Raw genomic sequence first — 57,671 nt, 5'->3', positions numbered from 1 at the left:
GGAACTTCTGTTAAACTCAAGGTAGCAGATGATAAGCAGTGGGATATTGAAAAAGGGCAGAAAGAATTGATATACAAAGGCACTGTTATGGAGAATGGGGTTGCCGAAATGGAGATGGTGACCTTAAAAAAGGAATGGAAAGATACTGAAGAGAAATAAGCTATGGGAAGGACATTAGTTATAAAAAGTGTAGAAGTAGCTGGAAGGACTTTTGATTTTGATGAGAAATTAGAAGTTGAGGTAGAACCTTATGAGTGTCCGCATTGTAAAGAAGAGATTACTTTGGAGCAGATAAAAAAAACTATTGGTGGGACTATTTCTTCAAAACAGGAAGAAAATATAAATGCTGTACTGCCTTACTTAAACAAGTATAGGGAAGATTTTGGACTGGATACCTGTCTTAGGAAGGCGCATTTTGTTGCTCAAATAATTTTGGAATGTGCCAGGTTTAAAACTTTTGCTGAGTACGAATCCTATAGATACACTTCTGTAATCCCGGGTGTTTTTAGTAATGATACCATTACTTTTGACCAGACCATTGCCAATTCGTTGGAAGATTATTTAACCGATATAATCAAGATTGAAGACAAAGAGGGGAATATAATACCAAAAACTAATGCACAACTTAAGCAGTTGTTGTTAGATGAAGAAGTGCAGGTGATAGATAAAAAATTCTACGCTAAATATGATGGGGGAGAAGAATTACTTAAAGAGGTAAATGGAGAAGAAGAAATTAAATTTAAAATTATTTTGAAAAATCATGGTGTATTTGGTGTTCCCCTGCTCTCAAGAGCCTATGCTCCATATTCTGGGGACAAGAGAGAATTAGGTAATGGTGATGAACTTACCCGAGATGGATGGAAGTTTAAAGGAAGAGGGTTAAAACAGCTAACAGGGAGAAACCATTATAGCAAGTTTAAAGATTTTAGAGATTCTAATCCTTTTCCGGAGGATAATACTGGAGAAATTGATTTTACAGCTGAGAATGACAAAAATGACTTGACCGAAGGTAATTATTTAAAACTTTCTGAGAATTCGATGTATGCTACTCAGTCTGCACTGTATTTTTGGAATAAAGGGTCGGTCTATAAAGGAAAATATCCGAAAGATTTGGCAGAAGAAGATGATGTGGAAGGAGTATCAAAGGCTGTAAATTATTATGATACCGGAGGACTTCCAATGAGAGTAAAATATTATAAAAAAGCAAGAAAATCAGATGTTTTTAATCTCAAGAGGCACTTTCAACTTATTTATGAGAATGGAAATGAAGAACAAAAAAGAAGTGTTAAAAGATTACTCGAAAAATGGAGAGGAAAATATAAAGAAACAACTGAGTTATTGAAAAAAATAAATGAAGAAGAAATTATAGAACTCAAGCCTTTAGGCTTAAAAAAATAATTCCATATGAAATCTGTTTTAATAGGGCTTTTTGGATTGCTTTTTTTTATCTCATGCAAAGCACAAAAAATTATAAATGATATTTCTTTTCAAGTACAAAAAGATTCTGTTGAATTAAAAGATATTGGTTTTGTTACTGTTGAGAATTTATATATAAAGCTAAAGAACGGGGAAAAAGAGAAAAGAGCAAACGATCTAATTTTTGAACTTTCAGAAAATTTCATCAATAATTCGGAAATAAATAAGAGTATAGAAGGTAAAAAAGCTCTTTTGGAAAGTTGTAACGATTCGGAAATATCCAACTGCAATTATATTGTAGAGAAATATCAGATTTTATACGAGAAAAATGGACTTATAAATATTGAATATAAATTCCACCCTTTGTTTTCACCTCGTGAATATTATAAGTATGCATGTTACGATCTTAATAAAGTCGCAAAAATTAATGCTAAAGATTTTCTAAAAGAACCAATTACATTTCTTGAGGTATGTAATACAAAAATCGAGGAAAAATACAAAGAGTATCCTTCAGATAGTGATGGATATGAGATGGTCTCTGAATATTTAGAAAATAAGAATAAAATAACCATTGAAGATTTGGATGAAATTAGAATTATTCGAGATGATGTAGGCGGCCGGGTATCAGGTATAACGATCAACTTTCAGCCTTTTGGAGGGGTATATTCATTTCTAAACATGGATAATTTATTGTATTTTAAAATAAAAGAATTAAAACCCTATCTCAAAGAAGATTTTAAAAAGCAGCTCGGGTTGGAGTAGAACAAGGGAACTTATTTATTCCATGGGGATAGCGATGAAAAATTATAAAAAATTTGTATTGTGTTTGTTCCCCATTTGGCTAGTAGTTTTATGTTGTTCTGGGCAAATAACAGTTGCTTCAGAACGGCAAACTGAAAGAATTGAAGGCATTAGCTTTCAGGATTCACTTGTTTTTTGGAAATTCGACGGTTTAAATTCCGAGGAATACAGTGATATGATGTCTTTGAATCAAGTATTAAAAAAGTACTGCATAAAAAATGGGCGACTGTATGACAAGGTCAATAAAGTGAATGTAAGTGGGATACATTTACAACTGAAAAGAAGCGCATTATGTGGAGAAGATGTATCTATTGTGATGGGGTTGCCTGTAAATCACTATTATAATTTTAAAGGTCGGCAAAAAGATTGGCGTTTTTTTAAGTACGATACAAATGGAAACCTGGACACATTTACTATTGCAAACTATACTACGCAGTTTAATAGAGGGGCTGGCTACTGGAAAGATTTTTATTTTGAAGATTTAAATACATATAAAAAAAACAATCTTAAAGTAAAAGAAGAAGGCCGGGTAAAAAAAAACTTCAAATATGGAGAGTGGAAGTACTATAACGAAAACGGAACATTAGACAGTATCAAAAATTACACCTTAAAGGATTCCATAGATGTGCGTTTCCCGCATTGTATCTTTAATAAGAAAGAGCCGTGTTATTGAAAGAAACGAGAACGCGGCTATTAAATAGGTACTCGTTGTTCAAAAGAGCGCCAGTGAGTAGTATCATTAGTATTCTAATATGTATTCTTACCAACAGTTGCACCTGTAAAAAAGTCATATATGATGCAGAAAACCCACCTCCTCTACCATTTAGTGTTGTTAAAAACATGACCAGCAGTATTGGGGGAGAAGTGGAGGTAAGCCTTTTTTTTAAACGCTATAAAGTTAATCCTAAAGGGTTAATAGTTAGAAAAGCACATGATTCAGAATATTATATTGAAAAAGAGAGCAGGGATACGATAATCCACCATCCGGAAAAACCTTATGGGGCCACTTTCTATTTTTTCAGGGACATCGATAAACGGAAAAAGATTAGATTAGATGAAAATGTAGTTGTTTTTAAAGGAATCCCAATTGAAACCTACGAGCGAACTATAACACAATGGAACGGTAAAGAAGTAGACACTTTACTGCAAAAAACGGTAGAATATTGCAATAATGCCATACATGGAAATATGAGAATTGTAAAAGAAGAAGATAGGACCATTCTTTATTCGACTAAATTTAAAAAAGGTTCAGGTTACTGGAAAGATTTTTTTTACACAGGTAGTTTAAAAGAAGAAGGCCAGGTAAAAAAGAATTTCAAATATGGAAAATGGACTTATTACAATAAAAAAGGAGAAATAGACAGCACAAAAACATACACATTAAAAGACTCCATAGATGTGCGTTTCCCACATTGTATTTTTAATAAGAAAGAGCTGTGTTATTGAAAGAAACGAGAACGCGGCTATTTAAATAGGTACTCGTTGTTCAAAAGAGCGCCAGGGAGGCTAATTCAGTACATCCTTTACTACCAAAATCAAGGAATGTCAAGAGTGTCCAGCCATGCTAAAAACATTTGTTTTTCTTCTTCATTAAGAATGGCCTCCCGGTGCAATAAGGTATAAGACGAAAGAGGCATCTTGTCATTTTCAATTTGGCTTTTGATAGACCTTAATTTACTTCTTTTCTTTCTGGAAGAATAGTTTCCCCATTCATTAAAATTCAGTTCGTATTTTCCTTCTTCTACGTGTTTTTCCAGGTACCAGCTGATCAGCTGAATTTTATTGTACCATGGATATTCTGTATTGTTACTGTGACAGTCGTAGCAGGACACCCTGATCTTGCGTTCCAATGTTTTGGGGACCTTGTTGACCGACAAAAAATCAGATTTAAGAACTATTTTACTTTGGTTACGCGTTTTGGGTATAAACTGTATACCTACAAACGTAACCAATAGTATTATGATCGAAATTTTGATAATTCTCATCTACTTGTTTATTTCTTTCTGTACCTTACCACAGGAGAGCATTTTTTGACCAAAATAAGGGTTCTTTACTTCGCTGTCGGCACTTAACCACTTGCCCCCTTCATTCTCATTGTATATGAGGTAGTACTGCTAATAATACCTTGAAAAAATGAGGGAAAAAGAACGCCTCATAGAAGAAAAGGAAAGTGTACTAAAACAAAAAGAAGAAGAAACCCGTGAACTGGAACAAAAAGTGAACGAAGCTTTTAAAGAAGTGGTAGCATTGGCGAAGGAAAATAACCCTGAGTTTATCTCCCGGTTCATGGAAGTATATCCGGATTTTTATTCGAGATTATTGGATATGGACCCCAACTTGCAGGCCAGTGAATTACACTTTTGTGCCATGCTGTTCCTCAATTTCTCTACCAAGGAGATTGCTGCATATACCTATGTCACCCCCAAGGCGGTCCAGACCCGGAAATACAGGCTCCGGAAAAAATTCGACATTCCTTCTGATAAAGATATTTCATTGTGGCTTAGGGAGTTGGATAATAAATAAATGTTTTATAAAACATGCGGAAATCCCTTTGTCCGGCACTCCGATGTATTTTATTATGTTAAAATTTTAACTTTTCATTAACTTTTTTTTATGAATTTAATAATTTATATATATTTGCTCAAGACCTATCCTGAATTGTAAAATCTACCTCATTTAATTTTATTTTTTTAACCTAAAACTTTAAGTATTATGAAAATGAAACGATTGTTTTTATGGATGCTAACGCTACCCCTGATTTTTATTTCTTGCCAGAATGATGAGATAAGTGAGGCAGATGATCTGAACAATTTGGAAAAAACAACAGAGCTCAGCGCCGAAGAGCTCGCGGGCATCAGGATGTGTAAGGACGTCTACCCGGAAGGTGTCACCCCCAGGGCCGCTGCCATTAGCGATAAGGTTTGGCCAAATGGCATTACGCTTACGGTGAAATTAGACCGGAACGCCTCTCAGTACGTCAGGGACAAGGTGATGCAATACGCCAACGAATGGTCAGAACATGCCAATATCACATTTAAATTTGTTACCAGGGGCAAGGCAGACATCAGGGTAACTTTTAAATCCGGAGGGTCTTACTCCTACATAGGTACGGATGCACTGCTTATCAAAGGCGGGGAAACCATGAATTTCGGATGGTTTGACGATAATACTTCCGACGGGGAGTTCAGCCGGACCACCATTCACGAGTTTGGTCATGCGCTCGGGCTGATACACGAACATCAGCATCCCGAAGTAGATATTCCATGGGATAAACCAAAAGTATATGAATATTATGGAGGAGCACCCAATTACTGGTCAGAGGACCAGGTAGACCATAACCTCTTTGCCACATACTCCACTTCAGAAACACAGTTCAGCGAATACGACCCCCTGTCCATTATGCATTATTCCGTAGACAATGCGTTGACCATAGGTGACTTCGAAGTCGGTTGGAATACTCAATTATCTGATACTGATAAAACCTTTATTGCCGAACTATATCCTTACTAAAAAGCAGTAAGGCCTTTTAGGAAATTGGTCATATCAATGTGTATAGTGTTATCCCTGAACTATACACATTGATTTGTTTTTAATCCACCCGCCGGCTAATATATATGAAAGTACGTTAAATTGTTAAAAGACAGTTACCGGTATATGTTTACTACATTTAGATTTTTCCTGGTCTTTTGTTTTCTGTTTCTCTTTTTCGATGGCTTACACGGGCAGGAAATCCGTAGAAACGGACTTTCCATACAGCCCTATGTAAAGTACAGGCAGGAAGATCTGCGCTGGTCTGTGGCCGGCGATATCCGGGGGCAGAACCCAAACATTTTATCGGAGCTGATATGGAAAAGAATACAAGGTCCGGAAGCAGGCGTATTGTTTGGTAAAAGGATATCCAAACGTTTTTCCGTACAAATGGATATGTCCTATATGGCCATTGCATCAGGAAGGGTAACAGATGCAGATTACAGCGAAGACAACAGGCAAGGCAATTTTTATCGCGAAAAACTGCGTGCAGACAAAGGGTATGTGTTGTCATTCGATGCCAGGTTGCAATACTGCCTTTTGGTTAATTCCGGAATACGAATCATTCCTTTCCTGGGCTATACCAGTAAATACCAGCACCTGTATATGCTGGATAATAAAGTACCTTTAATAGAGGGAAAAGAACTTAAAAGTACTTATACGCCCCATTGGTATGGAGGTTCCGCAGGGAGTACATTTATCTTTGACATACAAAAATTCCGGATCCTTCTTGAAGTAGAAGGCGATCTGGTAAAATATACTGCCGGGGCAAACTGGAACCTAAGGGAAGAGTTGGCACATCCCGTGAGTTTTAAACACCATGCCACAGGTAAAGGTGTCAATGCCCGGTTGTTTGTAGAATATCCCATCGGTAAGAAAACATATATCACATTTAATACGGATATTTCCTATCTGGAAACGGGAAAAGGAAGAGATAAGACCTTTTACCAAAGTGGATCGGAAGCAGTAACCCGGTTAAATTCGGTGATCAACAGATCATTCGGTATAGGATGTGGGCTTAAGTTTAAATTATTGTGACCCGGTTATAGACAGTCTTATGAACTTTTGGGCATAATCTGAAATAGCCCCAAACAAAAAGCGGAACAAAAAAAGAATGTTTTCCCTTTGCTCCGTCAAGTGCACTTCACAAAACGATTTTCGTACCGTTTTATACAGGGTTTGAAGAAATTGGCGTTCAGGAAAGTTGGGGGACTTTAAAACTTCTCACCATATGGCAACTAATACAATATTATGTTCACGATAGATTTTTATAAAAATCATATGGATTATCGTAATGAAACTATATTGTTTTTAGATTGGCTTCACTTTTCTTAAACTGTTCAGGCATAAAAAGGCAAGTGTTAACGATAGAATCACAGATATCCCTGCTGTCCAATGCATTCCATTAGTAAAAGCCTCTTTTGCTAAAACAATAAGGTCAGATGCCCGATCTGCCGATAGCTGATTTGCACGAGCGATAACACCTCCCAGGGAATCGACAATATTTAATTCGTTTTGAAGATCAGATCTGAACATTTTGTTTTTGTAAGCCAGTGTGCCAATACTTCCTAAAATTGCAATGCCCAGTGCTCCACCCAATTCTGAGCTTGTTTCGGACATTGATGAGGCCAGGCCGGCTTGCTCAGGCGGGGCACTTCCCACAATGGCATCTGTCACCAATGTAAAGACCAATGCAATCCCGAGAGAAAAGATGGTAAAACCGCTTACTATAAAAAACAGATCAAAGCTGCCTCCGAGAAAAAGCAGTAACCCAAAACCCAGAGCAGCAAGGACGAATCCCGCAGTCATGATAAACACAGGCTTGAATTTAGTGGTCAGATATTGGGTGGTGAGTGCACCGATGATAAACCCGATCCCTGAAGAAATGCCCCATAAACCTGCTTCGAATGCAGAAAAGTCCATGACCAGCTGAAAATATTGTGCAATAAATAAAAACATCCCGAAAAGCATAAATGCGGCCAGGAGGTTCAGGCTTAAAGAAGTAGAAAATTTTCGGTTTTCAAATAGCTTTAAATCGATAAAGGGATTATCCAATCTCTGTTGCCGTCGTATAAACAGCCAGCCAATCAGTATGCCGAGCAGTATAAAAAAAACCGGCTGAAAGTGAAGCCCTTCCGTTACAGCCATCTTGATGCCAAATACTGCAGACAAAATAGCAGTCAATGACATTAGGGCACTGATGAGATCCATTTTCCCCGGATTGGGATCTTTGAACTCAGGAAGCAGGAACGGGCCCAGAATCAATAATAGGATCATTATTGGAATAGCAACCAGAAAGACAGCTCCCCACCAGTAAAATTCCAGTATGATACCACCGATCACCGGACCTATGGCGCCACCGATGGAAAAGCTGGTAATCCATACTCCGATAGCCAGGGTTCGCTGTTTTGGGTCTTCAAACATGCTTCTGATGAGGGATAGGGTAGAAGGTGCCAGCGTAGCGCCGGCCACCCCCAGAATGGCTCTTGAAGCAATCAGGGAATTGGCACTGTTTGAAAAGGCGGCCAATACAGAAGCCAGTCCGAAGACGGCAGCACCGATTAACAGCAATTTTTTTCTGCCGATCCTATCGCCCAATGCTCCCAGCGGGATCATCAGTCCCGCGATGACGAAGCCATAAATATCTACAATCCATAATAACTGTGCACTGGTGGGTTGAAGATCCTCGCTCAACTTGGGCACTGCCAGGTTAAGGATAGTGAGATCCATGGAATAAAGCATACACGGCAGGGCGATAATGGCAAGCCCGATCCACTCCTTTGTTCCTGCTTTTTTTACGGCAATCTCCTTTTTCATAGCACATTAGTTTTTTGTTAGGTGTTTAATTTGAATGAGACAGGAATAGGATTGATTACTGTTCATTTTTATCTATCTTGATGAATATGACAAAGTTCAGTGATCTGTTTTGCATATAAGGAGTGTGAAAACGACTATTTAGAGGGGGGAATGTGACATATTACCGCTTTATAGCCGAAGCAAACATAAAATAGGAACTATTTATCAAAATAAAATAAACCCGACATTGACCGGAAAATCTGGTATAATCGTATGGGGAGATAATGCATTTCTTGATAGGGAGAATCAGATCAAATAAAAAATGCCTTAAAAATGATAAGCCCTTATAAATTTTATGATTTACAAGGGCTTATGGCCATTTGTAGTTCTAAAAAGTGCGCTTAACTGAACAATTTTCGAACCGTTTTATGCAGGATTTGAAGAAGTTGATTGAGGAAAATCGGATAATTTGTATCTTTAATGAAGTTGTGGATGCTACTGCACATACACACGAAACGTTGTGCGTTAGCCTGGAGAACAAAGGGATCGAAGAATACCAACAATCTTTGTAATGTATAACAATAATCTCATAAAACAATGAAGCTACTAAAGGCAATTGGTAAGCAGCTACAGCATCCCAGGGGGCTATTCGGCAAGATTTTGTTTGCATGGATGACGAGAATGACTATTACGCATGCCAGGTGGACAGCAGACCTCCTGGATGTACAGCCGAACGATGATATCCTCGAAATAGGTTTCGGAAACGGTGCAAATATTAAATTGTTGTTACAGCGAGCATCCGGAGGCACCGTGACAGGTGTCGAAATATCAGAGACTGCTCTCGAAATGGCATCTGGGAAAAATGCCAAAGCAATCTCGGAAGGCAAAGTGATACTACACCTTGCCCCAGGTAACACCCTTCCTTCTACAGATGGCGTATTTGACAAGGCATGTACGGTTGCTACGGCGTATGTCATTGAAGATCCGGGAGCAGTATTTAAAGAAATGTACCGTGTCCTCAAACCCAATGGACGTGCGGCCGTTACATTTCCCATCCGGGAGAATTTTATGCGATTTAAACCAGTAGGAACGGAAGGCTTTTACCTCCATAAGCTTGCAGATCTTGAAACAGCATTTCGCGATGCGGGCTTTATCAATTGCCGAACCGAACGTAATGACCGGGTAAAATTTGGTGCTCATTGTATGCTTGGAGAGAAACCGGACATCAACTAAAAAGGGCTTCCCATGGACAACATCTATCCTTTAATGCCAAAATAAAATCCATGATCCCGGATTGATCCGTGATCCGCAATTGCATTTAACAGCCGTACAGAAATAAAAAAGGGAGCAAAGAAGAATATTTCCTCTTTGTCCCGTCAAAGTGTGTTTCACAGCATAATTTTCGAACCATTTTATACAGGATTTAAAGAAATTAGTACACATAAAACAGAGTATCCTAAACGATGGTTTTATTTGTAATAATAAAGTGTATATCTGTCCTGTTTGGCGGCTCCAATGATACAGATCTCGAACCCATTTTTGGAAGCCCCCGAACTTTTATGTACGATTTTGGAATTAAAATATTCAAAACTGAAATGTAATTAGAATGCTATAGGCAAACATATGAATGTAAGTTAATACACGTGTTTTTAACGGTTATTATTTATAATATTTTATACGATTATACGTTTATTTAAAGTAGAAAATTTTATATCTTATCAGATTAAGATTATATTTTTTTAAGATTATTTTTGGTTTTTATAAAACAGAAATATATATTAGCAATCATTTAATCTCATCGATGACCAATTTATACCTGTAGATTTCAGGGATGATGTTTCCAGTTTTTTTAAAAAAAAATATTGTTGTAGTTGTTTGATTTTTAGTATTTTGAAACAGCTGTTCTTGTGCAGGACATTAATTGAATTGAGAATGTCTGAATAACAGATACACATTGTTTTAACAAAATAGTAATAAATTCTTAAATAAGTTGACGATATGGAATTAAGAGATCTTTAACTAAATTCGACCTGTTTTTTTAATCTATCCCCCCTCTATATTATAAGTTCATTTTATAACCCAAATCTTATCAACCTATGAACAGCGAAACGCTTCTAGGGCAGTTGAATATTGCCCGGAAAAATGAGAACAGGGGAATTACTTTTATATCGGGTACGGACGCAGAGGAGAAGGTTTCCTATAAAGCCCTTTATGCAAAAATGCTTTTATGCCTGGGATATTTGCAATCCAGGGGGCTGCAACCGGGAGACGAGGTTGTTTTTCAGATTGATGATAATAAAGATTTTCTGATCTCATTCTGGGCTTGTATTGCCGGGGGCTTTATACCGGTACCGCTTTCTGTTTCACATCATAAGGAAGGGATCTCCAAACTTCTTCGGGTATGGCAGGTATTAAATACGCCTGTTTTATTGACCACTACTTCCAATTTCGAAAAACTCGGCAAACATATCGATGTTGATAGCAGCGTTAATGATCGTGTGCTTTTTGTCTATGATGCAAAGGGCCATGAAATTGGGGGAGCTGTACATCAAAGTTCTCCCGATGATATTGCATTCATTCAGTTCTCTTCCGGTTCTACCGGTGATCCGAAAGGTGTTGCCCTGACACATACCAACCTGCTCAAAAATATAGAAGGGATCATAACCGGGGCATCCCTGGAAAATGGACATAGAATATTCAGTTGGATGCCTCTTACTCACGATATGGGGTTAATAGGCTTCCATCTCACCCCGGTAGTTCTGGGGGCCGATCAGTATATTATGCCTACCGAGCTCTTTATAAGGCATCCCTTATTGTGGATACATAATTTGTCAAAACGCCGTATTCATGTTACTTCTTCCCCGAATTTTGGCTATCAACACTGCCTTAAATTTTTCAATGAAGACAAGTTGCAGGGGGTAGACCTGTCTTCGGTCTGTAGGATATTTAACGGTGCAGAGCCCATTTCGGCAGAGGTATGCCGTCAGTTCCTGGACGCTTTTAAACCTTTCGGATTAAAGCAAAGCGCTATGTTTACCGTGTATGGCCTGGCTGAGGCCTCCCTGGCGGTAACCTTTCCCCGTGCCGGCCGCCCCATGTCCTCAATAAAGGTCGACAGGAGATCACTGGGGCCGGGACAACGGGTTGAACTCATTTCGGAACGGGCCCTGGAAATGGTAAACTGCGGCAAACCCATTTCCTTTTGCGAACTGCGGATATCGGATGAAAATGGAAAACCCGTGGAAGAAGGTACAGTGGGATTTGTACATATCAGGGGAGAAAATGTCACCAAAGGCTATTATAACAATCCGGAAGCGACAGCCAGGACCATAGACAGCGATGGCTGGCTGAATACCGGGGACCTGGGTTTCATCTACAAGGATGATACTTTCATTACCGGGAGGATGAAAGAGATCATTTACGTCGCAGGGCAGAACATTTACCCTCACGACCTGGAACGGGTTGCTGAAGAATTGGATGAGATCGAGGGAGGGAAAGTAGTTGCCTGTGGTATCCCAAACGAGAGTGCCGGCATTGAGGACATCGTACTCTTTGTACTGTTCAAACGAAAAGCCCCTGATTTTTTGCCTCTTCTGAAAAAACTAAAAAAACACATTACAACAGCAGTTGGTATAGAAGTAGCCCATATGATCCCCGTCCGGAAAATCCCGAAAACTACCAGTGGGAAGATCAAAAGGGTAGCCATGGCGGAAGAATTTATCAGTGGGACATACGAGGGGGTATTACAGGAGCTCAGGATATTGCTGGAAGAGGAATTACAGGAAACAGTTATTGCAAATGATAATAATACATACACATACCTAGAAACTTATACCTGGATACGACACTGGTTGTCCAAAAGGCTGCAATTACCCGTAGAAGAGATCACGGCGACAAAAAGCTTTGAAGAACTGGGGATGACCTCTCTTATTGCTGTAGAGTTTTCCCGGGCCATAGAAACAGACCTTGGCCTGAAAACCAATCCTACCATAGCGTGGAACTTTCCCGATATGCAAAGCCTTGCTAAGGGTTTGTGTAATAAAGAAGTAGAACAGGATCCCCTGGATTTTAACCAAGAAGAAGGGGAGGGGGGTATAGACGAACCCATAGCCATTGTGGGAATGGCCTGCCGTTTCCCCGGGGCTGACTCCCCGGATGAATACTGGACACTCCTGGAAGAAGGAAGAAGCGGTATCAGGGAAGTGGAGAACAGCCGGTGGAACAGGGAATACATTTTATCGAAAGCAGAAAAAACGATAACCAGGGGAGGTTACCTGAACGATATCGACCACTTTGATGCCCCGTTCTTCCGTATTGCCCCGGTAGAAGCAGAGCACATGGACCCTCAACAACGGTTGGTACTGGAAGTTGCCTGGCATGCCCTCGAGGATGCCGGGATACCGGAAGACAGGCTTTCCGGTTCCGATACAGGCGTTTTTATAGGGGCGAGCAGCAGTGATTATTCCAGTTTGCAACTCAATAATCTGTCGGCGCTTAATGCGTACAGTGGTACCGGAAATTCGTCCAGTATCATTGCCAATCGTATATCCTACCTGTTCGATCTCACCGGGCCAAGCATAGCGGTAGATACGGCCTGTTCGTCCTCACTTGTAGCTGTACACCAGGCCTGCCAGTCCCTGAAACTGGGGGAGAGCGATACCGCCCTGGCCGGGGGAGTGAACCTTATCATTAATCCTGCCCTTAATGTTGTATTTACCAGGGCAGGCATGCTTTCCGAAGACGGGAATTGCAGGACATTCGACACCTCGGCAAACGGCTATGTACGTGGCGAAGGGTGCGGTATGGTAGTCCTGAAAAGACTAAAGGATGCCATAAGGGATAACGACCGGGTGCATGCCATTATAAAAGGATCGGCCATTAACCAGGACGGAAAAAGTAACGGTCTTACTGCACCGAACGGCAGGGCCCAGCAGGCCGTCATTGAAAAAGCCTTGCTCCGGGCAAAGGTAAGCCCCGGACAATTGGGCTACATGGAGGCCCACGGTACCGGAACACCTCTCGGGGACCCTATAGAACTTCACGCCCTGGCAGAAGTTATCGATAAGGGGAATGACTGTAAAAAATGCCTGGTAGGCTCTGCAAAGGCCAATATCGGGCATCTCGAAGCGGCAGCCGGGGTTGCAGGGCTGATAAAAACCGTGTTGACCCTGAAGAACAGGAAGGTCCCGAAACTATTGCACTACCGTGAACGCAATCCGCATATCCGGTTAAAGGAGAACTCCGGAATATGTTTCCCCGAAGAACTAACACCCTGGGAAACCGAGGGTAGAAGATTGGCCGGGGTAAGCTCTTTTGGTTTCGGAGGAACCAACGCTCACCTGGTATTGGAAGAAGCCTTGCCGGTAGTTGAGGGGACAGATAAAGAAGAAAAACTTTCCCATTATCCCATAGTCATAACGGCAAAAACGGGACCGACACTGGAAAAACTCACCAACCTGTGCTGTCAATGGGTTGCCGGAGAAACCCCCGATCTGGCCTCCATTTCGTATATGACCACATGCAGAAGGACAAAGTTCGGGCATGCGAAGATCGTTGTAGTAAAGAACAGGGATGAACTTTTAACTGCGTTGAATACCGCCCCGGTCATAACACTAAAAGATACTCCCAACGATACTCTTTTTTTCCTTTTTAACGGAGGAACGGCAACAGTTTCTTTATTAAAGGAAGCCCTGAGCAACTTTGCCGGGCTTGAAGATATCAGGGATTGTTTTGAACAGTTTTTCGAAAGTGGAGAGAACCCCCGGTCACCCGAAAAATACCCCACGGTTATTTCCCTGCTTTTTGGCATAGGTATGGCCAGGTGCTATCTCACCGCCAATATAAATTCAGCATCGGTAATGGGAACGGGAAAAGGCAGGCTGGCAGCAGCGTGTTTTTCAGGGGCCATCACCCTGCAAACAGCAGTAGGCCTGGCCGGGAAACTGGACGAAGGCAAACAGGAAGCATGGAAAACAGTGGAACAAGACAATGCGTATCGCAATGGACTTATACCGCTTCTGGATGAAGTTACCCTGGAAGAGGTCACGGCCATCGGTCTGTACCTCAGGGCAGGATTGACGGCTGAGCCCCATGATAATGGAAAATCGAAAATAACCGGAGACCATCGCATCCTCGGGATAGGAATAGCCCCGGAAGATGGATCATTGGATGGGCAACAATACCCCGGATTTGATGTTACTCAAGGATTTGTCCCCCAGTTCCTCGAATGCCTGGCGAAGTTTTTCTCTGAAGGGTTCCATATAAAATGGGATATGTTGTATACAAAGCATTTCCCCGGATTTGCAGATAAACTGCCACAATACCCGTTTGAAAGATCATCATACTGGGTAAAAAGCAGGGAGAGTTCCCTGGATTGGTTACCCGGAGCAGAAAAGGCAGATGAAACTGAGGACCTGCTGAAAAAGCACACTTACGAGTCCTATTGGAAGAAAAGCGAGGTCCTTCCGGAAGTTTCTTTCCCCGACAATACATACTGGGTACTATTTACGGAAGAAGAGGGACATGGCCATGCTGTGTTACAACAGTTACAGGCCGCCGGACAGAACGTATCGGTTATTCCTCCCGGCAGGAAAGCCACTGAAGATATAGCCCGGTATCTTAATGAAATACCTGTAAATAACAGTACTTCATATAGTGTTCATTGCCTCTACTTCCAGGAGACAACCGGGATGGAAGAGCCTTTTCCCGAAGATCATTTCCGGCTGATAGAAGTGGCCCGGGCCATAAACAGGAATGCAGAAGAGGCATCATTGCATGTCATAACCAAAAATGTTCAGCCGGTAGGCAAGGTGGAACTCGAAGGCTTGTTACAATCGCCTTTGTGGGGGATAGGTAAGACGATAGCCCTGGAAATGAAAGAGAACTGGGGCGGATTGATAGACCTGGGCGACCAGTCCGCAAGCCTGGCGACAAAGCTCATCCTTTCGGAAATATGCGATCCCTCGAGTGAAGACCTGGTTGTTTACAGGGACAGGCAGCGATATGTATACAGGCTCAGGAAAGGCGTATATACACATGCCGCACCGATCACCTGTGATGCCAACGGTGTTTACCTGGTCACCGGGGGACTGGGTTACCTCGGCCTTAGGCTCACCCGCGCACTGATCGGCCAGGGGGCCAAAAAAGTGGTCCTTACTTCCAGGAAAGGGATGCCGTCCGCAACCGGGCTTCCGGATGGAGACAGCAGAAAGGTTATCATCGATGAGCTCGGGGAACTCCAATCCCTTGGAGCGGAGGTTAAGGTCGTAAAGATGGATGCTTCCAATAAGGCCGACATACAAAATACCATTCAAAGTATTGCACAACAAGACTTGCTAAAAGGGGTTTTCCACCTTGCAGGCATTACAGAATATCACCCGGTAGATACCATGAACCGGGAGCAATTTATGGCCACAGCAGCACCGAAGGTCTCGGGGAGTTGGTACCTGCATCACTTTACCAGGGACCTTCCCCTGGAACACTTTGCCTGCTTCTCCTCGGCAACGGCGGTCTTTGGAGGAAAAGCTCAGGCACATTATGCCGCTGGTAACCAGTTTATGGACCAGCTTGCACATTACAGAAGGAGCCTTGGGCTTCCTGCGCTGACCATTGATCTTGGTCCGGTGGCCGGGGGAGGAATGGCAGAAAAGAACAAGCTGATGTTTAACAGTATCGGGATTACCGAACTCGAGCCTTCAAACCTGATATACAACATTCTCTGCCTGATGAATACCGAGGCAACGCAAGTGTTGATATCCTCAGTGGATTGGAACAGGTTCAGGGAACTATACGAACATTATGTGAACCGGCCCGTATCCGAAGATCTTACGGAAAATAGTGGGGAAGCCTCGACAGGGACATCCCCTTTCTTAAAGCAGTTGGCCAGCCTGCCAGTGGACGAACGGGAAGAAGTTTTGAAAAAACACATTCGTTCACAGATAACCTCGGTATTGGGCTATAAAAACCCGGTTCCGGATGATAAAGGTTTTTTTGACCTGGGAATAGACTCCATCTCTGCTTTGGTCATCAAAGAAAAACTGGAATCGGGCCTCCGGGTAAAACTGCACCAGACCGTAGTATTCGATTATCCTACGGTCAACGATATAATGCGATACTTTAAGGAGGAGCTTATGGTATCCTATTTTACTACCCCCTTAACAACCCCTGAAGAAAATAACATACTCCCCGAATATTCTTTAGCTGAAGGTCTTCCGGGAAATCTCGACCAGATGACGGAAAGTGAACTGGAAGATGTTTTAAAAGATCAGTTGAAAAACATTTTATAGCCCATGCAAAAATCTTCACAAGCCCTACTGAAAAATGCCGTGTTAGCGGTAAACAAGTTGCAATCTCAAATAAAAGAAATGGAGCAGGAAAGGCAGGCTCCCATAGCCATAGTCGGAATGGCCTGTCGCTTTCCGGGAAATGCCAATGATCCGGAAAAGTTCTGGGAACTCCTTCGGAACGGCAGTGATCTGGTAACCGAAGTACCCGAAACACGGTGGGATTGGAAAAAATATTTCGACCTTGATAAGGGGAAAGAAGGACGTATCTATTCAAAATACGGTTGTTTTCTTGAGAATGTAGATGCTTTCGATGCCAGGTTCTTCGGGATCTCCGGCAGGGAATCGGGCCTGATGGACCCGCAGCAGCGCCTGTTGCTGGAAGTGAGCTGGGAGGCTTTTGAAAGATCGGGTTATAACATGGAGAAACTCCGGGGAAGCGATACCGGGGTGTTTGTGGGGATCACCACCAATGATTATGCCCAGCATATTTTTGACAAGGATAGCCCGGAAAATATAGATGCCTATTTCAATACCGGTAATGCCTTAAATGTTGCTGCGGGACGTATTTCGTATATACTCGGGCTGCAAGGGCCGAGCATAGCAGTAGATACGGCCTGCTCCTCTTCGCTTGTAGCTGTTCACCAGGCCTGTCAGGCCATACGCCAGGGAGATTGCGGCATGGCAGTGGCCGGAGGTGTAAATCTCCTCCTTTCCCCGGTATCGTCCATAGGGATGTCGCGTATGGGAATGTTGTCGGCCAACGGCAGGTGCAGCGCTTTCGACGCGGAAGCCGACGGCATAGTAAGGGGTGAAGGGTGTGCTGTAGTAGTGCTCAAAAAACTTTCTGACGCCCTGGCCGATAACGATATTATTTTCGCAACCATTAAAGGATCGGCCATAAACCAGGATGGGGCCAGTGGCGGACTTACCGTACCCAACGGCAGGGCACAGGAAAAACTGATCGAAAAAGCGCTGGCTTCTGCCAACCTGAGATCAGGGGATGTGGACTATGTGGAAACTCACGGCACAGGGACAGCCCTCGGCGATCCCATTGAGGCCAATGCCCTGGCAAGAACATATGGAAAAGACCGCCCCGGAAACACCCCCCTGGTCCTGGGAGCACTAAAGACCAATATAGGCCACCTGGAGGCATGCGCGGGAGTGGCGGGTTTAATAAAGGCGGTCATGTCCCTGCAAAAAGAAGAATTGGTGCCTCCAATCCACTTTAAAACACCGAATCCCGGCATCTCATGGAATGAGATCTCCCTGGAAGTCCCCCGTGATATCAGGCCCTGGAGATCCAACGGCCGTATACGAAGGGCAGGGGTAAGCTCCTTTGGTTTCAGCGGCACCAATGCCCATATTATTGTAGAAGAAGCCCCGAAGATAAAGAAAGTAACAGGGGAAGAATATGGCCCTCATATCCTGGCCATTTCCGCTAAAAGTGAAATTGCCCTTAGGGAAAAAGCGCTGGAATTTTCCCGGTTCCTACAGCACTCCCCCGATAAACTCGGTGATATTTGCTATACGGCCAACAGTAAGAGAGACCATTTTCAGTACAGGGCTGCTTTTGTCGTAGTCTCAAAAGAAGAAGCTGCGAATGCCCTGGATAAACTTACGGGAGACCAGGCTATCCCTTATCCCGGTACTACAGAACAGAACCATAAAACGGCCATGTTGTTTACCGGTCAGGGCTCCCAGTATTTTGGCATGGGCAAGGAACTCTACGATACCCGGCCCGTGTTCAGAAAAGTACTGGATCATTGTCATGATGTGCTAAAAGAACATATGGATATTCCTTTAAAGGACATTTTATTCGATGAACAATATGCCGGTCTTGTTCATCAAACCGCTTATACCCAACCTGCCCTGTTTGCCGTAGAATATGCCCTGGCCGAGCTATGGAGGTCCTGGGGAATAAAGCCCACGGTGTTATTGGGACATAGCGTAGGTGAATACGTGGCAGCATGTCTGGCCGGGGTTTTTGAACTCGACGATGCACTGCGGCTGATAGCCACAAGGGGACGCCTTATGCAACAACTCCCCGGAGGCGGAGGAATGGCTGCGATCTTCCAGGCCGGGGACCAGGTGCTCGAAGTGTTGAAAAGTTATACGGGAAAAGTGGCCGTAGCTGCAATTAACGGCCCGGAACTTACCGTGATCTCGGGAGAAATGGAAAGTGTAAAGCAGGTCGCGGCTCACTTTGAAGCACAGGGAACAAGGACAAAAGAACTGGAGGTATCCCACGCATTTCACTCCGCTTTGATGAAGCCCATGCTGGAAGAATTCAGGAAAGAAGCGGAAAAGATCAGTTATTCGCCCCCCCGGTTAAAGGTCATCTCCAATCTTACAGGGGAAATAGCTGGCGATGAGATAGCCACCGCAGATTACTGGTGTAAACACATACTGTCTCCTGTTTATTTCTACCCAAGTGTACAGGCCCTGGAAAAAGAACAGGCAGGCTTGTATATCGAAGCAGGGCCTACTCCGAGCCTTATGGCCATGATGAGAAATTATACCGGTACTGAAAATAAATTGTGGGCAACCAGCATACACCCCAAGGCTTCCGGACAGAAGTATATTTTAGAACAGTTGGTCAATGTTTACAATGAAGGGTTTACCATAGACTGGGATGGTTTCTATAGTTTACGGGACCATCAACGGGTACTCCTTCCTGCTTATCCTTTCCAGAAGAAGAGTTATTGGTTTAAAAGAGAAATAAAAAGTAGGCCGGAAAAGAATGAACAGCCGGTTCGTAAGAGCACTGACATTACTTCAATGACACCCGGGAAAAACAGTGTTTTAAAAGCCGGGGTACTCCATTCCCTGAGAGAGATACTGGGGGAGATCCTTCATGAAGACCCTTCCGGTCTCGACGACCAGATGTCCTTCATTGAAATGGGAGCAGACTCGATTGTACTGGTAGAAGCTCTGAAGAAGATCGAAAAGAAATACAGTGTTACGCTTAAGATCAGCGAACTGTTTGAAGAACTTTCCACATTGGACGCATTGTCCCGCTACATTGCAGACCAACAACCGGCCCCGGAACCAGGGCCGGAGCCACAACCACAACCCGAGCCTTCATCCCGTATGGAGCCTCAGACCGGCGAAACTTCCGTACATTTTAACGGGAATGGGGATATACAAGCCTTGCTGATGAAGCAGATGGATGTGATGCAGCAGACCATGATGGCCCAGATGGAAGTGATCAAAAATTACGGAAAGGATACTGTAGAAGAAGACCTTGCCCCGGTACAACATCAGCAAAATAAGCACTTTGCTCCCCAAAAGGGCAATAACAAAGCAAAACATTCGGCAGCAGGGGATACAAGCAGGTTCAATGCCATAAGGCTAAAGGAAGACAGGGAGCTGACCGGAAAGCAGCAGCAATACCTGGCAGAACTTATTCGGAATTATAATATAAAGACCGCTGGCTCCAAGGCATATGCGCAGCAGCACAGGGGTGTCCTTTCCGACTGGATAGGTTCCCTGGGGTTCAGGCTGGCTATTAAGGAACTTATTTACCAGATTGTCGCCGAACGTTCTTCCGGTTCCCGCTTTTGGGATATAGATGGCAACGAGTACATAGACCTGGCCCTGGGTTTTGGCGTAAACTTCTTCGGCAATAGCCCCGATTTTGTAAAAAAAGCTGTCAGAACACAGCTGGAAGAAGGGTTTGAACTTGCAGTACAATCAGACCTGGCAGGAGAAGTAGCAGGGCTTATCCGCGAAATAACAGGCGCAGAGAGAGTAGCCTTTTCCAACACAGGCACAGAAGCCGTGATGAACGCTATGCGAATAGCCAGGGCAGCCTCGGGGAAAACAAAGATTGTCATTTTCAAAGGCTTTTACCACGGCACCTTTGATGGTTACCTGGCGGAATCCGTACAGGAAGGGAACGCTATATACGCTATCCCTGTAGCTCCCGGAACTACGGCTGGTATGGTAGAAGACATCGTACCGCTAAACTATGGTAGTGAAGAGTCGCTCAGGTATATAGAAGAACATGCCGATGAACTTGCAGCCGTTATGGTAGAGCCGGTACAGAGCAGGAGGCCGGGGCATTTTCCGGAAGCCTTTTTACTGAAATTACGCGAAATTACCGAGCGTACCGGGGTAGCCATGATCCTGGATGAGATCATTACCGGTTTCAGGAGCCATCCCGGCGGGGTACAGGGCATGCTTGGGATCAGGGCAGATATAACCACTTACGGCAAGATCGTCGGGGGAGGGATGCCCATCGGGATCATTGCCGGAAGCAGCAAGTATCTCAATAAGATCGACGGTGGATGGTGGCAGTATGGCGATAGCTCCTATCCGGCAACCCAGATGACCCTTTTCGGAGGGACCTTTTGTAAACATCCGTTGGCCATGGTTGCAGCCAAGGCAGTATTGTTGAGAATAAAAGCCGAAGGACACGCCCTTTGTGAAAGGGTAAATCGTATGACCGATAGGCTGGCCACCGCGGTAAACACATTTTTTGAAAGCAAAAATATTACGATCAGGATCGCACATTTCGGTTCCCTGTTCCGTTTTGAGCCCTATGGCAAATACAATTCGCTGCTGCAACCCATAGAAATGGATATCTTTTTCTATACGCTCATCTCCAAAGGAGTATATACCTGGGAGCGAAGGATCAACTTTTTATCCGCTGCTCATACCGAAGAGGATGTCGAAACGGTGATAGAAAAGGTGCGGGAAACGATAGAAGACATGATCGCGGGCGGATTTTTCCCCGAATCCGGAGGAGGAGACCCACCTGAGGGGAATAATCCCGGTGCTAACGGGAAAATACCTCATTTATACAGGGAATATACCGGAAAGAACGGGACCGGATCCCGTGGCAATACTTTAGTTCAGGCAGAAATCCCTCCCGGAAGTTTTCCGCTGTCCGAAAGTCAGCGCCAGTTGTGGGTACTGGGCCAAATGGACAAAGAAGGGGCTATGGCCTATCATATGCCCGTGACCATAGGCCTGGAAGGAAAGCTTAATGTTAAGGCCCTGCGAATGGCTTTACAGCTTATCGTAGATCGTCATGAGGCCCTGCGTACCACCTTTAGTGCCGGGGGAGACTGCCAGGTGGTCCACGAAAGTCTGCAGTTGGATTTCTCGGAAGAAGATCATAGTAACCTTCAAGGGGAGGAAAAAGAACAGACCGTCATAAAATGGCAAAAAAATATGGTCCGGAAGCCATTTAATATAGAACACGGTCCTCTCTTTCGGGCAGGTTTGTTAAAGACCGGTAATGAAAATTATATGCTGTCATTGGTAGCACATCATATTATATGTGATGGCTGGTCGTTAGGAGTGCTCTCGGGCGAGTTGGGCAAAATATATAACAGCCTGGCTGAGGGAACAAGCTGGGATGGCCCTCCGCCTTTCCAGTTCAGGGAATGTATGCAGCGAAGAAATGCCAAACTGAGCTCAGAGCGTATAAAGGCCCAGGAACAATACTGGATGAATGTATTCAGTTCCACACCCCCTGCACTGGAATGGCCCACAGACAGGCCCCGCCCCGCCATTAAGGAATACCGGGGAAAGAGCAGGCTTATATCCCTTGGCAGAACACAGAGTGAGCGGTTTCTTCATATGGGAAAAGAAAGGGGGGGTACGCCCTTTATGACCTTTTTCACCGCTTACACCGTATTGTTGCATAAACTTACCGGGCAGAAAGACCTGGTCATTGGGATCCCTGTAATGGGGCGGGAATTTGACGAAGATGCCACTGCCATCGGTTATTGTGCAAATGTACTGCCCATAAGGATCAATGTAGAAGCGGAACAAACATTACTCCAGCTACTGAAAACAGTGCGAAAACAGTTGATAAACGGTTTTGAGAATGCAGATTTTACCCTGGCCCAGCTTATCAGTAAAATGCAATCGGGCAATGATTTTAGCAGGCCGCCCGTGGTCTCTACACTTTTCAACCTGAATCCTGCCAACTTGGTTTCTCCCGAACTAAAAGGATTGCAGTCTCACATACTTCCGAAGGCCATAGCACATACGGCCTATGAACTTATTTTTGATATTACCCTTCATGGCGATGGAGGATATTTCCTGGAATGCGACTACAATACAGGCCTGTTCAACAATAACACCATACTTCGTTTTGTGCGGTATTACGAAAGGATCATGGATATCATGGCCGCCAGCCCGGAAACCGTAATAGGAGAAGTGAATATCATCCCGGAAGACGAAAGGCAAAAACAACTGAAGGTCTTTAATGATACCAGGAAAATATACCCCGAAGGCCCTGCACTTCCCCACTTGTTTGAAATACAGACAGCCCGTAGTCCCGGGAGTACCGCAGTGGTTTATGAGGAAGGGGAATTAAGTTACGACAGCCTGAACAAAAGGGCCAACCGGCTTGCAGCATATTGCAGGGAGAAGTACAATGCAGGGCCCGGTAAATTTATAGGGGTAATGATGGACCGTTCGCCCGATATGCTTACCGCCATGATGGCAATTCTCAAATCCGGTGCGGCCTATGTCCCCATAGACCCCACATACCCCCGGGAACGGAAAGCATATATTATCAGGGACAGCGGACTGGATCTTGTTATTACCGATAAAGACCCCGCGGACGAACTCGGAGAAAATAACATCCCGCACCTTATTTATGATTCCGGGAAGAGTATTTCCTTTAATAAATACCCTTCCGAAAACCCGGAGCCACTGCACGGACCCGATGATACGGCATATCTTATCTATACCTCGGGCTCTACCGGTGAACCCAAAGGGGTTGTGATTTCCCATAAAAATGTAGCAGCATTTTTGCACTGGGCCGGGGAGGAGTTTGCAGATACCGATTTTAATATCGTGTATGCCGTGTCCTCCATCTGTTTTGATCTTTCTGTTTTTGAGCTGTTCTTTCCCCTGTACGCAGGAAGATCAGTAAGAATATTACCGTCTGGACTTTATATCAGGGAATATCTCCAAAACGATGAAAAGGTATTGATCAATACCGTACCTTCTGTTGTACAGAGGCTTGTCCGGGAAGAGGCAGACCTGGGCCATGTCACCGCAATAAATATGGCCGGGGAAGAAATTCCCCGAAAACTGCTACAGGAACTCGATGGCAACCGTATGGAATTGCGAAACCTGTACGGACCAACCGAGGACACCACCTATAGTACGGTTTACCGTCTTACAGGAGAGGAAAACCCTGTTCTCATAGGCCGTCCCATTGCCAACACCAAGGCCTATATCCTGAGCGAAGATTTACAATTACTCCCCCTCGGGGCCGTAGGTGAAATATGCCTTTCAGGAGAAGGAGTGGCCGGGGGCTACCTGCACAGGCAGGAACTCAACAGGGAAAAATTTATAGAAAACCCCTTTGAACCCGGAATGAGGATGTATCGCACCGGCGACCTGGGCAGGTGGACACCCGACGGATTGCTCGAATTTAAGGGAAGAAAGGACCACCAGGTAAAAATACGGGGCCATCGCATTGAACCCGGAGAGATAGAAAGAACTCTGGAAAAACACAAAGCCATCCGCGATATTGCCGTGATCGCAAAAGGCAGGGAAAACGAAAAGATTGCCGAGGCACTTATGGCCTTCTATACAACATATGCTCCTGTAAAAGTACAGGACCTCCAGGAATTTTTGCTAAGCCGGCTTCCCGCCTATATGATGCCGGACAATTTTGTGCACCTGGATAAAATGCCCCGCACCCTGAATGGCAAGATAGACAGAAAGGCATTACATGGCTGGAATGTTAAAACAAAGGCAACCGGGATCGTCTCCCCGAAAACAGAAGTCGAAAAACAGCTTTTGGTACTGTGGCAGCAGGTACTGGGCAGGGAAGAGATTAGTACTACTGACAATTTTTTCAATCTGGGAGGGCATTCCCTTAAAGCCAGTGAACTCATTTTCCGGATACAGAAGGAAATGGGGGTGAAACTGGAAATAAGATCACTCTTTACAGCAACGACCATAGCTTCGCAGGCTATCCTGGTAGAATCCGCTACACAAGACCGGTTATCAATGATACCCGGAATAGAAGAGCGTGAATACTACGAGCTGTCCCCGTCGCAAAAAAGACTGTGGAGACAGGATCAGTTCACCGAAGAACAAACAACCTACACCATGCCGGGAGCCTTTCATATCAGGGGGCCGGTAAAGGGTAAATTATTAGAGGCCGCCCTGCAAAAACTATTACACAGGCACGAAAGCCTCAGGACAGTATTTTTTGCAGTGAAAGGCGATCCCGTACAAAAAGTACTATCACCGGACCAGGTGGCATTGGCCATGGAATATACCGATCTCAGTAAGGAAGAAGATGCACAGGCCAGGGCTAAAGAGATCATTTCCAGGGATATTGAAAAAGGGTTCGACCTGCAAAGGGCACCGCTTTTCCGGGTTAAGTTTATAAGGACCACGGCAGGCGATACGGTGCTGTTCTTCAACATGCATCATATCATTTCAGATGGCTGGTCTGTCCGGGTACTGATGGATGAGGTGATGCATTATTACCAGGGAGGCACAAAGCAACCTTTAGCGGTTCAGTATAAGGATTTTGCGGCCTGGCAGAAACAGCGCCTGGAAGGTGATAAAATGCAGGAAACAAAAGCATACTGGAACAACAAGCTGGGGAAAGGGGAATTGCCGGTGCTCGACCTCAGGACAGATCATATACGCCCGTCCCGTTCTTCGTACCGGGGTAAGACCCTGTCCCTGAAACTGGACAGGGAACTCACGGCGATGCTTAAAAATTATGCCAGGGAAAAAGAAACTACCTTTTTTATGATGCTGGCCGCCACCGTAAAAGCATTGCTGTATCACTATACCGGGCAAAAAGACCTCATCGTCGGGACACCGGTTGCAGGCAGGGAACACCCCGACCTTTCGGAACAGATAGGTTTTTATGTCAACACACTGCCCCTGCGTACGGAATTTGACCCGGACAAAGGATTTGAAGAGCTGTTAATGCAGGCCCGGGAAGCCATACTGGAAGTCTACACGCACCAGGAATACCCGTTCGACCGCATTGTGGAAGACCTGAATATCGACTATACCCCCGGCCGGGCACCTCTTTTTGACGTGGTGATCTCGTGGGTCGACCCCGCAAACGATCCCGAAAAACAGCAGGGAGATCTTTGGCTTACTGAAATGCAGTTGGAAAACACTACCAGTAAATTCGATTTTTCTTTTGAATTCAGGGAGGCAGGGGACAGCCTGGTATTGAACCTTGAATACAGCACCGATCTTTTTACAGAAATGAGGATGCAACGCATGCTGGGGCATTACCTGCAACTGGTAACGCAAATCGTAAAGGATGAAAAGAAACCTCTCGGGCAGCTGGAGATCTTAAATGCGGAAGAAAAAGAGCAACTGCTCCACACCTTCAACGAACAAAAAGACTATCCCCGCCAGCATACCATTACAGCACTTTTTGAAGAGCAGGTGGAGAAAACACCAGGTGCTGTCGCTGTATGTGCGGGAGAGCAAACGCTTACCTATGGCGAACTGAACGCCATGGCCAATAGGGTGGCACATTATCTCATAGAGAACTTTGCCCTTCAACCCGAAGAAAGGATAGGGTGTTGCACGGATAACAATATCTGGACGGCAATAACTATCCTGGGAATACTCAAGGCTGGCGGGTGTTATGTTCCCCTGGACAGCGAAGCCCCGGAAAAAAGAATAAGGCATATGCTTTCCGATACGGCGGCAAAAGTGGTGCTTACGGACGGCAGGACTCTGGCGGAATACCCCGGCTTCGGAAACTGCCCTGTTATAAACCTTTCTGAATTGCAGGACGAATTGAAGAAGTATCCCGGCAAGTCCCCGGTTGTAGCCCTTTCCCCCGAAAACCTGGCTTATATTATGTACACTTCAGGTTCCACAGGAGAACCCAAGGGAGTTATGGTCATGCACCGCAATGTAGTACGCCTGGTAAAGAACACCAATTACATTCAGCTGGGCGGGGATGACAGTTTGTTGCTTACCGGCGCCCCCACTTTCGATGCCACTACGTTTGAAATGTGGGGAATGCTGCTCAACGGGGGAACGCTGTACCTGCTTCCGCAAAGAGAACTTCTCGATATCCGGCACCTCAAGCAGGCCCTGGCAGGTCACAGTATCACTACCATCTGGTTTACAGCATCCTGGTTCAACCACCTAGCCGATACGGACCTCTCTGTTTTCGCCCCCTTAAAGACCCTCCTGGTTGGGGGAGACAGGCTTTCGCCTGTGCATATCAACAAGGTAAAGACAGCCTTTCCGGGGTTAAAGGTCATTAATGGTTACGGGCCTACGGAAAACACCACTTTTTCGGTATGCCACCAGGTTGATGATCTTTATGAATACGATATTCCCATAGGCAGGCCGGTAGCCAATAGCACAGTAGTTATATTGGGAGCATCCGGCCAACTTGTGCCCATAGGGGTAAAAGGAGAGCTCTGCCTGGGAGGCGACGGCCTTTCGAGAGGCTATCTTAACCGGGAAAAACTCACCGCCGAAAAGTTTGACGACCACCCTTTTGAACCCGGGGAGAAACTTTATCGTACCGGCGACCTGGGATGCTGGAACGAAGATGGTACTATAAGTTTTATGGGGCGAAAGGATACGCAGTTAAAAATACGTGGCTACCGTATAGAACCCGGGGAGATAGAATACGCTTTGCAACAGCATCCCGCAATAGAGAAAGCCATTATAAGCACTTTCAATACCGCAGGAGGGGAAGTACAATTAGTGGCCTATTTTACTGCCCGGGCCCGGTTAGACACGGAAGCCGTTAAAACCTATATGGCAAAACTGCTGCCTGCATATATGATCCCTGCCTGCTTTATGCAGCTCGACACCATAAAACTGACCCCCAACGGAAAGGCCGACCTGAAGGCCCTGCCTGCTCCTTCTTCTTCTACAGGGAAGGAAAATATGGATGTAGCGACAATGACCCCGGAAGAAGAAAAACTGGCCCGTCTTTACAAGGAAGTATTGGGAGTGGAGCAGGTAAGCCTTACTGACAACTTTTTCGATCGGGGAGGGCATAGCCTCAAGGCAGCAAAACTGCTCAATAGTATTCACAAGGAATTCTCTACCGATATTGACCTCCGGGAAATCTTCCGCAATCCTGTACTCGGCGATCTGGCAAAAATAGTCACAAGTAGCAATCCCATGAACTACGAAGCCATACCGTTATTGGGGCAACAGGAACATTATGAGCTTTCGTTTGCGCAAAAAAGCCTTTGGACCGTGGAGCAGTTCGAAGGGAGGAATGCGGCATACAACATCTCTACGGCACATAGGCTGAAAGGGGATATTGACCAGGATATACTGGAAGAAGCATTTAAACAGGTCGTTAAAAGGCATGAAAGCCTGAGAACCAATTTTAAAGCGGTCAACGAAGTGCCGGTACAGTTTATCCATAGCCTCGAAGATTTCCCTTTCCGGGTGGAAATACTGGATTACAGTACCAGGGAAAACCCGGAAAAAGAGGCCCTGGAGTATGTTCATAAAAAAGCGGAACACACTTTTGATCTTTCAGAAGATCCTCTTTTTCAGGTGGTGTTGATAAAAGTGGCCCCCGGCGAGCGGATATTGTTACTGAATATGCATCACATCATATCCGATGGCTCGTCTATGGAGGTTCTTTTACAGGATGTTCTGGCCTTTTATCACGGGTTAACGGAAGGTACTGTTAATAAAATAGCTCCCCTGCCAGTACAATACAAAGACTTCGCAGCCTGGCAGAACAAACGTCTTGAAGAGGACGGCCTTGAGCGATTGCTGGAATACTGGAGGCATAGGTTGAACGATGCTCCCGCTTTGCTCGACCTCCCGATTGATTTCGAAAGACCACAAAAAACCTCTTTTGAGGGCGACAATATCGATTTTCATATCGATGAGACAGAAACTGCTTTGCTCGAAGCCATAGCCAGGGAGCAGGAAACTACCCTCTTTGCAGTACTTTTTACGATATATGGACTGCTACTCAGTTTTATCACCAGGCAGAACGACATTGTTTTAGGTACTTCCATGGCAGGTCGGTACAGGGAAGATATCCAGGATATAATCGGCTTTTTTGTGAACAATATAGCCCTGAGGGCCACATTAAATAAGACATTGGATTTTAACCGGCAACTTGCAGAAAACAGCAGCAATATTCAGGAAGATCTCGTTCATGGCCAATTGCCTTTCAACCTGCTGCTACGGGACCTTCAACCCAGGCGCATTCCGGGTACCACCCCTGTTTTTCAGTCCAGGTTTGTATATAACGATCTTTCTGGGGACAGTTACAGCAAACGGCAGATCCTCGAAAATAAAGTGGAAGTTTCAGAACTTCAGTTACATCGGGCAGGGGCCAAATACGAAACTGTCCTAGCCATAACACGGGACGGAAACAAACTTGTATGCAATATGGAATACCGTACTGATCTGTTTAAACGCTCCACTGTGGAGAAATTCATTTCCGACTTTAAAACCTTGTCGGGGATCATTGCCCATAATCCGGAGATAAAGATCACGCAACTGGAGCTGGAATTGGCAGAAAGGTCCGATAAGAGAAAAAAAGAAAAACAGGGAAAATCATTGCATGCCCTCAGGAACATAAAGCCTTCTTTAATGAATTAAGACTTTGAAATGCCTACAATCAAAATAAAAAAGAACACATGAAAGGATATAAGTTATCACCCCAGCAACAAAGATATATACGGTTTTCACAACATAGCAATGAATTGCTGGCGCAGGTATCCGTAATCATTGAACCCCGCCCGGATACGGATAACCTGGAAAAGGCCATAGCAGAAGTGTTTGAACACGAATACATATTCCGAACGGACTACCATCGGTTTGAAAATGATCTGGCTGTTCAGGTGATCTCCGAAAAAACGGATATTGATCTTATTAGCTATACCCGGCCGGTGTTGGAAGAAGAGTTGCCGTATAGCCTGGAAAAGGAATGGGAACTGGCTTCCGGTTTACAATCTCCAAAGATCAGGGTCGCCTTAATGCCCCTGGAGGAGAACAGGCAGTTTATGGTCGTAACATTGCCTGCCGTGGCCTCGGATAGGGAGAGCCTTTTCGGGATAGTGGAAAAGGTGATGCGGGCTTGCTCCGGCGTTCTTCAGAACCCGGATGAGGAATCCCTCCAGTACATTCAATATGCCGAATGGCAAAACCAGCTTCTGACCGATGAAGAGACCGAAGAAAGTGTTAAATACTGGAAAGGCAGATCAATAGCAGTGCAGCCTCACCTGTCGTTTGACAGGGATCCTGATATGACCAAAAAAGCACAGTTTAAGGGAAATACCTTTGAACTGTTCCATTCCGTGGCAGAATTATCCAAAGCATTGCCCGGCGAAGCACCGGAAATTTTATTGTCGGCAGCCTGGTATCTCATCCTTAGAAAACTGTTCGGAGATAATTTTGCGTTGGGCTACGTTTTTTCCGGCCGTGATTTTGACGAGTTAAAAGGATTGAGCGGCCTATGTGCCAAAACCCTTCCGGTGTCAGCCGAATGGGAAGACAACTGGAGTTTTAAAGACGCCTTGCTTCACCTTAAAACGGAGATAGAGAACAGCGATCGCCATAAAGAAGGTTTTACCGGTGAAGCGTTTTTGCCATACGGTTTTGAATACGGGTCATCTAAAACCCGTTTTGAAACGGAAGGCCTGACCTTCCGGGTTAACAGTTGTATTTCCTGTTATGAACCTTTTAAGCTCAAACTGGTCCTGAACGAACAGGAAGGTGCGATCCGGGGGACCTTGTGGTATAACGGTCATAGTTTTTCCAAAAAAGATACCGATTTCCTTATCGATGCCTACAGGGAAGTAGTACGTCAGATGCTGGACAACGCAGAAGCTCCCCTGGGCAGTTTAGGCTTGTTGAGTACCAGGTATGAATCCATAGTATTGAATGATTTTAATGATACCGACGCATTTTTTTCCTGCGAAGGGTCGGGAGTGGACAACGTTTTTGAGAGTATAGCTCAAACCTATGGGGACCGCCGGGCCGTTTATTGTTCCGGGCAGGAAGCTACCTATGCAGCAATAGATGAAAGGTCCGACCGCCTGGCTGCCTGGCTTAAACAGGAATACAGGGTAGGTCCAGGAGATCTTGTAGGCATAATGTCCGATAAAAATATCGATCTGATCGTATCTCTTCTGGCCGTCATAAAAAGCGGGGCCGGATTTGTGCCTATGGACCCCGACAACCCCGCAGAGCGGATACAGTTTATCGCAAAGGACTGCCAGGCCAGGGCAGTGATCACCACGTCGGGCTTCAAGGACCGGTTTCGTACCGAAAACCTTGTATTACTGGACGAACCAATGCCTGCTGCCCCGCAACCCGGCAATATTCTCCAACCGAGAAAGCCCGAAGATATACTCTATGTGATCTACACCTCGGGAACCACGGGAAATCCCAAGGGCACCCTCGTTACGGACGCTTCCCTGCTGAATTATATATCCTGGTTCAGGGAAGCGTTTAAGATCGGTGCAGAAGACCAGGCTGTACTATTGGGATCATATGCTTTCGACCTTGGCTACACCTCCATCTGGGGAACATTGCTTTCGGGGGGCACGCTCCACCTGATAAACGATGAGACCCTGCGTAACCCGGAAGTACTTACGGACTATCTTATAAAGCAGGGAATAACGTTTATCAAGGCTACCCCTTCCCTGGTAAATACCATTGTAAATGCCCCCGCATTTTCTACCCTCGCAGAAAGTGCCCTTCGGATGGTATTGGTGGGCGGAGAGCCCGTCCGTGTGAGCGACCTGAGGAAAATTGCGGCACTAAGACCTTCACTCGGGCTGGTAAATCATTATGGCCCGACCGAGGCCACCATCGGCGCTGTGGTACACCGCATTGACAGTGAAATGCTGGATGCCTATGCCGCTTTACCTGTTATAGGTAGCCCCATAGCCAATACCAGGATATATATTCTTGATGAGGACAACCGGCCCGTAGCCCCGGGAGAGCCCGGAGAACTGGCCATCTCCGGAAAGGGATTGGCAACAGGGTATCTCAACAGGCAGGAACTGACCGCTCAAAAATTTATCGAAAACCCCTTTAAAACCGGGGAAAGGCTCTATAAAACCGGCGATATTGCCCGGTGGACGCCAGAAGGGACCGTTCTCTTTGAAGGAAGAAAAGACGACCAGGTAAAAATACGCGGGTATCGTGTAGAACTGAAAGAAATACAGGAAAAACTGGAGAGCCTTAAGGTTATAGACAAGGCAGAAGTGACCGTCTATGGTTCGCCGGACCAGGGGCTGGAACTCGCCGCCTATTACAACCCCGTGCAAAAAGTATCTCTCGGGGAATTGAGAAAACAGCTTGCCGACCAGCTTCCGGAATATATGCTGCCTTCTTATTTTGTAGAACTCCTGCAATTTCCGTTGACACCAAATGGCAAAATAGATAAAAAAGCGCTTCCGGACCCTGTAAAAGGGACCGGCGCAACCGATATGGTCCCACCGAGAAACGAACTGGACAGGGCACTGCTATCGCTCTGGCAGGAGATCCTGAACAAGCAGGAGATCAGTATTACGGATGATTTTTTTACAATAGGAGGGCATAGCCTTAAAGCGATACAGCTCACTACCCGTTTATATGGAAAACTCAATCATAAGATCGACCTCCAGGAGATCTTTGTCCATTCCACCATCGAAAAACTGTCTGATTACCTGTCTCAGCAGGAAGAACAGCAGTATCAGCCCATACCCCGACTGGGAGAACAGGAATATTACGAACTGTCGCACGCACAGCACCGGTTGTGGATACTCGATCAACTGGAAGGGGACCAGATCGCCTATAATATGCCGGCAGCATTTATTCTGGAAGGGCAGCTCAACGAGGAAGCCTTTTCCCGGGCTTTTGAAACACTTGTTTCAAGGCACGAAAGTTTACGTACCACTTTTCATACGGTCAATGCCCGCGCCGTACAGAAAATCCACCCTGTAGGCGAACTGGATATCCGGGTAAGGAAACGCGATCTGCGCCGACATGTAAAACCCGAAGAACAGGCCGGTAAAATTGCCGAAGAAGAGGCACAAACCCCGTTCGACCTGGAACGGGGCCCTATGCTGAGGAGTTATTTACTACAGGTAGAAGACCACCGGTACGTCTTTGTCTTTAATATGCACCACATTATTTCCGATGGTTGGTCGCTTAATGTACTGACCCGGGAAGTGCTCGGCATTTACCAGGATATTTCACAGGGCAGGTCTGTTTCTGCAACCCCCCTGAAAGTCCAGTACAAAGACTTTGCGGCATGGCAGAATAGCATGCTAGTGGGAGATGATATCGGAAAGATCCGGAAATACTGGCTGGATACCCTTGATGGCGAATTACCGGTACTGGACCTTCCGGCAGATTATCCCCGGCCTTCCGTGCAGACCTATCACGGTGCCAATCACAGCTGCCTGCTGGGAGAAGAACTATCCGAAAAAATACATGATTTTAGCCGCAAGAACGGGGTCACCCTTTTTATGACCCTGTTATCGGCAGTAAAAGTATTGCTCTACCGATATACCACACAGGAAGATATCATTATAGGAACCCCGGTCGCAGGGCGGGAGCACCCCGACCTTGAAGATCAAATAGGTTTTTATGTGAATACCCTGGCCATCAGGACGTGGTTTAATGCCGAACAGGGATTCACGGACCTCCTGGAGAAGGTCAAGAAAGCACTGTTAGGAGCACATAGCCACCAGCAATACCCGTTTGACAGGCTGGTAGACGATCTGAACCTGGAGCGGGACCTGAGCCGTTCCGCCCTTTTTGATGTTATGGTCTCCCTTTCCAATCCCGATGGTATGCAGGAAGGCCTGGAAAAGTTCGATACACTTCGTGTGAGCGAGTACGGCGGGGAACTCACCATAAGCAAGTTCGATATGTCCTTTGATTTCCGGGACACCGTAAAGGGGCTGGAACTGAACATAGAATACAATACAGATATATATGCCCGGGACCGGGTACTGAGAATGGCAGGCCATTTTACGGAGTTGATCTCACAGGCCCTGAAACACGACGAACAACCACTTTACGGCTTAAGGATCATGCAGCCCGAAGAAGAGGCCTGTGTCATTACCCGTTTTAATGAAACCATTGCAGACAGCGGCAAAGGCAAAACCCTGGTAGACCTGTTCGAAAGCCAGGTAGAAAACACCCCCCGTGCCGAAGCGGTAACTTTCGGACCGCATGTGCTTACCTATACGGAACTCAACGAACAGGCCAACTGCCTGGCCCGGTACCTGCTGGAAGAGTACCAGGTAAAGCCCGGGGACAGGATAGGGCTTTTGGCAGGCCGCAGTGAAAAAATGATAACGGCTGTCGTGGGGATTATGAAAACAGGGGCCGCTTATGTACCCATAGATGCCGAATATCCCCAGGACAGGATACAGTATCTCATTGAAGATAGCAGTGTAACCCTGCTGCTTACGGACAGGCCGCAAACCGCTGCCGGTGATATAAAAGTAGCCGATATGCAGGGGGAGTGGGATAGTATCCAAACCCTGGACAAGACCAATCCCGGTTTAACGATTGATCCCGAAGCACTCGTTTACATGATCTATACTTCCGGTTCTACCGGGATGCCCAAAGGAGTAAAAGTGTACCACCGCAATGTGGTGAATATCGCAATGGCCTGGAAAGACAGTTATCACCTCGGGGCCTATACCCCCCGTTTGTTACAAATGGCCGGAATATCCTTTGACGTATTCATGGGCGACTTTTGCCGGGCCCTGCTCAACGGGGGGAATCTCATTGTCTGTCCGTCCGAAACCAGGCTCGATCCGGGAAAACTATACGAACTGATGGCCAGGCACCAGGTCAATATTCTGGAATCCACACCTGCCGTGATCCTTCCCCTGATGGATCATGTATACGAAAATGAACTGGACCTTTCCTTTGTAGAATTGCTCATCATGGGGTCCGATACCTGTCCGGCCAGGGACTTTCGAAACCTGGTCGCCCGTTTTGGCGGGGATATGCGCATTATCAACAGTTACGGAACCACAGAAACCACCATCGACTCTTCTTTTTATGAAGCGCCGCTGGAATCCATACCCCTTTCGGGCAATGTTCCTATCGGCAAGCCCATGAACAACACACAATTCCTGATTCTTGACAGGCATCAACAGCCCGTTCCCGTCGGGGTGAACGGGGAACTGTATATAGGAGGGGCGGGAGTAGCCTCGGGTTATCACAACAGGCCGGAGCTCACCGCACAGCGATTTGTACGACTTCCGTTTTGCGATGGAGTGGTTTACAGGACGGGAGACCAGGCCCGGTGGCTGCCCGATGGCCATGTGGCTTTCCTGGGAAGGAATGACAACCAGGTGAAGATCAGGGGCTATCGTATAGAACCGGGAGAAATAGAAAATGCCCTGTTGCAAATAAAAGGAGTAACATCGGCAATGGTCACTCCTTATACGGGGCCGGATGGGACAAGATCTCTCGTGGCCTACTTTACCGGGAAAGATGTAGAGAAAACTGAAATAAAAAGGGCCCTGCAATCCGGGCTTCCCGCTTATATGGTGCCATCCTGGTTCATAGAACTGGAAAAACTTCCGCTTACACCAAACGGAAAGATAGATATAAAAGGACTGCCTGCACCAGACCGGGATGCAGCTGCCGTTTCTGAAAGGTACGTTGCCCCTGAAACCCCCACAGAAAAAGCCCTTGCGGATATATGGGGAGAAGTGCTCAATGTTTCCCCGATCGGGACCATGGACCATTTCTTTGAACTGGGAGGACATTCCTTAAAAGCTACACAGGTCACCAGCCGTATCTATAAAAAGCTGGGTAAAAGCCTGGAGTTGCGCAATGTTTTTCTCTTTCCCACCATTCGCGAACTGGCCAGGGTGGTCGACAGGTCGGGCAAAGGTATTTACCAGCCTATTGAGCCTGTGGCCATTCAGCAGGACTATCCGTTGTCTTACACCCAGCGCAGACTGTGGATCACCGATGAACTGGGAGAAGGCGGTGCTGCTTACAACATTAGTGATGTCCTGGAAATAGAAGGAGAGCTGGATATAACCGCTTTCAGGGATGCATTCGTACAGCTTGTGGAAAGACATGAAAGCCTGCGTACCAATTTTGTGGTCAGGGACGGCGAACCCAGGCAAAAAATACATGCTGTGGAAAATACTCTCTTTGAACTCGAAAAGATCAACGGAGAAGACTGTTCCGAAGAAGAACTCAAAACGCAGATCGATAATATCACAGGTTCCGCTTTCGACCTCCGACAGGACAGTTTGTTGAGAGGTGTACTCATATACCTGGAAAAGGACAGGCATTTATTCGTCCTGGTCATGCATCATATCATCTCCGACGGCTGGTCATCCGGGATACTGGTAAAAGAGGTTATGGCACTTTACGAGGCTGCTATATCCGGAGAAGAAAACCCTTTGGCACCGCTCCCCATACAATACAAGGATTACAGCGTGTGGTACAACACCAGGCTGAGGGGAGGAGAGCTCAAAGGACTGCAATCGTACTGGCAGGATAAGCTGTCCGGGGAACTTCAGCCGCAGGGGCTGCTTACCGATCGCCCGCGGGGTGAAACAAAGACATATAACGGGGCTTTATGCAGCAATGAATTGAACGAAGAACTTTCAGAGAAGCTCCGGGAGCTGTCCAAGCGTGAGAGTGTAAGCCTGTACACCACATTATTGGCCCTGGTAAAACTCACATTACACAAATATAGCGGCCGGGAAGACATCATCGTCGGATCGCCGGTGTCGGGGAGGGACCATGAAGAACTGGAAGGGCAGATCGGGTTTTACATAAACAACATGATCTTGCGCACGGCAGTAGCTCACTCCATGACGTTCCGGGAATTGTTGCAACGGGTAGCGCAAACTGCCCGGGAGGGCCAGGAACACCAGCTCTATCCTTACGATCGGCTTGTGGAAGATATAAAGCCCGAATACGACCGGAACCGTGCGCCTGTTACGGATATCTGGATGCAGCTCTACAACGAAGAGATCGCCAACGGGAAAGATGTGGAAATAGCCGGGCTCAGGATAAGAGAGTTTAAAACAGCCCATGTTTTCTGCAAGAATGAAGTTACCTTCAATTTTGTTAATACTGCCGGGAAACTAAGTCTTATCACCAATTATAATACCGACCTTTTTGATGACACGACCATTGCAGAACTGAATAACAACGTGATACTACTGGCCGCTAAAGTAGTGGATGCCCCCCTTGTGGTATTGTCGGAGTTGTCATTGAATGAGAATGAGGACGAAAAGGCTTTTACCGATACCATGTTTAATATCTAAACGATCGATAATGAATAACAACACCAGAAAAAAATTAGGCATCATCGGGGGAATGGGCTCCAGGGCCGGGGCCAATTTTTTGCAAAAGGTCATTGACCTGTGTCCTGCGCGTACCGACCAGGAATTCGTAGAGATCTTTATGCATAGCAACCCCAATGTCCCGGACCGTACCCGTGCCATTGTACATGGAGAGGCCTGTCCCCTGGAGGAAATACTTCGGTCCGTAAAGGTGATGAACAACAACAATGTCGATTTTATAGTATTGACCTGCAATACATCATACTACTATTATCAAAATTTTATCCCGTATTCCAAAGCCGAAGTACTACACCCCGTTCAGATATTGAAAAAATACGTGCTGGAAAACGGATTTAAGAAAATAGGGCTTCTGGCCACCACTGGTACCATCAGGTCCGGGATCTTTTGTCGGGAACTGGGGAGCCTCGATTGCGAAGTTGTAAAACTCAGCCCCGAAGAACAGGAAAATATATTCATGGCTTCGGTCTATATGGAACACGGGCTCAAGTCGTCCGTTGTGAATGTCCGGGCTGTGGACCTGATGTACACAGCGGCCCGGATACTCATTGACAAGGGTGTTCAGTTGCTCGTAGGAGGATGCTCCGAAGTTTCGATCGCCCTGGATCAACGAAACGTGGAAGTTCCGTATGTAGACACGATGGACCTGGTAGCCAGGGAAGTGGTGGAAAGGTGTTATTACGGAAGGGATGATAAAACAGTACTGGCTGAAGCCGGATTAGGGGCTTCAGATAAAATAATACACATGGACGAGGTAAGCCTCAACAAACCTGCTTAACTATGATCTATAAGGATTTCGACATTATCGCTGGCAAACAGCTTTCGCGAACAGCTATAGTCTTTGGCGATCGCACTATAAGCTATGAAGAACTTAAAGAAAGGTCGTACCGGCTTGCCGGGGTGCTTCAGGCTGCCGGGGTGGAAAAAGGCGGGCTTACAGGCGTTATGTTACCCTCGGGTATTGATCTTGTTACCTCGCTGTTAGCGGTGTTAAGGTCCGGAGGGATCTATGTACCTATAGATACCAACTTCTCGGAAGGGAGAATGGAACAGTTATTTGAACAGACCCCGTGTAAGACCGTAATTACTTCAGAAGAAAAACTTTCGGAAGTCCGGGAACTCATAAGAGTACACAATCCCGAAGCCCGTCATCTTGTCGTACTCGGCGGGAATGGCCCGGTACTGTTAAGGTATAGCGCAGGAGAGTTCATTGAAACCGGACTGCCCGAAGCTCCGTTCAGTGAAGTGGACCTCCAGCCCGATGACAGTTGTTACATCTTTTATACTTCCGGCTCTACAGGCAGGCCCAAATCAATTCTCGGGGTTCATAAAAGCCTCCGGCATTTCATCCAATGGGAAATGGAAGAATTTTCCATAGGTGAAGGTCACAGGGTCAGCCAGCTGACGCATTTTACCTTCGATGCTTCCCTGAGGGATATCTTTGTACCTCTCTGCGCCGGGGCCACCCTTTGTATTCCGCCGCAGGAAGTCAGGGAGAATAGCGCCCTGCTTGCCGACTGGCTGGAAAAGTCGGGGATCACCCTTGTGCATGCGGTGCCTTCGCTGTTCCGGATGCTTACCAAAGAACTCTCCCGTCAACCTGCGTCCAAACGCTTCGATAATCTCCGGTATTTTTTACTTTCAGGAGAGCCCCTTTTTGCCAAAGACATTAGCAACTGGCAAAAAGCCTGCGGCGATCATGTGGAGATCGTTAACCTGTACGGCCCTTCCGAAACTACCATGATAAAAACCTTTCACCGTATAAAGGAAGTGCCTTCGTCCCCTTCGGGAAGTATTCATGCGGGGCAGCCTATTGCCAACACTTTTATAGCCATCCTTAACAAGAACAACGAGATCTGCCGGATAGGTGAAACAGGCGAGGTATATATCCGTACTCCCTACATGACCAGGGGATATTATAACAACCCGGAGCTTACAGACCAGGTTTTTGTACAAAATCCGCTGGCAAAGGATTTTAAGGATATCATCTATAAGACAGGCGACCTCGGAAGGTATCTCAAAGACAGGAATGTAGAAATACTGGGAAGAATAGACGAGCAGGTAAAGATAAATGGCATACGTATAGAACCTGGAGAGGTAAAAAAAGCGGTACTGGAACTGGACGGAATTGACGAAGCCTATGTCACGGCGCGCAGGCATTCCGATGATCTTAGTGACCTGGTCTGCTACTACATGGGAAAACCACGGGAAAGCCGCGGCATAAAAGCGGCACTAAGGGCCAAGCTGAACGATTATATGATCCCTGCTTATTTTGTACACCTGGAACACCTCCCCCTGAATACTAACGGAAAGATAAACAAAAAGGCCCTTCCCCAACCGGAAGAGATATTGTTTCGCAATACCATATACGAAGCGCCGGTGTCTCCTGTCGAAAAAGAACTGGACAAGATCTGGCAGGAAGTGCTTCAACGTGATAAGATAGGGAGAAAAGCCTCCTTTTTTGAAATGGGGGGAACCTCGCTCAAAGCTACCCAGCTGGTAGCCAGGATCTATAAGATCTTTGGAATGACCCTTTCTATCCGGGATGTTTTTCAACACCCTGTTCTCGGGGAATTGGCCCTGCTGATCGGCACCGGGGAGAAGGAAAATGGAAAAGACATCCCCCCGATCGGGAAACAGTCCGAATACGAAGTTTCCGACGGACAAAGGAGGCTATGGGTACTTACACAATTTGAAGGCGACATCTCGGCCTACAATATGCCCGGGATATTTCATTTCAGGGGAAGGCTGAACAAAGAAGCCTTGCGCCGTTCGTTTAACAGCGCTATTGAACGGCATGAGATATTGCGCACCACATTCAGCGCCGGGGACGGGCACCTTAAACAATATGTCCATACCGCAGAAGAAGCCGGTTTTGATCTGGAATATACCGACCTGAGGAAGGAAGATGACCCCCGGGGGGCGGCTCGTGAAATAGCAGATAAAGAAGCCCTGGCCGATTTCGATCTGCAATCCGGGCCGCTGCTTCGGGCAAGGCTTTTACAACTTTCGGAAGATGCCTATACGCTGGTTTTTAACATGCATCATATTATTTCCGACGGCTGGTCTGTAGAAGTACTGATCCGGGATATTCTGGCTGCTTACAAGGCCTTTTGTTCCGGAGAAACTTACAAGGTAGAACCGTTAAGGATACAATATAAGGATTATGCCGCCTGGCAACGGATGGAACTTCAGGGGGAAGCACTGGAGAAACACCGCCGGTACTGGTTGACAAAATTACAGGGTAAACTTCCCGTACTCGAACTGCCCGCAGATAATCCCAGGCCTGCTGTTAAGACCTATAACGGGGCCAGTTTTGAACATACGTTCAATAATGCCCGTACGCGTGAAGTGGAAGCGTGGGCGAGCCTGAACGGGGCCAGCCTGCATATGGCCATACTTACCGCAATTTATGCCCTTTTCTACCGGTATACCGGGCAAAATGATATTATACTGGGAACACCTTCGGCAGGGCGTATCCATAAAGACCTGGAAAACCAGATAGGGTTCTACGTGAACCTGCTGGCGTTGAGAACGACCTTTGAAGGTGCTGACAGATTTAAGGACCTGCTCGAAAAGGTAAAGGAAACCACTCTTGGAGCATATGAACACCAGGTCTATCCTTTTGACCGCCTGGTAGAGGATGTAGGGGTTGCCAGGGAACTAAGCAGGTCCCCGCTTTTTGACGTAGCGGTCATACTCCATAATACCGGGCTGGAACACGAAACGGTCCGGCTTCCGGAAGGGCTGGAAGTGCAGAGGTCAGAACCCGGGGTTACAGTGAGTAAATACGATATGCAGCTCAATTTTTACAGGCTGGAAGAAGGCCTGTACCTCAACCTGGAATACAATACCGATATTTTTGAGGAAGCCCGTATGGCAAGGATGGCCGGCCACCTGGAAAAAATGATGAAGAACATGGTAGCAGACGAAACTGCTGCCATTGCCTCGGTAGATTACCTGGACAAGGCCGAAAAGGAACAGCTCGTTTATGACTGGAACAATACATTGACCCCTTTCCCGGAAGATAAGACCATGCATCGCTTGTTTGAAGAACGGGCCGCTGTAATCCCGGATCATATCGCCGTGGTACAGGGAGAAGATACCCTGACCTATGGACAGCTCAATGCCCGGGCAAACCGCCTTGCCCGTTTCCTCCTGGATCGCGGGGTTTCAAATGGTGATAATATCGCTATTATGACCGACAGGAATGTAAGCATGATCGTAGGGATGTTCGGAATATTAAAGGCAGGAGGGGCCTATGTCCCTATAGACCCTTCATACCCGGCAGACCGTCAACTGTATATTTGTGATAATTCCAAAGTAAAAGTACTGTTGTCCGACCGGTACTATGAGGTCATGGAGGAGCTTTCGGATGACATCCTTCATATTTTAATGGAGCCTGGGTGTTTCGATACCTATGAAGCCACTGATCTTGACCTGCCCAAGTCAGTCACCGACCTGGCCTATACCATTTACACCTCCGGGTCCACGGGGCGGCCCAAGGGCGTGATGATCGAACACCGTTCTGCCGTTAACCTGATAACCTGGGTAAACAATACCTATGATATAGGATACGACGACAGGCAGCTTTTTATCACCTCCATGTGTTTTGACCTGTCTGTATATGACATCTTCGGAACCCTGGCCGCCGGTGGGGCAGTGATCATGGCTACACAGGAAGAAGTCCGGGACGTACACTTGCTTAAAAAGATGATGCAGGAGCACCGCATCACCTTCTGGGATTCTGTTCCTACCACAATGAACCACCTCATCACCGGCTTAGAGGATGCTGGTGAAAATTACCTGCAACACGATCTGAAGGTCGTATTTATGAGTGGTGACTGGATACCCGTAGACCTTCCCGACCGGATCAGGAAGTTTTTCCCCGAAACCCGGGTGATCAGCCTGGGCGGGGCCACTGAAGGGACCGTGTGGTCTAACTTTTACCCGGTAGAAGGTAAGCACCGGCACTGGTCGAGTATCCCATATGGCCGTCCTTTAGCCAATAACTTTTTCTATATACTCGATGAATACCTCAACCCTGTGCCCCAGGGCGTCCGCGGAGAATTGTTCATAGGAGGTATCGGTGTGGCGCGCGGATATGCCAATGATCCCGAAAAGACCGCCAATGCCTTTGTAAAGGACCCTTTCCGGAAAGAGCTAGGGGGAATGATGTACAGGACAGGCGACTTGGGATGTATGTCGCCGGATTGGCAAATGGAATTCCTGGGCAGAAAAGACCACCAGGTAAAGATCAGGGGGTTCCGGGTGGAGATCGGAGAGGTCAATACCACACTGGCCGGGCATAGTGAGGTGAAAGAAGCCGTAGTCGTCGCCAAAGGAGAAAGGAATAATATCTTCCTAACTGCCTATTATACTGCAAAATCGGACATAGGGGCCACCGATCTCCGGAAATACATGGGAGGCTTTCTGCCGGATTATATGATCCCGTCTTATTTCGTCCAGATGGATAACTTACCCCTGAATGCCAATGGCAAGATCGATTACAAGGCATTGCCCGAACCCGAGCTTTCCGGGATGAGGGAGGACGATTATAAGGCGCCCGTAACAGCGACCGAAAAAAAACTGGGCGCCATCTGGAAAGCCATCCTGCAAGTGGACAATCCAGGTACTGACGACGATTTTTTCAGTATTGGAGGCCACTCCCTTACGGCGATGAGGGTGCTGTCCTGGATACACCGCAAATTTGGGGTACAGCTGGATCTCCGTACCATGTTCATACATCCTACTATCAGTACCCTTGCGGCTGTTATAGATGCTTCCGTCCGGCGATCCAATGCTATAGATCGGGCACCTCAAAGCGAATATTACGAACTCTCTCACGCTCAAAAACGGCTGTGGCTCGCACACCAGTCCGAAGAAAAACAAACTACCTATAATATCCCTTTGGCCCTTGAGCTCAGAGGAGCACTCCATGTCGACGCCCTGGTTGAAGCCTTCCGCCTGCTTGTCGATCGGCATGAGATACTTCGTACCGTCTTTGTTATACACGAGGGCAGGCCATATCAGAAAGTGATGGAAAGCGATGAAACCACTTTTAAGGCAGATCACATAGACCTGTCGGAAGAAGCAGACAGGGATGTCCAGGCAGCCAACTATGCCAATGCAGAAGTGGTTTGTCCCTTTGACCTGGAAAACGGCCCCCTGTTGCGGGTAAAACTCATTCACCTGGAAAGGGAAAATCACCTTTTGCTGCTTACCATACACCATATTGTTTCCGATGCCTGGTCCCTGGGGATCATGGTCAACGAACTTATGCAATGTTATGAGGCATTTCAAAATAACCGGCAACCGGAACTCCCCGCTCTCGACATACAGTATAAAGACTATGCCCATTGGCATAACAGCAGGTTGGCCGGAGAATATTCGAAACAACACCGGGATTACTGGACCGGCAAGTTCGGCGGAGAACTCCTCAGGCTTGAACTTCCCGTTGATTTCAACAGGCCGTTGACCAGGACCTTTAACGGAAATGTTCACGAATGGCGCTTTTCCGACGAGGTCACCAGTGGTTTGAAGCAACTTGCAGGAGAAAATGAAGCGAGCCTCCACATGCTGTTTACAGCCGCGGTCAATGCCCTTTTGCACCGCTGTACCGGGCAGGATGATATTATTGTCGGGATACTGGTATCCGGGAGGGGGCATCATCAACTCGAGGATCAACTGGGCTTCTATGTCAATACGCTTCCGTTACGGATGCAGTTTACTGGCGAAACCTCGTTTAAGGCACTTATTGCCCGGGCCAAAAGCATATTGATGGAGGCTTTTGAACACCAGGAATATCCTTTTGACAAGTTGGTGGATGACCTCCAGGTGCCCAGGGACAAGAGCAGGAACCCTTTATTTGATGTAATGGTAGAATACCAGAACACAGATACACGCAACTTACGCCAGGAAGAGGGGCCATTGAGCATTACAGGCTACAAAACGGATAATAAGGTCAGCAAATACGACCTGTCTTACCGGTTTTTTGAAGACAATGGAAATATAAGGCTGCTCCTGGAATACAACACCGATCTTTTCAGGGAAGGGACGATAGCAGCTATGGCAGAGCGAATGGAAACCCTCCTGAAAGCTGTATGCCATTGCAGTGACACCAAAATAGCAGATATCGGTCTTGGGGAACAGGATGTATTTATCGGGGCCGATACAGAAAAAAGCATAGAAGGATCTTTTGATTTTGAATTTTAAGAATGGGGAGAACAATAGATAAAATACGTTTTACAGGAAGCCATTACCTTCCGTATTTTGAATTCTGGCAGCAATTTTTGCCGCAATTCGAGGAAGGCTTCGTTTTCTGCCAGTATCATACCCCGAGGCTGTTTTCAGGGGAGGAACGGGGCGAACTTATATTCACGCTGGGAGACCCCACAGCCCGGAAACTCATAAAATTGTCCAAAGGCAATGATGTTGGCCTCCTTACCATCCTTGGGTTGGGGTGGAGTATTTTGCTTGGCAGGTACACCGGCCGGGACTGTGTTACGGTATGGACCCCCTTGTTCAAAGCCGCTTTCAACGGAGAAGTATTTTGCAATGAAGTCCCCTTGTGTATACAGATATGTCCTTCATTATCGGTAAAGGACCATCTCAACCGGTTCAAAGAAGTACTCTCCGGGGCATACCGGTACCAGAATTTTCCCCTAGACCTGCTCCCGGTTAGCGGTGTTGTGCCTTACCGTACCAATGTTGCCCTGTCCTTCGATGGATTGCACACGGAAATGCCCAAAAAAGGCCTGCCCGACATGGCTTTTACCGTCACCCGGCAGGGAGAGGCCATAGACATAACACTTTGTTATAACCGATCTTATTTCGACCCGGATTTTGTGAACAGGATACCGGGACATTGCAAGAAACTTTTTTCCTCCTTTGGGGAGGTGGAAACACCTGTAGGTGCGATAGATATTCTTGGGGATGAGGAAAAACAACTGTTACTCGACGGTTTAAGCCCTGTAATGCCTCGTTGGGCTTCGGGAAAGCCCCATGCTTTTGTGGATCTTTTTGAAAAACTGTCGACCCTTTCTCCCGGGTCCGGGGCCCTGGTCTTTAAAGATACGGTAATGCATTACGGAGAACTGAACGAAAAGGCCAACCAGCTTGCAGGGTACCTGAAAAGAGAACACAATGTAGGCCCCGGGCAATGTATAGCCGTTCTGATGCCCAGGTCCCCGTATTTGATTGTAGCATTGCTCGGTATCCTCAAGACCGGGGCAGCTTTCCTGCCTATCGCTGCAAACAGCCCCAGGGCATATGTGAAGCAAGTCCTGGAAGATGCCGGTGCAGATCTGATGATCGCCGGGGAAGAGTGGACAGATGTTTCTTCAACTCCCATTGCGGACCTGGAAAAGATATCCTTATCGGAAGAAGAAACCACCAATATGGCTACAGAAGGCGCTCCTTCAGACTTCGCCTATGTGATCTACACTTCGGGGTCTACCGGGAAACCAAAGGGGGTGGAAGTTGGGTTGGATAATTTTCACCATTATGTCGCCTGGGCCAACACTTATTACTTTAACGGGCAGGATCGATATGATTTCCCGTTGTTCACTCCTGTTTCCTTCGACCTGACCATTACCTGTATTTTCACCACACTTTCAAGGGGGGACTGCCTTTATATATACGATGAAGAAACGGAGATAACCGATATTCTTCGCGATATCTTTAACCCCGAAACCCCGGTTAATACAGTAAAGCTGACCCCTTCGCATATCAGTTTGATGAAATATACAGGACTGGAATACACCAACGTAAAAACGGTCATCACCGGCGGGGAGGCGTTAAACCCTTCCCAGGTAGAACTCTTACAACGGCTGAATGATCAACTGCATATCTATAATGAGTACGGCCCTACCGAAACTACCGTGGGCTGTACGGTAAAACATATAAAACATCCGCAGGATATCACCATAGGAAGGCCCATTGCCAATACTTCGGTTTACCTGTTGGATGCCGAACATCGCCTGTTGCCTTTGGGAATGACCGGCGAAATAGCCGTAGGCGGGGCAGGGGTGGCGCAGGGATACCGGAAGCAAAAGGAACTGACCGCCCAAAAATTTATAGATAACCCCTTTATGGATGGAGACAGGCTCTACCTTACCGGGGATACGGGGCAGTGGCTCCCCAACGGGGAACTTCAGTACCTGGGCCGCAACGATGACCAGGTGAAGATAAGGGGGAACCGGGTAGAAACAGGGGAAATTGAAAATATGCTGCGGGAATACCCCGAAATGGATGAGGTCTTTGTCGCAGCCATAAAAGATAAGGAAGGAAGCAGTTCGCTCGCAGCTTACTATAAGGCAGCGAAAGTACTGGACAGGGAACTTCTCCGGGCCTTTTTGCTGGAACAGCTTCCGGAATATAAGGTCCCTGCTCTCTTTGTACAGCTAAAAAACTTTCCGTTGACCCCTAATGGAAAGATAGATACCAGAGCCCTGGAAAGATCAAGGTCCGGTCCCGGGGAAATTTACGAAGCCCCAGAAAATGAAATGGAAGTTGTAATTGCCGGGGTATGGGCAGAGGTCCTGGGACATGACAGGATAAGTGTTAACGATGATTTTTTTACGATAGGGGGGGACTCTGTCAAAGCCATACAGGTCTCTTCGCAACTTCACAGGATGGGCTGGCAGGTTCAGGTAAAGGATATTCTACGCCACAACACCGTCAGAGAGCTTGCCGGGCGTATCCGGAAAACTAAAGAACATAACAGCCGGGAGGCGGTTACGGGAATAGTTCCCCTGACCCCGATACAGCGGGAATTTTTTTCGGAAGAAAAGAAGTTCAGGGACCACTTTAACTTTGCCCTGATGTTCAGGTCGGCCTCTGGCTTTGACGAAAATATGGTAAGGGAGGTTTTTGAAAAACTACAGGAACATCACGATGCCCTGAGGATGACCTTCCGGTACAACGGCGAAGGGATAGAGCAGTATAACCACACTGTGGATTTTCCTTTTTATTGTGAAAAACACGACTTAAGGGCACTCGATGCCCCTTACGAAGCCCTTCAGCAAGAGGCGTATAAAATACAACAAAGCCTCGATCTCACTACCGGGCCCCTGATGAAACTCGGCCTGTTCCGTGTGCCCGATGGGGACCGCTTGCTTGTAGTGATCCATCACCTGGTCATGGACGTGGTTTCCTGGCGTATTCTCTTTGAAGACATAGAAACCCTCTGCCGGCAATATACTTCCGGAAGTACGTTTCAACTGCCTCCCAAAACCACCGCCTTTAAACACTGGGCCGAAACCCTGGTAGATCATGCCAACAGCCCCGGGTTTATAAACAGTGAATTGCCGTACTGGCAGCGTATATCCCGGCTGGATATTCCCGCCATCCCGAGAGATTACGAGGCAGAGGGTTTATTGGTCAAAGACGGGGAAAAATGCATTGTTAAGGTAGAACGGCAAAAAACGCGTCACCTGTTCTACGAAACGGGCAAACAATGGAAAGCAGAAGTCAACGACCTTTTGATCACTGCCCTTGCCCTCGCGGTGAGAGATACATTTTCAATAACTCCCGTTTTACTGGAACTGGAAGGGCATGGACGTGAGGAGATCGTTGAAAATATCAATCTCACCCGCACGGTGGGATACTTTACCACCACTTACCCGGTAGTACTTTCATGGAGCGCAGATGATCTCAGGGAACAGGTTAGGGAGACCAGGGAACAGCTCCGGGAAGTACCGTCCAGGGGCATAGGATACGGCCTGCTGAAATACCTGAATAAGGACGGTCTTTTGCATACCGAAAACCTGAAGCCCCGGCTGTGCTTTAATTACTTTGGACAATTTGACGAGGATGTAGACCGCTTTTCCCTTGATTTTGCACAGGAACCGGTCGGGCCGACTCAAAACCCGTTCGAATTCAGGCATAATTACGATTTCTATGTGACGGCTTTCGTGGAAAATAAAGAACTTACCCTGCGTATAGAATACAGCGATAAGCAATATCGAAAGGAAACCGTACAGCGCCTGGCAGAGGCTTTTAAGTATGGTCTTGAAGCCATGGTGTCTGAAACAATTGTCGATAAAAGAGAAGAATTAATTAATAATCCCAATAGTATAGGATAATGTATTTGTTAAAAGTATTCCATACCCGTTCCAGGTTTTTCTACACGGCCCTGTTGCTCCTCGGGATCATCAACAGTGTAACCTACAGTTTTTTGTTGCTGTTTGTCAACAAAACCATTTCAGGGGAACCCATACCCTTATTCCCGGAATACGACTGGGCGATCTTTTCGGGCCTGTTACTTATTTCCATAGTATCTACCAAGATATTCCAGTCCTATATCGTAAAGCTCACCCAGGACATACTTTACGATTATGAGCTCAATCTACTGGAAAAACTGCGTGTTACCGCTTATTTTGATTTTCAGAAACTGGGTTCGCAGCGAGTGTATACGGCCATAAATGATGTTCGTGTATTAAGTATAGCGCCCGAAGTACTCGTTATTATCATCAATTCTGTGGTCGTTATTTTGTGTGCGCTGGCCTATATGTGCTGGGTTTCTCCCCTTGGCGGCCTTGCCATGATCGGGATTATGATAGGAGTATTGGCCTTTTATGTACTTCGCAATAACCGGATCAGGAAAGATATCAATAAGGTGCGCGACCTTCAGGATAGTTATTACAAGTACCTGCAAGACCTCCTGAACGGGTTTAAGGAGATAAAAATGAGTATTACCAGGAATAATACCCTTTTCGGAAAATTCCTGAAGGTGAACAGGATTACCGCCAAAAGCCTGGGCAAGAGGGCTGCAATGCAATATCTCGACAACGAACTCATTGGCCGTTATAGCTGGTACATCGCCCTGGGGCTGGTGATCTTTGTACTGCCCAGGATAACAGAAATAGGGGCCGCAGAAGTGGTTCCTTTTATCGTGGTTGTCCTTTACCTTATGGGGCCGCTTTCGGCCCTGGTAGGGATTGTTACCCATATCAATAACATTCATATCGCGGTAGACCGGATAGAAAAACTGGAAAAAGACATCAGGGCCGGTGAAAATATCCGGTTGCTGGATAGCAGTTCGCATGTACTGGATAAACATTTTAAAAGCCTTCGCTTTGAACAGATCGTCTTTGAATATTTTGATGAGAACCAGAACAAAACCTTTAAACTGGGCCCCATAGACCTTGAGATCACAGGGGGGGAGACCATCTTTATCACGGGAGGTAACGGCAGCGGCAAAAGTACTTTTGTAAACCTGCTTACCGGCCTCTATACCATAAGTGACGGGGCTATTTACTTTAATGAACACAGGATCTCCGAGGACACATTTGCAGAATACAGCAATCAGTTCTCGGCAATATTCACGAATAATTACCTCTTCGAAGAAAATTATAACGCTTTCGATATCCAGGAAGAAAATGGAGAATTGATGGAATATGTACAGATGATGAAACTTCAGGAGATCTTGCAAATCAATAAAGAACAAGGCAATATCTCCACGGCCCTGTCCAAAGGGCAAGGCAAGCGGCTGGCCATGATCTATGCCCTGATGGAGAACAGGGAGCTCATTGTTCTCGACGAATGGGCCGCAGAACAGGACCCTGTATTCCGAGCCTATTTTTATGAAGTAATACTGGCCAGGCTCAAGGCAATGGGTAAAACAGTGATAGCCGTGACGCACGATGATCACTATTTTCACCATTGCGACAGGCTATTGAAGTTCGATTACGGGAAAATATCCCACGATACAAAGATCAACCTTGCAACCAAAAGCCAGATATCTGCAATGCCCAGGTAAGCCAGGTTCTTGTAAAATAAAAAGATGATATGATGAATACATTTAAAATTATCTGTTTTCCTTATGCAGGAGGAAGTAAATATTCCTATAGGGTATTGCAAACCGTTTTCCCTTCCCATGTAGCGTTGTTCCCAATAGACTATCCCGGGCGGGGGGCAAGGATAAAGGAAAACTTAAATACCAGCCTCGAAGCCATTGCAGAAGATGCCTTTAACACCATACTCCCGGAATTGCACAAAGGGCCATATGCAATTTACGGGCATAGTATGGGCGCCCTTGTAGGTTATCTCGTTACCAGAAAGATCGTAGAGCACGGTTTGTCTGCTCCTGCGCATTTGTTCATTACCGGCAGGAGTGGCCCCGCCGCTCCAAAAAACCGGGAACCGCTTCACGGGTTACCCCGGGACCGTTTCCTGGAAAAAGTAAAAGAACTTGGCGGACTTCCCGGCGAGATTTGCGACAATGCCGATCTGATGGATTTTTTCGAGCCGGTACTCCGGGCCGACTTTAAGGCCCTTGAAACCTTTAACTATACCCCGAAGGGCCCTATAGATATCCCGGTTAGTGTTATTATAGGCCTACAGGAAAGCATTACGACCAAAGATGCCAGGGCCTGGGAGCAGGAAACCACCGCCCCTCTGGACCTCAGGCAATTTCCGGGGAACCATTTTTTTATTTTCGACCACCCCCAACACATAGCGGAATGGATGGTCCGGAAGATCAGCGGTCTACCGGTAATGAACGGGGCATGGAAATAAGTGCTAAAAGAAGATTAAAAAAACAATACGGATTTTATGTTTGACCTGGATAAGTGGGAGGAGATCTATCATACCATTAAAAAACACAAACTACGGACTTTCCTTACAGCTTTTGGGGTTTTTTGGGGCATATTGATGCTGGTTTTGCTCCTGGGAGCAGGTTCAGGTCTTGAGAACGGGGTGCTTCAAATGTTCAGTGGCATGGCCAGGAATACGCTTTACGTCTGGTCCGAAAGTACAAGCCTTCCTTACCAGGGCTTTCCCAAAGGAAGGAGTATTCAGTTTAACAATGAGGATTACAGGTTGCTCAAAAGTGAGGTGCAGGAGATCAAATACCTGGCCCCCAATCTGTTTTACGGCCCCGTAAATGTCAATTACCGGGAACAGAATAACGAATTTACCCTGAAAGGGACCCATCCCGACCTTTGGCATATTAATCCCATTATAATGACCGGGGGCCGTTTCTTTAACGTGGTCGATTATGAAGAAAGCCGTAAAGTGGCCGTAATAGGCAGCAGGGTGAAAAAACTGAATTTTGGCGATGACGACCCCATAGGAAAATACATAGAGATCGACGATATTTTTTTTCAGGTGGTAGGCGTCTTTGATACCGAGGGAGGCGGTTCTAACCGGAGGAGTTATGCCGAAAGTATTTATGTCCCGGTAACAACGCTACAGAAGGGATTTGGGCTTAAAGACCACATTTCCGACTTTGCACTCAGCCCGGTTAGCGGGGTCTCGGCCGTGGAGATAGAGAAAGAAATAAGGCAGTTCTTATCAGGCAGGCATCAGATACATCCTGACGATGAAAAAGCGATAGGTGCCCTCAATACAGGTTCGGAACTGCGGAAATTCACCAGCCTTTTTGCCGGGATAAATTTCTTTATATGGCTGGTGGGCATAGGCACTATCATAGCCGGAATAGTGGGAGTGGGAAATATTATGATGATCATTGTCAAGGAACGTACCCGCGAAATAGGGGTTAGAAAGGCTTTGGGAGCGACTCCCAGGTCCGTGGTAAGCCTTATCATTTTGGAATCTGTCGTCATTACAGGTGTTTCGGGCTATTTTGGCCTGGTTGTAGGCGTGGCCCTTGTGGAAGGGCTTAGTTATTTGCTTATCACTTACAATGTTCAGAGTGAATTTTTTGCCCATCCGGAGATCAATATGAGAGTTGCCTTTATTGCCATAGGGGTACTGGTCATTGCCGGGGTACTGGCAGGGCTTATTCCGGCGATAAATGCGGCCAGGGTGCGCCCGATAGAAGCATTGAGGGTGGAATGAAAAAAAAGGATAACAGTAAAGGAGTTTTTAATTATCAGAACCTTTAACAATTCTCGCTTATGAGTAATGTATTCAAATTTTTGACGGTGACCATTGTGATGATCATGATCGCGCTTACCGGCATGTTCCTCTATTCGAAATCGACCTCCGAAAAGGAAAATTATACCGTCGTATCCCCTTTTGTTACCGATATTGTAGACAAAGTAGTGGTGTCCGGAACCATAGTCCCTAGGAATAAGGTTGAGGTTAAACCCGATATTTCCGGGATAGTTGAGGAAATATTGGTAAAACCGGGAGATAAGGTGAAGAAAGGCGACCTGTTGGCGAGGATTACGATTGTTCCCAATCTCTCGCAATTGAGTGAGGCGGACGGAGATCTCGAACAGGCCAGGATTGATTTTGCCAGTGCAGAGCGAACGTTTAAATTACAGAAACAGCTTTTTGAAAAAGGAGTGGTTGCAGAAGACGACCTTAAGACCGCCAGGTTTGATCATGACCGGGCCCGGAAAAAACTCGAAGCGGCGAAGAAAAGGTTACAGCTGGTAAAAAAAGGGTCTCTGGGCAAATCGTATTCCGCAACCGAGGTCCGGGCTACCATTCCGGGGGTTGTTCTCTCCATACCCGTAAAGGTCGGAGGTTTTGTTATTGAAACGAATACCTATAATGAAGGAAGTACCATAATGTCTATTGCGGATATGAACGACATGCTTTTCGAAGGACAGGTAGGCGAACTGGAAGCAGGTAAACTGGAGGAAGACATGGAGCTGTTATTGTACGTAGGAGCCCTGGAAGATGTTGCGTTTAACGCCACATTGGAATTTGTGTCCCCCGAAGGAGAAAAAGAAGACGGGGTAGTGTCGTTCGAGATCAGGGCCAGGGTCTCACAATCCCCGGAACGGTTTATCCGGGCGGGATACAGCGCCAATGCCCATATTATCCTCAAGCGTGCAGATAGTGTACTGGCCGTTAAGGAACGCATTCTTAATTTCGACAAGAACGATAAACCCTACCTCATTCTGGAGAACGGAAAACAGGGAGGGGAAAGGAAATACGTGGAACTGGGAGTTTCGGACGGGATAAATATTGAAGTATCCGGAATCGGGCAGGAAGAAAAAATAAGAGCCATAGATAAAACAGAAAAATAAAGGTCACTCCGGATCAATAGGCAAACAGAGATCATGCAAAAAATATATTTAAACGTTTTGTTGTTTTTTATGCCCTTTATAACTCCCCTGATATCTGCACAACAATATATGGAATTCGGTCTTGGCCCCTCCCTGGTAAAGACGAAGGACCGTAATTTGTCCCCCCTGGTCAATCGGGGGATAGGGGTTTCAGGGCACTTTGCTTACGAAAAAAGGGATAGGCGCATAAAACAGCTTCAATTGGATATCGGCTATTCCACGCTGAACAACCGGACAAGTTCTCCGGGAAAAATAGAAGTTTTCAGTTTCGACCTGGCATATACCATGCTTTTTCCCCTGCACCTGCCGTCCGGTAAAGCAGAGTTGTTTGTTGGAGGGACCTTCGATGTTTTTGGCAATGCACGTACGCATCTCCATTATGAGAACAACGAATTGAGTTACGAATTCGGAAGCTCACTTGCCGTTAGTGGCCAACTCGATTATCCGGTATGGGCCAACGATCGCCGGTTATTGTTGTCCTATCGGTTGTCATTACCGTTTGTCAGTTATCTCATCCGCCCGGAACGGAACATCCCTTATCCCGAAAAGTATTTGGAGGACGGCACATATAACCTGGAAGATACCGGGCTGTCCGGGGCAGCATTAAGGAGTGGGCGTATAGTTACCTTTAATAAGTTCCAGGTGGTCAAATCGAGAATGTTCCTGACGTATTTTTTTAAGAAGAACCCCCATGCGCTGAGACTTGGTTATGGCTGGCATTTTTATGCTACCGAACATTCCGGAAAGGCAACTGTGGCCAAACATTCACTTTTGTGCTCAATACTTTTAAACCTGTAAGCCATGTATCGTTTTTTCTGTTTATCTGTTGTATTGGTATTGTTCGCTTCCTGTGAGAGCGTCCTTATCGACGATGAACAAACTACAGACCCCTATCAAAATTTTGATTACCTGTGGAATTATATAGACACGCATTATCCCTATCTGGATTATAAACAGGTGAACTGGGAAGAAGAACGTATAAAATACCGTTCGAAGTTATCGGATAACACCACCGAAAGGGAACTTTTTAATGTAATGCGCGATTTGCTTAACACCTTAAAAGATGGCCATATAGTCCTCCGGTCCCCTTTTGAAAATTATTATTATCCCATACCAGAGCATGAAAATTTCGATTTTTCGATAGTTGAGGAATATTATTTAGATCAGACAGTTGATGTCGATTGGCAAAAGGAGGTTTTTGTTTATGGCATTCTCGATGACGATATAGGCTATGTTTACTATCGTTCCTTTAATAGAAGCGCTAGCCCGATAGACGATATTCTGAAGGCCTTCGACCACCGTGGAGTAAAAGGACTTATACTGGATATTCGCGATAATAACGGTGGTAAAAGTGCCAATGTCATACAACTGGCAGGGAGGTTTACTGCAACTGAAAAGGAAGTGGGGTATGTCCGGTTTAAAACAGATAAAGACAATTTTTCAGAGCCATTGCGCATTTATGTACATCCTACAGGATATCGCTGGAACAAACCGGTAATGCTTTTAACCAACAGGGGGATTTACAGTGCCGGAAGTTATTTTTCCGAGGTAATGCGCCAGCTCGATGGGGTAACCCTTGTCGGCACTGTCACGGGAGGTGGAGGAGGCATGCCTAATGAAAACGAATTGCCCAACGGCTGGTTTTTCAGGGTTCCAGTAAATGCTTTTTACGGTAAGGAAGGTTTCAATATAGAAAATGGGGTCCCGCCCGATATCTACCAGGAAATGAATATGGAAAACAATGCTGAAGGGCAGGACGGCATTATAGAAAGGGCAAAGAAGGAACTCGAAGAATTGGTCGATTAAATACGGTTGCCCCGAAGTAACAAAAGTATAGTATATGAGAGTGTATTTTTCTGAAATTCAGAAGCCAATGAACAATAGATGTTTTGATCAATACCTGGACTTAATGCCCACCACTTTGAAAGAAAAGATACTTCGGTACAGGAACTGGCGGGACGCTCACTGTTCTTTATTGGGAAAACTATTGCTCCTTGACGCATTGAAGGACACGGGGTATGGAAAATTGTGTCTTACAGAACTAAAATACAATGTGTTCGGCAAACCCTTCTTCGACGAAAATATAGATTTTAATATATCCCATTCCGGGAATTTCGTGGTTTGTGTATTGACACGGGATGCTAATATCGGGATTGACATCGAAGAGATGAAACCCGTGGACAAAACCCATTTCGAAAGCTGTTGGACTACCGAGGAATATGAAAAGATCTACACTGACGACCGGGAGGACTATGATACGTTTTACAATTACTGGACAAAAAAGGAAGCCATTGCAAAAGCCATAGGAAAAGGATTGAGTTTGCCAATGACCTCCATCAGTGTAGCAGGTGACAGGGGAATAGTAACAGATCACGGGAAGTGGTATTTGAAGCAATTGACGTTTGCCGATAATTATGTCTCCCATATGGCGTGTAATAAAAAATGGGAGGGACAGATACCCGTGATCCGGAAGGAGTATTAGTTCGTGTAATTAATAAACGCAAATAGTCAACTTTTACGAACCGCTAAAATAGTATTCACGTTAAATAAAAACATTTTGTGATGGAATCAATGAAAACATTAAAAGGGTTAATGAATACTTCAGCCATTTCTGTCAATCTGGATGAGGTAAAACCGGTCACCTTAACACATTTATCTTGCTCAAACGGTTCTGTACCCATGTTTAAGGGGAATAAAGCGCTACCCCTGGTATCTTGGATCAGGGATAATTTACAAAGTGTACAGCAGGCATTTGAGACACATCACGCATTATTGTTCAGAGGGTTTAACTTGGACAGCAAAGAAGCCTTTATACAGGTAACAAAGCAATTCTCGTTACCGTTGTTAGATTATAACGAACCTTCTACTCCCAGAAGTAAGGTTTCCGATAAGGTATACACTTCGACTGAGTATCCGAAAGAACAATCCATCCCTCAGCATAACGAACATTCATATACGACAAACTGGCCAAAAAGGATCTGGTTTTATTGTAAAAAGGAAGCAGAGAAAGGAGGGGAAACCCCTATAGCTGATAGCCGTTTGATATTTCAGCAGATAGATCAAGCCATTAAAGAGGAGTTCAGTAAAAAGGGGGTATTATACGTGAGAAATTATAGTGATAAATTAGATCTTCCGTGGCAGCATGTATTTCAAACAGAAGACCCTTCAGTGCTTGAAAAACAATTAAAGGCAAAAGGGATTGATTTTAAATGGAAAGAAGATGGAAGCCTGTGTACAAAACAACAGGCACAAGTAACACTGGAACATCCCGATACAGAAGAATCGGTTTGGTTCAATCAGGCGCATTTGTTCCATGTATCCAATCTGCAAAATGAAATTAAGGAATATTTGATCGATACGTATGGAATAGATAACGTACCCCGCAATACTTATTTTGGTGATGGGTCGCCCATACCGGAATCGTATTTGGAGCATATCAGGGAAGTATACCGGAACAATGAACTTGTATTTTCCTGGGAAGAGGGGGATGTACTGATGTTGGATAACATAATGTATTCGCATGGTAGAAATCCGTTTGAAGGAGATCGGGAGATCTTAGTTGCTATGGCAGACCCGATGCACCTGGAAGAGGCTTCCAATGGTGCAAATGCTAACCAGGTTATTAAAGAGACCAGGCAAAATACGGCTGAGTTTTTTGTAAAAAAAGCTAATGGCTCCGTCCCTAATGATCAATTGAAATATCGTTTGGCCGCTTCTTATAGAATGATGGTATCCGAACAGTTGGATGAAGGCGGGATCAGTGGGCATATTTCGTTAAGGGTTCCCGGTAATCCCGGTCTTTTCTGGGTAAATCCTTTCGGGCTTTTAGCGGAAGATGTAAAACCGGATAATTTGATCATGGTCGATAAAAAAGGAAATGTTGTAGAAGGAGATCATCCTGTGAATGTCGCTGGTTTTTGTATTCATGCCGCTATTCACGAAGCGCATCCCGAAATAAACTGTATTGCACACACCCATTCTCCATGGGGTACATTATTTAGTGCATTGAATAAAAAGATCCTTCCTCTTGATCAGAACTGCTGTATGTTCTTTGAAGATCATGCCCTTTATAGCCAGTATAATGGAGCGGTCACTGATGCAGAGGACGCCCAGAGAATTTCCAAAGCATTGGGAAATAATCATAGTATTATTCTACAAAACCACGGGACAATTACATGCGGTGCAACATTAGAAGGAGCTATCATCAGAATGATAGCTATTGAACGGGCTTACCGACTTAATTTCTTAGCTCAGCAAGTAATGTCCCAGGTACAGCTTATAGATCCGGAAGTGGCAAGAAGTACGAAAGATTGGATTGGGAATGAACTTGGGTTAAAGATTGAATTTGATGCCCTTTTAAAAAAAGTAGAACGTCTTTATCCTGATCTAAAATAAAAAGAACGAACATAGTGTGTCACCCAAAATAGGCAGAATGGGTCAACCAGACTTTTGAAGGATCAATCTCAAAAGTTGGGGAAGAATTGAAGTAAAAGTCGATCTTTGCAAAAAAAGATATTGCTTTGGATAATTACCTGGACTTTATAAAACTTGTATTGCCCCCATTCATCGTAGATCATTTT

The 57,671-nt window shown here is 45.9% G+C and carries 25 protein-coding genes (1 of these 25 running past the window's edge); 23 read left to right on the top strand and 2 right to left on the bottom strand.

Going from position 1 to position 57,671, the window contains the following annotated elements; all coding sequences use genetic code 11:
• The 5 genes from KN811_RS20190 to KN811_RS20170 form a co-directional block, all read left to right on the top strand.
• A protein-coding gene (locus KN811_RS20190) for a DUF4280 domain-containing protein (RefSeq protein ID WP_187964423.1) crosses the window boundary here: on the top strand, nt 1-159 show its 3' portion. The gene continues 525 nt to the left of window position 1, outside the view; only the last 159 of its 684 coding nucleotides appear in the window; the start codon falls outside the window, past its left edge; its stop codon occupies nt 157-159.
• A gap of 3 nt (nt 160-162) precedes the next feature.
• Nucleotides 163-1,398 carry a hypothetical protein gene (locus KN811_RS20185; RefSeq protein WP_187964422.1) on the top strand — a complete coding sequence of 412 codons (1,236 nt, stop codon included), beginning with the start codon at nt 163-165 and terminating at the stop codon, nt 1,396-1,398.
• A gap of 6 nt (nt 1,399-1,404) precedes the next feature.
• A complete protein-coding gene (locus KN811_RS20180) occupies nt 1,405-2,178 on the top strand; it encodes a hypothetical protein (RefSeq protein ID WP_187964421.1) in 774 nt (257 codons plus the stop codon).
• A 34-nt stretch (nt 2,179-2,212) separates the two neighbouring features.
• Nucleotides 2,213-2,890 (top strand): toxin-antitoxin system YwqK family antitoxin, encoded by a 678-nt coding sequence (locus tag KN811_RS21900; RefSeq protein ID WP_247716572.1) that lies wholly within the window; start codon nt 2,213-2,215, stop codon nt 2,888-2,890.
• 167 nt (nt 2,891-3,057) lie between these two features.
• Nucleotides 3,058-3,663 (top strand): toxin-antitoxin system YwqK family antitoxin, encoded by a 606-nt coding sequence (locus KN811_RS20170; RefSeq protein ID WP_216334982.1) that lies wholly within the window; start codon nt 3,058-3,060, stop codon nt 3,661-3,663.
• Nucleotides 3,664-3,752: 89 nt separating this feature from the next.
• On the opposite strand, the gene KN811_RS20165 is transcribed toward KN811_RS20170, so the two are convergent.
• Nucleotides 3,753-4,202: a heme-binding domain-containing protein gene (locus tag KN811_RS20165; protein ID WP_187964419.1), complete on the bottom strand. Its 450-nt coding sequence runs from the start codon at nt 4,200-4,202 to the stop codon at nt 3,753-3,755.
• A 148-nt stretch (nt 4,203-4,350) separates the two neighbouring features.
• On the opposite strand from KN811_RS20165, the gene KN811_RS20155 reads away from it, so the two are divergent.
• The 3 genes from KN811_RS20155 to KN811_RS20145 all read left to right on the top strand — a co-directional run bounded on the left by KN811_RS20155 (nt 4,351) and on the right by KN811_RS20145 (nt 6,783).
• On the top strand, nt 4,351-4,740 hold the full coding sequence (locus KN811_RS20155; protein ID WP_187964418.1) for a helix-turn-helix transcriptional regulator: 390 nt from the start codon (nt 4,351-4,353) through the stop codon (nt 4,738-4,740).
• Between the two features lie 189 nt (nt 4,741-4,929).
• Entirely contained in the window at nt 4,930-5,727 is a 798-nt protein-coding gene (locus tag KN811_RS20150) for a M12 family metallopeptidase (protein WP_216334980.1), read from the top strand.
• Between the two features lie 144 nt (nt 5,728-5,871).
• Nucleotides 5,872-6,783: a hypothetical protein gene (locus KN811_RS20145; protein ID WP_187964417.1), complete on the top strand. Its 912-nt coding sequence runs from the start codon at nt 5,872-5,874 to the stop codon at nt 6,781-6,783.
• 273 nt (nt 6,784-7,056) lie between these two features.
• On the opposite strand, the gene KN811_RS20140 is transcribed toward KN811_RS20145, so the two are convergent.
• Nucleotides 7,057-8,562, bottom strand: a complete 1,506-nt coding sequence (locus KN811_RS20140; RefSeq protein WP_187964416.1) for an MFS transporter — start codon at nt 8,560-8,562, stop codon at nt 7,057-7,059.
• A 576-nt stretch (nt 8,563-9,138) separates the two neighbouring features.
• Between KN811_RS20140 and KN811_RS20135 the strand changes: the two genes are divergently transcribed.
• The 15 genes from KN811_RS20135 (at nt 9,139) to KN811_RS20065 (ending at nt 57,486) form a co-directional block, all read left to right on the top strand.
• Nucleotides 9,139-9,774, top strand: coding sequence for a class I SAM-dependent methyltransferase (locus KN811_RS20135; RefSeq protein ID WP_187964415.1), 636 nt, complete (start codon nt 9,139-9,141; stop codon nt 9,772-9,774).
• Nucleotides 9,775-10,637: 863 nt separating this feature from the next.
• Nucleotides 10,638-16,826: a beta-ketoacyl synthase N-terminal-like domain-containing protein gene (locus tag KN811_RS20130; RefSeq protein WP_187964414.1), complete on the top strand. Its 6,189-nt coding sequence runs from the start codon at nt 10,638-10,640 to the stop codon at nt 16,824-16,826.
• A gap of 3 nt (nt 16,827-16,829) precedes the next feature.
• Complete coding sequence (locus tag KN811_RS20125) at nt 16,830-29,405, top strand: non-ribosomal peptide synthetase/type I polyketide synthase (protein WP_187964413.1); 12,576 nt, start codon at nt 16,830-16,832, stop codon at nt 29,403-29,405.
• Nucleotides 29,406-29,443: 38 nt separating this feature from the next.
• Nucleotides 29,444-37,066, top strand: a complete 7,623-nt coding sequence (locus KN811_RS20120) for an amino acid adenylation domain-containing protein (protein ID WP_187964412.1) — start codon at nt 29,444-29,446, stop codon at nt 37,064-37,066.
• A 10-nt stretch (nt 37,067-37,076) separates the two neighbouring features.
• A complete protein-coding gene (locus KN811_RS20115; RefSeq protein WP_187964411.1) occupies nt 37,077-37,880 on the top strand; it encodes an aspartate/glutamate racemase family protein in 804 nt (267 codons plus the stop codon).
• 2 nt (nt 37,881-37,882) lie between these two features.
• Entirely contained in the window at nt 37,883-44,317 is a 6,435-nt protein-coding gene (locus tag KN811_RS20110) for an amino acid adenylation domain-containing protein (RefSeq protein ID WP_187964410.1), read from the top strand.
• Between the two features lie 2 nt (nt 44,318-44,319).
• On the top strand, nt 44,320-48,189 hold the full coding sequence (locus tag KN811_RS20105) for a non-ribosomal peptide synthetase (RefSeq protein WP_187964409.1): 3,870 nt from the start codon (nt 44,320-44,322) through the stop codon (nt 48,187-48,189).
• On the top strand, nt 48,189-49,865 hold the full coding sequence (locus KN811_RS20100) for a cyclic peptide export ABC transporter (protein WP_187964408.1): 1,677 nt from the start codon (nt 48,189-48,191) through the stop codon (nt 49,863-49,865). Before KN811_RS20105 ends, KN811_RS20100 begins: the two co-directional genes overlap by 1 nt.
• A 29-nt stretch (nt 49,866-49,894) precedes the next feature.
• Entirely contained in the window at nt 49,895-50,623 is a 729-nt protein-coding gene (locus KN811_RS20095; RefSeq protein ID WP_187964407.1) for a thioesterase II family protein, read from the top strand.
• Nucleotides 50,624-50,659: 36 nt separating this feature from the next.
• The gene (locus tag KN811_RS20090) at nt 50,660-51,907 is read left to right on the top strand and encodes an ABC transporter permease (protein ID WP_187964406.1); all 1,248 of its coding nucleotides are present in this window, start codon (nt 50,660-50,662) and stop codon (nt 51,905-51,907) included.
• Between the two features lie 59 nt (nt 51,908-51,966).
• The gene (locus tag KN811_RS20085) at nt 51,967-53,052 is read left to right on the top strand and encodes an efflux RND transporter periplasmic adaptor subunit (RefSeq protein ID WP_187964405.1); all 1,086 of its coding nucleotides are present in this window, start codon (nt 51,967-51,969) and stop codon (nt 53,050-53,052) included.
• A 69-nt stretch (nt 53,053-53,121) separates the two neighbouring features.
• Complete coding sequence (locus KN811_RS20080) at nt 53,122-53,889, top strand: hypothetical protein (protein ID WP_216334978.1); 768 nt, start codon at nt 53,122-53,124, stop codon at nt 53,887-53,889.
• A gap of 3 nt (nt 53,890-53,892) precedes the next feature.
• A complete protein-coding gene (locus KN811_RS20075) occupies nt 53,893-54,897 on the top strand; it encodes a S41 family peptidase (protein WP_187964403.1) in 1,005 nt (334 codons plus the stop codon).
• Between the two features lie 67 nt (nt 54,898-54,964).
• Nucleotides 54,965-55,573 (top strand): 4'-phosphopantetheinyl transferase family protein, encoded by a 609-nt coding sequence (locus KN811_RS20070; RefSeq protein WP_187964402.1) that lies wholly within the window; start codon nt 54,965-54,967, stop codon nt 55,571-55,573.
• Nucleotides 55,574-55,653: 80 nt separating this feature from the next.
• Nucleotides 55,654-57,486: a TauD/TfdA family dioxygenase gene (locus tag KN811_RS20065; protein WP_187964401.1), complete on the top strand. Its 1,833-nt coding sequence runs from the start codon at nt 55,654-55,656 to the stop codon at nt 57,484-57,486.
• Nucleotides 57,487-57,671: the final 185 nt, after the last annotated feature.

The organism is Sinomicrobium weinanense (genome assembly GCF_018863395.1).
GTDB lineage: Bacteria > Bacteroidota > Bacteroidia > Flavobacteriales > Flavobacteriaceae > Sinomicrobium > Sinomicrobium weinanense.
This window is presented reverse-complemented; position numbering and strand designations above follow the sequence as displayed.

Excerpts from the sequence above, each read along its gene's own strand:
- KN811_RS20185 (WP_187964422.1), top strand. The coding sequence starts at position 163 with ATGGGAAGGACATTAGTTATAAAAAGTGTAGAAGTAGCTGGAAGGACT.
- KN811_RS20180 (WP_187964421.1), top strand. The coding sequence starts at position 1,405 with ATGAAATCTGTTTTAATAGGGCTTTTTGGATTGCTTTTTTTTATCTCA.
- KN811_RS21900 (WP_247716572.1), top strand. The coding sequence starts at position 2,213 with ATGAAAAATTATAAAAAATTTGTATTGTGTTTGTTCCCCATTTGGCTA.
- KN811_RS20170 (WP_216334982.1), top strand. The coding sequence starts at position 3,058 with ATGACCAGCAGTATTGGGGGAGAAGTGGAGGTAAGCCTTTTTTTTAAA.
- KN811_RS20165 (WP_187964419.1), bottom strand. The coding sequence starts at position 4,202 with ATGAGAATTATCAAAATTTCGATCATAATACTATTGGTTACGTTTGTA.
- KN811_RS20155 (WP_187964418.1), top strand. The coding sequence starts at position 4,351 with ATGAGGGAAAAAGAACGCCTCATAGAAGAAAAGGAAAGTGTACTAAAA.
- KN811_RS20150 (WP_216334980.1), top strand. The coding sequence starts at position 4,930 with ATGAAAATGAAACGATTGTTTTTATGGATGCTAACGCTACCCCTGATT.
- KN811_RS20145 (WP_187964417.1), top strand. The coding sequence starts at position 5,872 with ATGTTTACTACATTTAGATTTTTCCTGGTCTTTTGTTTTCTGTTTCTC.
- KN811_RS20140 (WP_187964416.1), bottom strand. The coding sequence starts at position 8,562 with ATGAAAAAGGAGATTGCCGTAAAAAAAGCAGGAACAAAGGAGTGGATC.
- KN811_RS20135 (WP_187964415.1), top strand. The coding sequence starts at position 9,139 with ATGAAGCTACTAAAGGCAATTGGTAAGCAGCTACAGCATCCCAGGGGG.
- KN811_RS20130 (WP_187964414.1), top strand. The coding sequence starts at position 10,638 with ATGAACAGCGAAACGCTTCTAGGGCAGTTGAATATTGCCCGGAAAAAT.
- KN811_RS20125 (WP_187964413.1), top strand. The coding sequence starts at position 16,830 with ATGCAAAAATCTTCACAAGCCCTACTGAAAAATGCCGTGTTAGCGGTA.
- KN811_RS20120 (WP_187964412.1), top strand. The coding sequence starts at position 29,444 with ATGAAAGGATATAAGTTATCACCCCAGCAACAAAGATATATACGGTTT.
- KN811_RS20115 (WP_187964411.1), top strand. The coding sequence starts at position 37,077 with ATGAATAACAACACCAGAAAAAAATTAGGCATCATCGGGGGAATGGGC.
- KN811_RS20110 (WP_187964410.1), top strand. The coding sequence starts at position 37,883 with ATGATCTATAAGGATTTCGACATTATCGCTGGCAAACAGCTTTCGCGA.
- KN811_RS20105 (WP_187964409.1), top strand. The coding sequence starts at position 44,320 with ATGGGGAGAACAATAGATAAAATACGTTTTACAGGAAGCCATTACCTT.
- KN811_RS20100 (WP_187964408.1), top strand. The coding sequence starts at position 48,189 with ATGTATTTGTTAAAAGTATTCCATACCCGTTCCAGGTTTTTCTACACG.
- KN811_RS20095 (WP_187964407.1), top strand. The coding sequence starts at position 49,895 with ATGATGAATACATTTAAAATTATCTGTTTTCCTTATGCAGGAGGAAGT.
- KN811_RS20090 (WP_187964406.1), top strand. The coding sequence starts at position 50,660 with ATGTTTGACCTGGATAAGTGGGAGGAGATCTATCATACCATTAAAAAA.
- KN811_RS20085 (WP_187964405.1), top strand. The coding sequence starts at position 51,967 with ATGAGTAATGTATTCAAATTTTTGACGGTGACCATTGTGATGATCATG.
- KN811_RS20080 (WP_216334978.1), top strand. The coding sequence starts at position 53,122 with ATGCCCTTTATAACTCCCCTGATATCTGCACAACAATATATGGAATTC.
- KN811_RS20075 (WP_187964403.1), top strand. The coding sequence starts at position 53,893 with ATGTATCGTTTTTTCTGTTTATCTGTTGTATTGGTATTGTTCGCTTCC.
- KN811_RS20070 (WP_187964402.1), top strand. The coding sequence starts at position 54,965 with ATGAACAATAGATGTTTTGATCAATACCTGGACTTAATGCCCACCACT.
- KN811_RS20065 (WP_187964401.1), top strand. The coding sequence starts at position 55,654 with ATGGAATCAATGAAAACATTAAAAGGGTTAATGAATACTTCAGCCATT.